This is a genomic window from Paraburkholderia dipogonis (assembly GCF_042680985.1).
GTDB lineage: Bacteria > Pseudomonadota > Gammaproteobacteria > Burkholderiales > Burkholderiaceae > Paraburkholderia > Paraburkholderia phytofirmans.
This window is the reverse complement of record NZ_JBHUFR010000006.1, coordinates 1-57,671: the sequence shown is the minus strand read 5'-3', so window position 1 is coordinate 57,671 and position 57,671 is coordinate 1. Positions and strand designations below refer to the sequence as shown.

50 protein-coding genes and 2 pseudogenes (1 of these 52 running past the window's edge) are annotated in these 57,671 nt (G+C 62.2%); 23 read left to right on the top strand and 29 right to left on the bottom strand.

The annotated features are described in order from the left end of the window. The 8 genes and pseudogenes from ACFSNN_RS04980 to ACFSNN_RS04945 all read right to left on the bottom strand — a co-directional run. A protein-coding gene (locus tag ACFSNN_RS04980; RefSeq protein WP_134460527.1) for a histidine kinase crosses the window boundary here: on the bottom strand, positions 1 to 416 show its 5' portion. The gene continues 4 nt to the left of window position 1, outside the view; only the first 416 of its 420 coding nucleotides appear in the window; it begins with the start codon at positions 414 to 416; its stop codon lies beyond the left edge, outside the window. 73 nt (positions 417 to 489) lie between these two features. After that, the gene (locus tag ACFSNN_RS04975) at positions 490 to 1,278 is read right to left on the bottom strand and encodes a COG4705 family protein (RefSeq protein ID WP_134460530.1); all 789 of its coding nucleotides are present in this window, start codon (positions 1,276 to 1,278) and stop codon (positions 490 to 492) included. Positions 1,279 to 1,446: 168 nt separating this feature from the next. Beyond that, positions 1,447 to 2,154: pseudogene (locus ACFSNN_RS04970) on the bottom strand (porin); the annotation flags it as partial. A gap of 323 nt (positions 2,155 to 2,477) precedes the next feature. Beyond that, on the bottom strand, positions 2,478 to 3,176 hold the full coding sequence (locus ACFSNN_RS04965) for a response regulator transcription factor (protein ID WP_134460533.1): 699 nt from the start codon (positions 3,174 to 3,176) through the stop codon (positions 2,478 to 2,480). A gap of 25 nt (positions 3,177 to 3,201) precedes the next feature. Beyond that, entirely contained in the window at positions 3,202 to 4,581 is a 1,380-nt protein-coding gene (locus ACFSNN_RS04960; RefSeq protein WP_134460536.1) for a sensor histidine kinase, read from the bottom strand. A gap of 66 nt (positions 4,582 to 4,647) precedes the next feature. After that, a complete protein-coding gene (locus ACFSNN_RS04955) occupies positions 4,648 to 5,688 on the bottom strand; it encodes an ABC transporter substrate-binding protein (protein WP_134460539.1) in 1,041 nt (346 codons plus the stop codon). A gap of 155 nt (positions 5,689 to 5,843) precedes the next feature. Beyond that, positions 5,844 to 7,238, bottom strand: coding sequence for a sensor histidine kinase (locus ACFSNN_RS04950; protein ID WP_134460542.1), 1,395 nt, complete (start codon positions 7,236 to 7,238; stop codon positions 5,844 to 5,846). After that, positions 7,228 to 7,905: a response regulator gene (locus tag ACFSNN_RS04945; protein ID WP_106301761.1), complete on the bottom strand. Its 678-nt coding sequence runs from the start codon at positions 7,903 to 7,905 to the stop codon at positions 7,228 to 7,230. The genes ACFSNN_RS04950 and ACFSNN_RS04945 overlap by 11 nt, the downstream gene beginning before the upstream one ends. 248 nt (positions 7,906 to 8,153) lie before the next feature. Between ACFSNN_RS04945 and ACFSNN_RS04940 the strand changes: the two genes are divergently transcribed. The 8 genes from ACFSNN_RS04940 (at position 8,154) to ACFSNN_RS04905 (ending at position 15,180) form a co-directional block, all read left to right on the top strand. Beyond that, positions 8,154 to 9,173, top strand: coding sequence for an ABC transporter substrate-binding protein (locus ACFSNN_RS04940; protein ID WP_134460545.1), 1,020 nt, complete (start codon positions 8,154 to 8,156; stop codon positions 9,171 to 9,173). 40 nt (positions 9,174 to 9,213) lie between these two features. Next, entirely contained in the window at positions 9,214 to 10,008 is a 795-nt protein-coding gene (locus ACFSNN_RS04935; protein ID WP_012425936.1) for an ABC transporter ATP-binding protein, read from the top strand. 16 nt (positions 10,009 to 10,024) lie between these two features. Beyond that, complete coding sequence (locus ACFSNN_RS04930; RefSeq protein WP_106300182.1) at positions 10,025 to 10,888, top strand: ABC transporter permease; 864 nt, start codon at positions 10,025 to 10,027, stop codon at positions 10,886 to 10,888. A 455-nt stretch (positions 10,889 to 11,343) separates the two neighbouring features. Beyond that, positions 11,344 to 11,610 (top strand): hypothetical protein, encoded by a 267-nt coding sequence (locus ACFSNN_RS04925; RefSeq protein WP_134460548.1) that lies wholly within the window; start codon positions 11,344 to 11,346, stop codon positions 11,608 to 11,610. A 334-nt stretch (positions 11,611 to 11,944) separates the two neighbouring features. Next, positions 11,945 to 13,378, top strand: a complete 1,434-nt coding sequence (locus tag ACFSNN_RS04920) for a tetratricopeptide repeat protein (RefSeq protein WP_134460551.1) — start codon at positions 11,945 to 11,947, stop codon at positions 13,376 to 13,378. 82 nt (positions 13,379 to 13,460) lie between these two features. Then, on the top strand, positions 13,461 to 13,943 hold the full coding sequence (locus tag ACFSNN_RS04915) for a glycoside hydrolase family 108 protein (protein WP_012425932.1): 483 nt from the start codon (positions 13,461 to 13,463) through the stop codon (positions 13,941 to 13,943). Then, positions 13,943 to 14,635, top strand: coding sequence for a hypothetical protein (locus ACFSNN_RS04910; RefSeq protein ID WP_134465501.1), 693 nt, complete (start codon positions 13,943 to 13,945; stop codon positions 14,633 to 14,635). Before ACFSNN_RS04915 ends, ACFSNN_RS04910 begins: the two co-directional genes overlap by 1 nt. Positions 14,636 to 14,862: 227 nt before the next feature. Further along, the gene (locus ACFSNN_RS04905) at positions 14,863 to 15,180 is read left to right on the top strand and encodes a DUF4148 domain-containing protein (protein WP_134460553.1); all 318 of its coding nucleotides are present in this window, start codon (positions 14,863 to 14,865) and stop codon (positions 15,178 to 15,180) included. 345 nt (positions 15,181 to 15,525) lie between these two features. On the opposite strand, the gene ACFSNN_RS04900 is transcribed toward ACFSNN_RS04905, so the two are convergent. From ACFSNN_RS04900 to ACFSNN_RS04875, 6 genes are all read right to left on the bottom strand, one after another. Next, positions 15,526 to 15,774, bottom strand: a complete 249-nt coding sequence (locus ACFSNN_RS04900) for a hypothetical protein (RefSeq protein WP_012425929.1) — start codon at positions 15,772 to 15,774, stop codon at positions 15,526 to 15,528. 117 nt (positions 15,775 to 15,891) lie between these two features. Further along, on the bottom strand, positions 15,892 to 16,938 hold the full coding sequence (locus ACFSNN_RS04895; RefSeq protein ID WP_134460556.1) for a phytoene/squalene synthase family protein: 1,047 nt from the start codon (positions 16,936 to 16,938) through the stop codon (positions 15,892 to 15,894). 147 nt (positions 16,939 to 17,085) lie between these two features. Then, positions 17,086 to 17,970: an amidohydrolase family protein gene (locus tag ACFSNN_RS04890; RefSeq protein WP_134460559.1), complete on the bottom strand. Its 885-nt coding sequence runs from the start codon at positions 17,968 to 17,970 to the stop codon at positions 17,086 to 17,088. A gap of 25 nt (positions 17,971 to 17,995) precedes the next feature. Continuing rightward, positions 17,996 to 19,897: a feruloyl-CoA synthase gene (locus tag ACFSNN_RS04885; RefSeq protein ID WP_134460562.1), complete on the bottom strand. Its 1,902-nt coding sequence runs from the start codon at positions 19,895 to 19,897 to the stop codon at positions 17,996 to 17,998. Positions 19,898 to 19,934: 37 nt separating this feature from the next. After that, a complete protein-coding gene (locus ACFSNN_RS04880) occupies positions 19,935 to 21,386 on the bottom strand; it encodes an aldehyde dehydrogenase (protein ID WP_134460565.1) in 1,452 nt (483 codons plus the stop codon). Positions 21,387 to 21,467: 81 nt separating this feature from the next. Further along, complete coding sequence (locus tag ACFSNN_RS04875; RefSeq protein WP_134460568.1) at positions 21,468 to 22,295, bottom strand: p-hydroxycinnamoyl CoA hydratase/lyase; 828 nt, start codon at positions 22,293 to 22,295, stop codon at positions 21,468 to 21,470. A gap of 137 nt (positions 22,296 to 22,432) precedes the next feature. On the opposite strand from ACFSNN_RS04875, the gene ACFSNN_RS04870 reads away from it, so the two are divergent. From ACFSNN_RS04870 to ACFSNN_RS04830, 9 genes are all read left to right on the top strand, one after another. Then, a complete protein-coding gene (locus tag ACFSNN_RS04870; protein WP_134460571.1) occupies positions 22,433 to 22,933 on the top strand; it encodes a MarR family winged helix-turn-helix transcriptional regulator in 501 nt (166 codons plus the stop codon). Positions 22,934 to 23,282: 349 nt separating this feature from the next. After that, a complete protein-coding gene (gene mhpT / locus ACFSNN_RS04865) occupies positions 23,283 to 24,512 on the top strand; it encodes a 3-(3-hydroxy-phenyl)propionate transporter MhpT (protein WP_134465502.1) in 1,230 nt (409 codons plus the stop codon). A gap of 84 nt (positions 24,513 to 24,596) precedes the next feature. Next, a complete protein-coding gene (locus ACFSNN_RS04860) occupies positions 24,597 to 25,736 on the top strand; it encodes a porin (RefSeq protein ID WP_134460574.1) in 1,140 nt (379 codons plus the stop codon). 10 nt (positions 25,737 to 25,746) lie between these two features. Then, positions 25,747 to 27,480 carry a tannase/feruloyl esterase family alpha/beta hydrolase gene (locus ACFSNN_RS04855; RefSeq protein ID WP_134460577.1) on the top strand — a complete coding sequence of 578 codons (1,734 nt, stop codon included), beginning with the start codon at positions 25,747 to 25,749 and terminating at the stop codon, positions 27,478 to 27,480. Between the two features lie 353 nt (positions 27,481 to 27,833). Next, positions 27,834 to 29,309, top strand: coding sequence for an ATPase domain-containing protein (locus ACFSNN_RS04850; RefSeq protein ID WP_134460580.1), 1,476 nt, complete (start codon positions 27,834 to 27,836; stop codon positions 29,307 to 29,309). Positions 29,310 to 29,315: 6 nt separating this feature from the next. Beyond that, positions 29,316 to 29,666, top strand: coding sequence for a response regulator (locus tag ACFSNN_RS04845; protein ID WP_134460582.1), 351 nt, complete (start codon positions 29,316 to 29,318; stop codon positions 29,664 to 29,666). A 206-nt stretch (positions 29,667 to 29,872) separates the two neighbouring features. Further along, positions 29,873 to 31,306: an MFS transporter gene (locus tag ACFSNN_RS04840; protein WP_134460585.1), complete on the top strand. Its 1,434-nt coding sequence runs from the start codon at positions 29,873 to 29,875 to the stop codon at positions 31,304 to 31,306. Between the two features lie 41 nt (positions 31,307 to 31,347). Next, a complete protein-coding gene (locus tag ACFSNN_RS04835) occupies positions 31,348 to 32,547 on the top strand; it encodes a CaiB/BaiF CoA transferase family protein (RefSeq protein ID WP_134460588.1) in 1,200 nt (399 codons plus the stop codon). Positions 32,548 to 32,549: 2 nt separating this feature from the next. Continuing rightward, entirely contained in the window at positions 32,550 to 33,374 is an 825-nt protein-coding gene (locus ACFSNN_RS04830) for a citryl-CoA lyase (protein WP_134460591.1), read from the top strand. A 29-nt stretch (positions 33,375 to 33,403) separates the two neighbouring features. Here the strand turns inward: ACFSNN_RS04830 and ACFSNN_RS04825 are convergent, their stop codons facing one another. Continuing rightward, positions 33,404 to 34,168 (bottom strand): IclR family transcriptional regulator, encoded by a 765-nt coding sequence (locus ACFSNN_RS04825; RefSeq protein WP_134460594.1) that lies wholly within the window; start codon positions 34,166 to 34,168, stop codon positions 33,404 to 33,406. Between the two features lie 280 nt (positions 34,169 to 34,448). Between ACFSNN_RS04825 and tehA the strand changes: the two genes are divergently transcribed. Beyond that, positions 34,449 to 35,465, top strand: coding sequence for a dicarboxylate transporter/tellurite-resistance protein TehA (tehA, locus tag ACFSNN_RS04820; protein WP_134460597.1), 1,017 nt, complete (start codon positions 34,449 to 34,451; stop codon positions 35,463 to 35,465). A 58-nt stretch (positions 35,466 to 35,523) separates the two neighbouring features. Here tehA and ACFSNN_RS04815 read toward each other — a convergent pair whose 3' ends face one another. Together ACFSNN_RS04815 and bla are read right to left on the bottom strand one after the other, a co-directional pair. Next, positions 35,524 to 35,772: a hypothetical protein gene (locus tag ACFSNN_RS04815; RefSeq protein WP_244322888.1), complete on the bottom strand. Its 249-nt coding sequence runs from the start codon at positions 35,770 to 35,772 to the stop codon at positions 35,524 to 35,526. Between the two features lie 29 nt (positions 35,773 to 35,801). After that, a complete protein-coding gene (gene bla, locus ACFSNN_RS04810; RefSeq protein ID WP_134460600.1) occupies positions 35,802 to 36,749 on the bottom strand; it encodes a class A beta-lactamase in 948 nt (315 codons plus the stop codon). Between the two features lie 100 nt (positions 36,750 to 36,849). Here bla and ACFSNN_RS04805 point away from each other — a divergent pair, with 100 nt between their 5' ends. After that, on the top strand, positions 36,850 to 37,728 hold the full coding sequence (locus ACFSNN_RS04805; protein WP_134460603.1) for a LysR family transcriptional regulator: 879 nt from the start codon (positions 36,850 to 36,852) through the stop codon (positions 37,726 to 37,728). On the opposite strand, the gene ACFSNN_RS04800 is transcribed toward ACFSNN_RS04805, so the two are convergent. Beyond that, positions 37,725 to 37,982, bottom strand: a complete 258-nt coding sequence (locus ACFSNN_RS04800; protein WP_012425909.1) for a hypothetical protein — start codon at positions 37,980 to 37,982, stop codon at positions 37,725 to 37,727. The genes ACFSNN_RS04805 and ACFSNN_RS04800 overlap by 4 nt on opposite strands. 68 nt (positions 37,983 to 38,050) lie before the next feature. Continuing rightward, complete coding sequence (locus ACFSNN_RS04795; protein ID WP_134460606.1) at positions 38,051 to 38,548, bottom strand: lecithin retinol acyltransferase family protein; 498 nt, start codon at positions 38,546 to 38,548, stop codon at positions 38,051 to 38,053. 470 nt (positions 38,549 to 39,018) lie between these two features. Between ACFSNN_RS04795 and ACFSNN_RS04790 the strand changes: the two genes are divergently transcribed. Together ACFSNN_RS04790 and ACFSNN_RS04785 are read left to right on the top strand one after the other, a co-directional pair. Further along, positions 39,019 to 39,306, top strand: a complete 288-nt coding sequence (locus ACFSNN_RS04790) for a hypothetical protein (protein ID WP_012425907.1) — start codon at positions 39,019 to 39,021, stop codon at positions 39,304 to 39,306. A 5-nt stretch (positions 39,307 to 39,311) separates the two neighbouring features. Beyond that, positions 39,312 to 40,082 (top strand): PP2C family protein-serine/threonine phosphatase, encoded by a 771-nt coding sequence (locus ACFSNN_RS04785; protein ID WP_134460613.1) that lies wholly within the window; start codon positions 39,312 to 39,314, stop codon positions 40,080 to 40,082. A gap of 24 nt (positions 40,083 to 40,106) precedes the next feature. Here the strand turns inward: ACFSNN_RS04785 and ACFSNN_RS04780 are convergent, their stop codons facing one another. The 9 genes from ACFSNN_RS04780 to ACFSNN_RS04740 form a co-directional block, all read right to left on the bottom strand. Continuing rightward, positions 40,107 to 41,462, bottom strand: a complete 1,356-nt coding sequence (locus tag ACFSNN_RS04780) for a sigma-54 interaction domain-containing protein (protein WP_134465503.1) — start codon at positions 41,460 to 41,462, stop codon at positions 40,107 to 40,109. Then, on the bottom strand, positions 41,462 to 44,518 hold the full coding sequence (locus tag ACFSNN_RS04775) for a peptidase domain-containing ABC transporter (RefSeq protein ID WP_134460616.1): 3,057 nt from the start codon (positions 44,516 to 44,518) through the stop codon (positions 41,462 to 41,464). The genes ACFSNN_RS04780 and ACFSNN_RS04775 overlap by 1 nt, the downstream gene beginning before the upstream one ends. Before the next feature lie 66 nt (positions 44,519 to 44,584). Next, a complete protein-coding gene (locus ACFSNN_RS04770) occupies positions 44,585 to 45,337 on the bottom strand; it encodes a peptidylprolyl isomerase (protein WP_134460619.1) in 753 nt (250 codons plus the stop codon). 37 nt (positions 45,338 to 45,374) lie between these two features. Then, complete coding sequence (locus ACFSNN_RS04765; RefSeq protein ID WP_134460622.1) at positions 45,375 to 46,748, bottom strand: putative HlyD family type I secretion protein; 1,374 nt, start codon at positions 46,746 to 46,748, stop codon at positions 45,375 to 45,377. Next, entirely contained in the window at positions 46,726 to 49,308 is a 2,583-nt protein-coding gene (locus ACFSNN_RS04760) for an FHA domain-containing protein (protein WP_134460625.1), read from the bottom strand. Before ACFSNN_RS04760 ends, ACFSNN_RS04765 begins: the two co-directional genes overlap by 23 nt. Positions 49,309 to 49,537: 229 nt before the next feature. After that, the gene (locus tag ACFSNN_RS04755) at positions 49,538 to 50,992 is read right to left on the bottom strand and encodes an efflux transporter outer membrane subunit (RefSeq protein ID WP_134460628.1); all 1,455 of its coding nucleotides are present in this window, start codon (positions 50,990 to 50,992) and stop codon (positions 49,538 to 49,540) included. 224 nt (positions 50,993 to 51,216) lie between these two features. Then, on the bottom strand, positions 51,217 to 51,498 hold the full coding sequence (locus tag ACFSNN_RS04750; protein ID WP_012425899.1) for a hypothetical protein: 282 nt from the start codon (positions 51,496 to 51,498) through the stop codon (positions 51,217 to 51,219). Between the two features lie 304 nt (positions 51,499 to 51,802). Next, on the bottom strand, positions 51,803 to 52,237 hold the full coding sequence (locus tag ACFSNN_RS04745) for a DUF4399 domain-containing protein (RefSeq protein WP_134460631.1): 435 nt from the start codon (positions 52,235 to 52,237) through the stop codon (positions 51,803 to 51,805). A gap of 47 nt (positions 52,238 to 52,284) precedes the next feature. Continuing rightward, entirely contained in the window at positions 52,285 to 52,788 is a 504-nt protein-coding gene (locus tag ACFSNN_RS04740; RefSeq protein WP_134460634.1) for a DUF4399 domain-containing protein, read from the bottom strand. Between the two features lie 351 nt (positions 52,789 to 53,139). Here ACFSNN_RS04740 and ACFSNN_RS04735 point away from each other — a divergent pair. Then, positions 53,140 to 53,973: pseudogene (locus ACFSNN_RS04735) on the top strand (caspase family protein); the annotation flags it as partial. A gap of 459 nt (positions 53,974 to 54,432) precedes the next feature. Beyond that, a complete protein-coding gene (locus ACFSNN_RS04730; RefSeq protein WP_377747618.1) occupies positions 54,433 to 55,113 on the top strand; it encodes a formylglycine-generating enzyme family protein in 681 nt (226 codons plus the stop codon). Positions 55,114 to 55,185: 72 nt separating this feature from the next. Here ACFSNN_RS04730 and ACFSNN_RS04725 read toward each other — a convergent pair whose 3' ends face one another. Continuing rightward, entirely contained in the window at positions 55,186 to 57,321 is a 2,136-nt protein-coding gene (locus tag ACFSNN_RS04725) for a serine/threonine protein kinase (protein WP_134460640.1), read from the bottom strand. Positions 57,322 to 57,671: the final 350 nt, after the last annotated feature.

Here is a 57,671-nt window from a genome sequence, read left to right as displayed (position 1 = left end):
ACTTTACCGCTCATGCGATCCATGACCGCCATGAGATCGGCGAGCGACTGTTTGCATTCCACTGCACTCGGCGCACTCGCGCGCAACGCGCTCAGCGCGCGATCGATTGCTTTATCGACCGTATGCCAATCCGCTGCGGCGCGCGGCTTCAGCGACGGCTCGGCGTCGTCCCACGCGAGTTCGAGGTCCTTGATGCGCGCCTTGCCGCCCGCCAGATCACCTTTGTCGACCAGGGTCGCGGTGTCCGCCGCGATCTTGCGAAACGGCGCGAGGTCGCCGAGCTTCGATGACTTGCCCGGTTCCGCGGCATTGGCTGACAACAGACTAATTCGGCCAGCATCGATATGTCCGACACCGAGCGCAGAGAGCGCGATGAACGAAGCGATGACGGCTTTGCGAAGAACGTGTTGATTCATGATGGTGGCCTTCCTTTGGATCGGGTATTGGGTTGAAAGGGACAACGCGAGCAGCTTGCTGAACTGCGCAAACTCAGGACTCGTGTGCGGCGCTCGGGCGCGCCGCACGCTGTTCGATTACACTGGCAGCAATCACCAACGCTACGATTGCACCGAGAAATAGCGCGCTTGTGTTGACGGTGCCGAGTCCAAAACCGCCATACTCGCGCGGTTGCGAAAGCATGTCGCCGAGCGAGGCGCCCAATGGCCGCGTCAGAATGTAGGCCAGCCAGAAAGTCAGTACCGGATTGCCACCGGCGTAATAGATCGAACTCACCAGAACAATCAACGTACCGAATGCAATCACGCCGATGACAAAGCCGAGTCCCAGCGCTTCTGTTGCGAGGTCGCCAGCCGCCGTGCCCAATGCGAACGTGACCAAGACCGCAGCCCAATAGAAAAGCTCTCTGCGTGTCGTATAAATGGTGTGAATCGAGAGCGTTCGTTCGCTGATATACCAGAGCGCGAAAACCAGAGCGAGAGCCAGGCCGAATACGGTCGTGCTGGCGTACAGACTGACACCGAGCTTGTCCGTTAGTGCATCGGTGATCTGCGTGCCGACCACGCTGACCAGAACCACCGTCAGCCAGTAGATCCACGGCACGTATTTGTTCATGCGGACTTGCACGACCAGCACGGCTATCAGCAGCACCGCCATGATCGTGTCCGTCAGCGTAGTGCCGAGACCCACGTGGACGGCCAGATAGTCCGCGCCGGTTTCGCCGACCGTGGTCGCAAGAATCTTGATCGCCCAGAAGACGACCGTCGCCTCGGGCACTTTGTTGTTCGCCAGAACAACGCGATAGTTCGACGTTTCCGTCACGCTCGTTCTCCATTTTGATGAACACCCTCTTCGACGCTTCGAGCGGGGGCGCTCCTGCTAAGCCAGTGCGCCGACTATGCAATGGAGAAGCTTAAGGAAGCCTTACGTGAGTTACCTGCGCAAACGCAACCGCCGCACGGCATCGGCGGCGGTTGCCGGAAGCAACACTTAGAAACGCGTGCGAATGCCCGTCGTCAGTTCCAACTGGTTCTTCGCGCCGAAGGTCGATGCGATGACATAGCCTCTGTGCAGCTTCATGTAGTCGCCGGCCACGTACATTTCCGTGCGCTTGGAAAAGTGATAGAACACCGAGCCGTACAACGTTTCCTTGTAACCGCTGCCGGTTCCCGTATCCGGATTGAAGCCGAGGTTGGCATTGGCGATGCTGCCGTTGTCCTCGAATGCGGCATTCGAGGCATGCATCTGCTGATAGCCGATTTCGTAGTCGAGCGGCCCGTTCGGCGCCAGCTTGAACGACACGGTCCACGCATTGTCACGGCGTTCGCCCAGCGCACCCTGATCGCCGGTGTAGCGGAAGTAGCCGGCGTTCACGCGAAAGATGCTGTACGTGTAGTTGCCGCCAATCGAGTACGCCTTGTGGGTGAAGCCGTTGTTGTTCACGTGGTTGTAGAACGCGGACACGTTGAACGGACCGCCGTTATAGCCAAGCGCGCCGGTGTAGGTTACGTTGTTGCCAAAGCTCGTCTTGTCGCCGAATGCGTGTCCGGCTGCTGCAAAAATCCCGTTGTTGAAGAGCTTCTTCCAGACGAGGCCGTTTTCGTGACGCGTGCCGGTCGCACTGCCGGCGCAGAAAATCATTTGTTTGAAGTTGTTGGTATTGGTCCAACCGCCTTCTTCCGTATTCAGCGAAGCGCTTGCCGTCTGCATTAGCATTGGTCTGATAGGACACCGCGCTCAGATCCATCAAGCCATAAAGCTGTACGTTCGATTGCGCATGAGCGCTCTCCATTGCCAATGCCCCAGCGCTTGCCACCAGCAACAACCTGGACATTCTCATCGATGTCTCCTCCGAACCTGCTGCGTTGAATTGATCTGATTTCCTCTTGAGTGGCAGAACCGAGGATAGTCAGACCAACCCTTCACGCCTCTTTCGCGGGCACGGGGCAAACGTCGGTGAAAACACTAAAGGCAACGGGATTGACAACGTACAGTCAGGCGATTCGATTCGCCCTGAGCCGCTACAACGCGGCAGCAAACGCTTCGCGAGGCTCTTCTTCACGCAGGATATAGCCGAGTCCGCGCAACGTCATGATCTTCGCGCTCGACGCCGCGAGATGTTTGCGCAGACGGTGGATATAGATATCGATTGCGTCCGCGCTGGGTTCGTCGTCGAGTGTGAAGACTTTGTCCATCAACGTCGCCTTGGAGACTGTCTTGCCCTGTTTCAGCATCAACGTCTCGAGAATGGCATGTTCGCGGCGGCGCAACGGCAAAGGCTCGTTTTGCAGCATGAATTCACGCGAGTCGAACAGATAACGCAAGTCGCCGCACTCGATCGACTGACCTTTGTCGCCGCCCGCCTGACGGCGGATCAACGCTTTGATGCGCGCTACGAGTTCGCGTGCGTCGAAGGGCTTGACGACGTAGTCGTCGGCGCCGGCGGAGAAGCAGGCCACCTTGTCGTCGGTCGAGCCATTCGCAGTGAGCATAAGCACCGGGACATTGTCGCGTTTGCGGCGCAACCGCGCGAGCACGTCCTTGCCGCCGATGCCGGGCAGGCGCAAATCGAGCAACACTGCGTCGTAGCATTGCAGGCCAAGCAGCGTCTCGGCCTGTTCGCCGTTCTGTGCCCAGTCGATCACAAAGTGCTCGACCTGCATCAGGTTCATCACCCAGCGCGCCAGGTCCGCATCGTCTTCTACGAGCAGCAGTTTCATCGCTCTTCCTTTGTGCAATCGCGCATCATGTTGCGGTCCAGATTCGCATGACCACCGTGGCAACGAGCCCAACACCATCCTCGCCGGATTCGAGCGTGACAGTGCCGCCCTGGCGATGGGCAATCTCGCGCACGATCGGCAGGCCGAGGCCGGTGCCGTCTGCATGACTCGACGCGCGATAGAAGCGTTCGAACACTCTCGCCCGCGCGTCGGGCTTGATACCCGGTCCATTGTCGATCACACGCACGACGGCCATGTCATGACGACGGGCGGTCTGCACGGTGACTCGGCCGCCGGCCTGGGTATAACGCAGCGCGTTGTCGACAAGATTGGTGACGAGCGCCGCAGTCAATGCCTCGTCGCCAGTCACGATCATTCCGTCTTCCAGCTCGGCACCCAGATCGATTTCACGAGACTGCGCGAATGCGATCAACTCCTCCAGCACACCCGCGATCAACGCACTGAGATCGACGCGTTCGCACGCACTGGCGGGCGCGGCGGACTCGGCCTGCGCGAGCAGCAGAAGTTTGTCGGTCAAGGTGGTCAGCTTGCGGCTGCTCTTGTGCATGCCTGCCAGCGCTTCGGCGAGCGGTGCGTCGCGGTTTTCCCGTTGCCTCGCGAACTGGATTTGCGCCACCAGCAGCGTGAGCGGCGTGCGCATCTGATGCGCGGCATCGGAAATGAATTGCCGCTGAGTCGCCGCCTGCTGACCCATGCGCGCGATGCACTGGTTGATTGCATCGACAATCGGTCTCAGTTCGACATGCAAGCGCGCCACACGTATTGGCTGTAGCTGCGACGGATTGCGATCGGCGACGTCGTCTTTCACTTTCATCAGGGGACGCAACTCGAATGTCAATCCGAGGTACACGAACACCATTGCGAGCACGAGCGTGAGAACCTCGCCGAATAACTGTGGACGCAGCAGGCGCCACACCATCGCATCTCGCGAGCCCTCGGTTTTCGCAACCGCGACAATGACTTCTTCCGTGCGTCCCGTGTCGTAAAGCTGCCGGACGTAGGCGACGGCGCGCACGGTGCGGCCGTCTTCAAGACGGGTCACATAGAGCGTCGGGTTGTCGCCGGTGTGCGGCGGCAGCGGCAACTCCAGGCTGCCGGCCACCAGGCGGTGGCCGCTCGCCTCGACGCGATAGAACACGCTGTCCTGTTCCGGCGACTCGAACAGTTCAAGCGCAGCCGGCGGAATCTGGATCGAGACATTGCCGTTATCCCAATCGATATCCTCGCCGATGATGCGCATAGACGAGAGCAGCGCATTGTCCTGCACGAGGTCCGCCGTGGTCTGCGCGTTGCGATACGAAATCACGCCGGAAATGGAAACGAACGCCGCGAGTGGCAGCAGCAGCCACCACAGCAAGCGTCCGCGCAAGCTGGCTGAAAACACGATGCGTCGTCCCTCTCTAAAGGATGCCGGCGCGCCTCGTCGAGAGAGAAGCGACCGGCTTCCGTACTACGGCTTCACTTCATTGACGAACTGATTGGTGAAGGTCCTCGACAGATCGATATGACGATCCTTCACCGAAGGGTTAAAACCCGCCAGCACCTTGAGCACCGTTTCCGGCCCGTCGGCGGGCATTTTGCCGTCGGCGGTGTACATCGCCAGCGAGGCCTTCAGTGCGCTCACATAGAGCGACTTGTCATTGCCGATGTAGTCTTTCGGCATCTGCGCGGCGATCTCTTCGGCGCTGTGTGTACTCAGGTATCGCAACGTCTTCACAAATGCGCGCGCCAGTTTGGCCGCCTCCTGCGGGTGCGTGTCGAGCCACGCGCTTTGCACATACAGGCTTGAGGCCGGATAAGTTCCACCGAGCACGGCGCGCGTACCTTCGACATTACGCATGTCCACCAGCACCCTGGCGTCGCCGGATTTGAGCAGTTGCGAGACCGTCGGCTCGGTGGTCATACCCGCGTCGATACGGCCTTGCCGGATTGCGGCGATAAAGCTGTTGTCCGCGCCCACCGGCAGCACAGTGTACTGTGAACGCGGCACGCCTTTGAGGCTGGCGAGGTACTGCGTGAGAAAGTTGGTCGAAGAACCGAGCCCTGTCACGCCGAGCGTTTTACCCTTCACGTCGGCCATGCTTCTGATCGAATCGGCCGCCTTGGTCGCGACCATCTCCACTTCGCCGGGCACCTGGCCGAACACCACGATCGCCTTGATTTCCTTACCTTTGGCTTGCAGATCGATCGCGTGATCGTAGAAGCCGACCACGGCCTGCACACCGCCCGCGAGCAGTTCGTTTTCCGCATCGACGCCTGCCGGCTGCGATTGCAGTTCAACGTCGAGTCCTTCCGCCTTGAAGTATCCGAGCTGTTCGGTCAGGCGTGCGGGCAGATAGATGAGCTTGGTAATGCCGCCCACCATGATGACGATTTTTTCGGGCGAATCCGCCCGCGCGGGCGCGGCCGGCTGGGCGAGCAGGAAGATCGTGAGCGACGCCGCGACGGCGGCATGGAGGGCGCGCGCAACGCGCGTCACAGCATGAGGCATGGTGAGGATGTCTCCGTTGTTTTTCCGCATCCGCGGTCGGCGCCTGAAGGATCGCCTGCAAAAATTCTAGGCGCGCGAATCCTTCTCAAAGCTTTCGCCAACGCCTTTGCGGCCCTGATTGCGGGTTTGTCCTGAGTCGCGATGAAATAGCGGCTTCAACCGGCCTTAAAACGCTCTGCCGCGGCTCGCGGAAACACCACGCTGATGTGCACGCCCTTGCCGCCCTCGCCCGGCTTGAGCGCGATCTCGCCGTGATGAGCGTCCGCGATTTCACGCACGATGGCAAGGCCCAGGCCGGTGCCCTCCGTATCCGCCGACGCCCGGAAGAACGGCTCGAACACGCGGCCGCGCGATTCGGCCGGAATGCCGGGGCCATCGTCCAGCACGCTTACGGTGACCGTATCGGCGTCGGCGCTCACGCCCACGGTGACATGACCGCCGCTGCCCGTATAGCGGATCGCGTTCTCCGCGAGATTGGCAATCAACGCCTGCAATAGCCCGCGATGCCCCGCCACCGGCGCGGCACCGTTCAGCTCGGCGCCTAGATCGATGTCTCTGGCCTGCGCGAGCAACGCGAGGTCTTCCACGACTTCCAATGCGAGCGGCACCAGGTCCACCGTTTCCACGGCGAGTTGCGTGTTGTCGGCCGCCTCGGCTTGCGCGAGCAGAAGCAGCTTGTTCGTGAGACCCACCATCGAACGGTTACTGCGATGCATGGCGGCCAGTGCTTCGTCGAGCGCCGGGTTCAAGCCGTCCTGTTGCCGCGCGAACTGCAATTGCGTGCCGAGCAAAGTCAGCGGCGTGCGCAACTGATGCGCGGCATCGGCGATAAAGCGGCGTTGCGCGGCCACCTGCACGCCGAGCCGCGCGATGCATTGATTGATGGCTTCCACGATCGGCCGCAACTCGGTATGCAGACGCTCGACGCGAATCGGCTCCAGTTGCATAGGGTCGCGATCCGCTACCTCCTCTTTCACTTTCATCAGCGGCCGTAACTCGAACGTGAGGCCGATGCACACCAACGCGACCGCCAACACGATCATCTCGATCTGCCGCACGAGTTGCGGTTGCCACAATTGCTGGGCCATGGCGTCACGCGAGCGCACGGTTTTGCCGACCGTCACGCGCACGCGGCGCGTCGCACCGTTGTCGTACATGAGACGCACGAGGCCGACCGCCCGCACATCGTGGCCTTGCAGACGGGTGTCGTAGTGATCCGGCGTATCGGGCGTCCGCACCGGACGCGCCGGGAAATCGGGTATTCCGGCGAGCAGGCGTCCGTCGTCGACCTGCACGCTGTAGAACACCTGATCGCGGTAGGGCGACACGAATACTTCGAGCGCGGCGGGCGGCACATCCACGCGCAGGAAGCCATCCACCCATTCCACTTCGCCCGCGATCATGCGCGCCGACGAAATCAGTTGGTTGTCCTGCACCAGATCCGCCGTACGTCTCGCATTGTCGTACTCGGCCTTGCCGGTCACGAATACGTACAACGCGAGTGGCACCAGCAGCCACCACAGCAGGCGCATGCGCAGACTATTGGTCATCTTCTTTCTTGCGCAGCAGATAACCGAGCCCGCGCAGCGTGACGATCGCCGCCGAACTGCCGTCGAGTTTCTTGCGCAGACGCGAGATGTAGATTTCGACAGCGTCTTCACTCGGTTCGTCGGCGAGCGTGAAGATCGCGTCGACCAGCGCCGGCTTCGTCACGGTTTTGCCCAGACGCAGGATCAACGTTTCGAGCACCGAGCGCTCGCGTGGCGTGACGTTCAGCGGCGCGCCCTTCAGCGTGAACTGCCGCGTGTCGATGTCGAACGTGAGATCGCCGCACACCACTTCGCTCGCCTTGGAGGGCGACTGCCTGCGGATCGCCACCTTGATCCGCGCGATCAACTCGCGCACTTCGAACGGCTTGACCAGGTAATCGTCCGCGCCGGCGCCGAGCAACTCCACTTTTTCGTCGATCGAACCGCTCGCCGTCAGAATCAGCACCGGCGTCGCGTCGCCACGCTGACGCAGTCGCCGCAGCACATTCTTGCCTGACAGCTTGGGCAAATTCAGGTCGAGCAGGATCACGTCGTAGTGATTGGTGCGCAGCAGCTGGTCGGCGGCGTCGCCGTCCTGCACCGCGTCGAGCGCGAACGCCTCCTGCTCCAGCATCTTCGCGAGCCAGTGCGCCAGCGTGGGGTTGTCTTCGATGAGCAGCAGCTTCATGGCGGGAACGGCAAAAGTCAGGCCGTCGATTGTGCCGTAAAACAAGGGCTTTGCGCGCGTGCTGTGTGGTGTGCGGGATACGTCGCGACGTTTTCGGCAGGGTCGACAAAGAGCTGCGGGTTAACACCCATGATTTGTCGATGCCCCCGAAAGCTGCCAGAAGGTTTCCGATTTCTATAATCGCCGTCATTCACCCAGAAAGCGCCGCATGAACACCCAGCGGCGACCAAACCTAAGGAGACTGCTTCATGCGTACCTTGCGCCAGATTGCCGCTGTGTCAGGTGTTGCGTTTACCCTTGCCGCCGCTTCGGCCGCCGCTCACGCGGAAAAGCTCACGATCATGGTCGGCGGCGCCACCAAGATCATCTACCTGCCCGCCAAGCTGACGGAGCAACTCGGCTACTTCAAGGACGAAGGCCTCGACGTCGAGATCCTCTCGCAGCCGGCCGGCGTCGACGCGGAAAACGAACTGCTCGCGGGCGCGGTGCAAGGCGTGGTGGGCTTCTACGACCACACCATCGACCTGCAAAGCAAGGGCAAGGAGATCCAGGCGCTGGTGATCTTCGGTCAGGTGCCGGGTGAAGTGGAAATGGTCTCCACCAAGGCCGCCGATAGCTTCAAGAGCATGGCCGACTCGAAGGGCAAAACGCTTGGCGTGACGGGGCTCGGTTCGTCGACCAGCTTCCTCACGCAATACCTCGCGCAACGTGCCGGCGTACCGTCCACGCAATACACGCTGCTGCCGGTTGGCGCGGACAACAGCTTTATCGCGGCCATCAAGCAGAGCCGTATCGACGCGGGCATGACGACCGAGCCGACCGTCTCACAGCTGCTGAAGACCGGCGACGCCAAGGTGCTGGTCGACATGCGCACGCTGGAAGGCACGCGCGCCGCGCTCGGCGGTACCTATCCGGCTTCGAGCTTCTACGTTCAGCGCGCGTGGGCGGAATCGCACAAGGACGACGCCGCGAAGCTCTCGCATGCTTTCGCAAAGACGCTGAATTTCATCGCGACGCATAGCGCCGAAGAGATCGCCGCGAAGATGCCGAAGGACTACTACGGCAACAACAAGGACCTGTATGTCGGCGCGCTGAAGGCATCGCTGCCCATGTTCACGAAGGACGGCAAGATGCCCGCCGACGGCCCGGATACCGTGCTGAAGGTGCTGTCGGCGTTCAATCCTTCGGTGAAGGGCAAGCATATCGACCTCGCGAAGACTTACACCAACGACTACCTGTCGGCACCGGTCAAGACCGCCGCGAAGTAACGCCCTTATCACTATCACGAGAACAGCGAGGCACCAGCCGATGAATCAACCTTTGTCACGCGATACGCCAGCGATCGAAATGCGCAACGTGTCGTGCCGTTTCATTTCTCCTGATGGCAAGGCGACCATCGCGTTGCGCGACTTCAGCATGTCGGTGGCGCGCGGCGAATTCGTCGCGGTGGTCGGGCCCACGGGTTGCGGCAAGTCCACCACGCTCAGCATGATTACCGGCTTGCTGAAACCCACCACGGGCGAAGTACGCGTGATGGGCGCGCCGGTAGACGGCATCGATCCACGTATCGGTTTCGTATTTCAGGCCGACGCGGTGTTCCCGTGGCGCTCGGTGCTCGACAACGTGGCGGCCGGTCCGCTGTATCGCGGCCGTTCCAAATCCGCCGCGTACGACGAAGCCAACGAATGGCTGCGTCGTGTGGGCCTCGACAAATTCGGCAAGCACTATCCGCATCAACTGTCCGGCGGCATGAGAAAGCGCGTGGCGCTCGCGCAGACCTTCATCAACAAGCCGGAAATCCTGCTGATGGACGAGCCGTTCTCGGCGCTCGACATGCAAACCCGCACGCTGATGCAGGACGAACTGCTGCAGCTGTGGGGCGGCGCCGGCTCGGTGGTGTTCGTCACGCACGATCTGGAAGAAGCGATTGCGCTCGCCGACCGTGTATTCGTGCTGACCGCGCGCCCGGCGACGCTGAAGAAAGTGTACGAAATCGATCTGCCGCGTCCGCGGGTCACCTCGGAGATTCGCTACGAGCCGCGTTTCATCGAAATTTCGCGCGACATCTGGCACGACCTGCGCGAAGAAGTGCAGATCGGTTAATCAAGGAACGGCAAATATGTCTACTACCCCTCAACAAATGATGCCCTCGGGCATCGACGCCGCATCGCTCGCCCACGTCGAACGTGTAGCGCAAAAACGCATCCGGCAGCGTCACGCGCTGGTGATCTCGCTGCGCATCGTCGTGCTGGTGGTCGTACTAGGCGGGTGGGAACTGTCCGCGCGCCTGAAGTGGATCGACCCGTTCTTCTTCTCGATGCCGAGCGCGATTTTCGAACAGATCATCGACTGGTTCGTGAACGGCACCTCGCAAGGTCCGCTGCTTACGCAAGTGTGGGTCACGCTCGAAGAAACCGGGCTCGGTTTCATTATCGGTTCGGTCGCCGGTGTGTTCTGCGGCATCGTGCTCGGCCGCAACAAGCTGCTCTCCGACGTCTTCAGTCTCTACATCAAGATCGCCAACTCGATTCCGCGCGTGGTGCTCGGTTCGGTGTTCGTGATTGCGCTGGGTTTGGGCATGGCGTCGAAGGTGGCGCTGGCGGTGGTGATGGTGTTCTTCGTCGTGTTCGCCAACGCGTTCCAGGGTGTGCGTGAAGCGGATCGCTACATGATCGCGAATGCGCAGATTCTCGGCGCGTCGCGCCGTCAGGTAACGACCTCGGTGGTGATCCCGTCGGCATTGAGCTGGATTCTCGCGAGCTTGCACGTGAGCTTCGGGTTTGCGCTGGTCGGTGCGGTGGTGGGCGAGTTCCTCGGCTCGAAGCAAGGTATCGGACTGTTGATCTCGACTGCGCAAGGCGCGTTTAACGCAAGCGGTGTGTTCGCCGCGATGATTGTGTTGGCCGTAGTCGCACTGGCAGCGGACTATCTGTTGACTGCGGTCGAACAGCGGCTGTTGAAGTGGCGGCCGGCTGCGGTTTGAGCGAGCTCCATTAGCCGCGTAGCAGGTCACGTTGAAAAGAATGCCGTTCAGTCACAGACTGAACGGCATTTTCTTTTTCGGCCAAATGAAAGACACCAGTAAGGCCAAATTAACCCCGTTGGATTTTTTAAGCAACGAGCCCTCCGCGCATTCAGGATGGCTGATTAATACTTGAATTTGAATGCAACCCATCCGTCTCCTTGACATGGTGGAGGCAAGTCCGACTCTCTGAATCGTCGCCGAACAATAAAGCCTCAGCGCGCACCTTTCCTTGCAATACGAAGTATTTCGATAACGCACCTCTCTGGTGCGCTGCGCGGAATTCGACAAGGAAGCCGGCGATCGTCTCCGCCCTGTGTCCCGCCTGATTGTCCGCATGTCTTGCGTGCAATCCTGGCGGAACTTCCGCAATGTGGTGCCGCGAGGGCGGCGCCAGGAGTTTGAAGGAGAGGGACATGAAGAAGGCTCTGATCATCGCAGGCGGACTGCTTTGCGCGTTCACGTGGCAAGCGCACGCTCAGGACGCCGCCACGGAGAGTACGGCGCAAGCTCAGCCGACAGCGGCCGACGCGGTGGGCGGCCAACCCTCCACAACTTCGATGTCCGGCGGTCCGGTCAAAGCACAAGGACTCACGCGTGCGGACGTCTACCAGCAGCTCATTCAATCGCAGAAAAGCGGTGAATCAGCGCGCTTGCAAGAACTGTTCAAGGGAGGCAACTGAACTGCGCCGCGGCACGGAAGCCAGTGCGTAATTGAATAGTTCGCTGCCGGCTTCGTTGCACGCATGACATCGTATCCGTCCTGTCGCCCGACAGGACGGATACGGCGTCCCATCGAAACACCTCATTTCCCGCCCTCTCCACGCCGCCTGTCTCCCGCCGGCAAACTCACGCGCAACATTCGTTGGCCTCCACGCAACACAATTGCGCGCGCTCCTGCACCGCAGTCCCCTACACGCCCGTCGTATAAGGCACTGTGCGCAATGGCACGGTCGATGCGTAATTGACGTCACCCAGTCGTGCACTTACCAACATCCGTTGAAATCGAGGTGCGTCATGTCGAGTGTGCAGAGCCAACGTCGGCCAGTGAATTGGCGAAGCCGGCCTTTTTGCGCGGATGCCCGTTCAAAGCGTCATGTGGCAAAGCGCGACTTCTCGGCGGGATTCGTGCCGTTCGGGTTGCGGACCGCCGGCTTCATCGGACGAGGCCCGAAACAATTGTGGCCGTATGTACTGCCGTGGGTGTTCGCGGTTCTCACCATCGGTTTTTTCTGCCTCGTCGTGCGCGGCGTACTCACGCGGCAATTACTGGTGCCGCCCGTCGAAACGCCGCAATCGCTGGTGGAACGCGGTTATACGTCGAACTTTCTCGCGGAACGCATCATGTCTTCGATGCGAGCGATCGGTCAGGACGCCGAGTCGATTCCGCACGACACCCTGACGGACAACGACGCACAACCGGACATTCAGATCCCCGGTCAGGAGATGTCGTATGCAACCACCGTGCGCTTCATTAAAGGCGTCATCAAACGCACGGACGTGGTCGTTCATGTCGGCATCACGAAGGTCAACGACAGCGCGGACTCCTACGTGGCGCATGTGCAGATTGAAGGCGGTCCGTTTAATTCGCGCGAAAGCACGGTGTCGTTCGAAGGACGCGATCTGGAAAAGTTCGTGCACGACATTGCAGTCAAAGCCATGCGTCTTGCGGAGCCGAATATTCTCGCCAGTCATCTCTACTCGCAAGTGCAGAAAACCAAGTGTTCGCTCGCGCACTGCGACTACGGCGAGATCGTCGCGATCTACGACGAAGTGCTCGCACTGCCCGCCTCCGAGCAAGGCGAATGGGCGCTCGCCGGCAAAGCGTGGCTGCTTGCCAATCAGGGGCTGTCGAAAGAAGCCGAGCAGCAGACTCGCGAAGCGCTGACCGTGTACCAGCATTCAGCGGTGCTGCACGCAAGCCTTGGCATTGCACTCGAACAGCAGCATCGCATCGACGACGCACTCGACGCCTTGCGAGCCGGCGCAAGCGAGAAATCGAAGACGGCGGAAAATCTGCGACTTCTCGGCGACGTGCTGTTACATGCGAACCGCTATGCCGAAGCGCTCGATGCATTCAAGCAGGCCGACAAGATGAAGCCCGACTCGGTCGACAACCTGCACGATTGGGGCGAAGCGCTCGTCACTGTCGGCCGCTATGACGAAGCAATCGAAAAGCTCTCGCGCGCCGTCGCACTGCGCCCGGATCTCGCGCCCTCTTACGCGGAATGGGGCCGGGCACTGGATCGCAAAGGCGATCGGTCCGGCGCCTCGCGCAAATTCGCTCAAGCGTTGCAACTCGATGCGGGGACTTTGTCGGTGCGCGAAAGTCATCTGGCGCGGCTTGCCAGAGCGGCGCAGGGAGGCAATCGCCCAGACGCGTCGAAGCCTAATGACGGAGTCAGGCCTGTTTCGAATCCGCCCGCCTCGCTTGCGTTGCAAACCGCGTAACGAATACGCGGCCATGCAGATAGCTTAGTCCCGCAGTACTTACCCGTTGCCGTAATACATCTGGTTGAAGAGGAGATGTTCGATGGACAATTTCGAAGATGCGTTCAGGGCTCTGATTGGCAGTGAAGGCGGTTACTCCTTCAATCCGCACGACCCTGGCGGTGAAACCATGTGGGGCGTCACGGCGCGCGTGGCACGCAGCGCGGGCTATGCCGGCGCCATGAAAGACCTGCCGCTGGATACTGCCAGACAGATCGCCAAACAGAAGTACTGGGACCCGCTGCATCTCGACGAGCTCGACCCGCGCGTTGCCTTCCAGATCTTCGACGCCAATTACAACGGCGGCCTGGTGGTGTTGTGGATGCAAAAAGCTTCCGGTGCGAAAGAAGACGGCAAATTCGGCCCGGACACACTCGATGCGGTGAAGAACGCGGACGCGCTGAAGTTTGTCATGCGCTTCGCCGCTTATCGCTTGCGTTACCTGCGCAACCTGCACGCATGGCCCAATTTCAGCCGTGGATGGACCGAAAGAATGGCCGCTAATCTTCTCCTGGGAGCAGCATGATGGACTGGTCTAAAGTAGCCTCGAACATCGGCGGGAGCGCACCGCTTCTCGCCGGCCTCGTGGGTGGTCCGATCGGCGTGGGCGTGACCGCCGCCGCCGCGATCATTTCGCATGCGCTCGGCACGCCGAGCGATCCGAGCGTCGTGGAACTTGCGTTGAACGATCCCAGCGCACTCGAGAAGGTGCGGCAAGCCGAGAGTGCGAACTCGTTGCAGTTGCAACAGTTGATGGTCACGGCCGCCCAGGCGAGCCTCGCGCATGAAAGCGATATGGCGCGCATCCAGGCCGCCGATCAGGCCGACGCGCGCGCAATGGGAATCAGCAATAAGGACTGGGTGCCCAAAGTCCTCGCGATGGCGGTCACCGCCGGCTTCTTCGGCATTCTACTGCTCATGGCCTTCCAGCCGCTGCCGGGCACGAACAAGGATCTCGTCAACGTGATCGTCGGCGCATTGGGTACGGCGTGGATCAGCATCATCGGCTATTACTTCGGCACATCGGTGGGATCGATGCGAAAGACCGAACTGCTCGCCAAGCCCAGCGTGCCCATCACGCCTGACAGCGCGCTCACGCTGCGCGAGCCCGCCACGGCTTCAGCGGCGCGGCCACAAGCGTCGCCGGCTCCGTCGCACAGCGAGGCATTCCAGCAATTCACGCCGGGTGGACAGGGTCCAATTTTCTCGGGCAGTTGATGACGATTCGTTCACTGACGAGGCGCAGCACGCGACGAGACAACCGCTCGACGCGTGCTGCGTCGCGCGTATCTCGCCTCCGGAATCCGTCGTTTGTCTCAAATTCGACAACAAACATTACCTCAAACGGTGATTACTCTCTCCAGGCCGCAAAACTACAATGCAATCACTGAATACGAACAACAACGTTCGTAGCAAGATAAAAACCGAATTGGAGGTAGTTCATCATGAAATCGCTCATTCAAGCTGTTGTTATCGCTGCTGTGCTGGCCGCTCCCGTTGCTTCGTTTGCGCAGTCCAACCAGCCCGTCACCCGCGCCCAAGTGCGCGCCGAACTGATTCAACTCGAAAAAGCAGGCTATCAACCCGGCCTCGCCGATCCGTACTACCCAGCCGACATTCAGGCCGCACAAGCTCGTGTCGCTCGTGAAAACGGTACCGCACAGGCCGCGGAAAGTGGTTACGGTGGCGCGGTGAGCAGCACCTCTCAAGCGGGCCGCCCGGTTCTCGCGAATGGTCCGCAATCGGTTTATTTCGGTCACTAAGCAGTAGCCGCGCGGCAATCAGCGCGTAACCCGACCGCAACCAGTTGTCCGGCGAGTTGAGCGGCACACGCACGAAGCGTTCTTGTGCGACGATCAACCGCCTGGCGCACCAGTAACCGGTGCGCAATGATTCAAACGAACTGGCCCGCGACCGGTATCTCCGATCGCGGGCCAGTGGTCCATTGGTTACCTCCGTCATCGGGCTCCCGATGGCTTCGCCTGGACCCTTCATGGTCCGGGCGCTTTTTATTGGCGTCGCCGTTCTGCAGCGCCTTTGTCAGTTTCGGAAGGGAGCCCGCATTGGCGGACCGAGGCCGGTTTCATATAATAGGCCCGCGGGCCACGTCAGTCCCGTGCGATGAGATCGCCCACTTGACCGCGCCCAGTGACGAGACAGCTCGATAGAAAATTCTCGCCCTGGCTGCTGGCTCCGATGTCTCCGAAGCCTTTCTTCAGCGCGTTCGATTTGACCATCTCCGCGCCCTGGTGACACGTTATTGTCCCCATCTCGCCCGCTTGCGCGCGCATCAGCGCTCTATCTGCCATCAGATAGCCGAGCAACAGCACTACGGCAATATTGAACGCTTGTCTCATGGTTCGCCTCCTCTTTGGAAGAGACTAACGCGAACCATGGATACAGGGTGCTAGGGGTTTCCCGATCGATGGCTATTCCATGATGCAGATTAAATCAGGTCTGCTTGTTCGCGACGCTCAAAGGCGGGCTTCGATTTGCCTGATTCGCTGTTCGATGGCATTGCGCACCAGTCCATTCGAAGGCACCAGCAGCAGCGACGACGCGATGATCTGATACACCCTATTACGCCGCACTTTCGACACTTTCTGCGGATCGAGCCAGGCATCGTTGTCCACGAGCAGGAGCAGCGTTTCCAGACCGATCAGAATCGGCCACAAACAGGCGAGCCGCAAACGCACGGAAAATGCGGAAATCGCCAACGTGTAATCGAGGGCCTCACGGAAATGATCGAGGGTTTTGCGCAAAAGCTCGACCATCAAAGGCCGGGCACGCAGCGAATTGGCCGGCACCAGCAAATCCTGCGCGCTTAGACCATATCGGTCGAGCAAGGTCTGCGGCAGATAACAGCGGCCGATCCGCAAATCCTTGCCGCAATCGCGCAGCACGTTGGTCATCTGCAGCGCCTTGCCGAAGCGCACGCCTCGCCGTGCCATCGTCTCGGGCCGCTCTTTAAGCGTGCCGGGCATGTGCGCGTAAGTCATCGTGGTCCAGAATTCGCCGACGCAACCTGCCACGAGGTACGTGTAGCGGTCGAGTTCGTCGTATTCGCGCAGCGCCGCGATCCGACCGGAACGTTCGTCGGGGAAGGTGCGAAGATCGAACTCCATGCCTTCGGTCAGCGTCGAAACGATCTCGCGCACGGCCTTGCGATCCGATTCGCTCAGTTGCGACAACACATCGAGCGCGGGGCCGAGCGATTCGAGCAGCACTTTCTCGTCCGACTGGTCCTGCTGCCCCGCTACTTCCGCGGCCATGCGCTGGAATAGCGCGGCGTCGTCCGTTGCGCCGTTCACCTGAGCGCGCAGTGACAACAGCAAGGCAAGACGTTGTTCCGGCGAGATCAGCGAGGTGTCGGCAATCGTGTCGGCCGCGCGCGCGAGCAGGTAAGCGAGTCCGATCGGATCGCGCATCCCGACGGGCAGCACGCGCAGGGTGAGATAGAAGGAGCGTGAAACGCCTTTCAGGAGCGGGCCGAGAAGGAAGGCCCGGGTCGGATTCGGCATGGATGGAATCAGGTCGGAGTTGTGCAGGAAGCGAGCAAAAAAACGGGCAAAAAGTCAGGCGCTGCCGAATTGTATACGGCGAAGCGCCTCTGCCGTGCGCGGTGGACCTGTCCCGCCCCATCAGCCCTACCACCGCTCCCACGCAACTCAAGCGGCTTGTTGAAGTCCCAGCAGGCCGATGGCGTTCTGCTTGAGAATCAATGGCTGCACCTCTTCCCTGAAACCAACTTGCGCGAAATCCTCCAGCCAGCGGTCCGGTTGAATCAACGGAAAATCCGAACCGAACAGCATTTTGCGCTTCAGCACCGTGTTGGCGTGGCGAATCAATTCGGGCGAGAAATACTTCGGCGACCAGCCGGACAAGTCGATAAAGACATTGGGCTTATGCAGTGCGATCGATAACGCCTGCTCCTGCCACGGCCACGACGGATGCGCGATCACGATGTTCATGTCGGGGAAATCCGCCGCGACGTCGTCGAGATGAATCGGCTCCGAGTACTTCAGGCGCAGCCCGCCGCCGCCTCGCATGCCCGATCCCATGCCGGAATGGCCGCTGTGAAAAACCGCCGTGAGCCGATGTTCGGCGATCAGCTCGTACAGCGGATACGCCAGCCGGTCGTTGGCAAAAAAAGCCTGCATCGTGGGATGAAACTTGAAACCACGCACACCGTATTCTTCAATCAGCTTGCGCGCTTCGCGCACCCCCATCTTGCCTTTGTGCGGATCGATGCTGGCAAAAGCGATCATGATGTCGCTGTTTTTCTGCGCGAATTCGGCGATCTCCTCGTTCGGAATGCGGCGCCGCCCGAGGTTCGCTTCGCAATCCACGGTGAACATCACAAAGCCGATCTTGCGCGCGCGGTAGTGTTCGATGGTTTCGGGAATCGTCGGCCGCCCGCCGAGTTTCAGCACGGTGCCGAAGTACTTGTCGGCGGCATCGTCGAATTCCTTGCCGAACAGATCCGGCGGCTGGCAGCACGACACCTCCGCGTGCACGTGAGTGTCGATTGCTACGAGTTGATCGAGATTCATCTGCCGTTCCCTGTGTGATTCCGAGTCACGTCGCGCCGCATGCGCTCGCGACAATCACCGCGGGATCGCGCCGCGCCACGTCATACATCGCTTCGACGAGCGCGGCACGATGCGTCAGCACCGCGCGCTGATTGATCGAGCCTTTGTCGGTGATCTCGCCGAGATCGAGCGACGGCGCAACGTCCATGAGCCGCAGACGCGCGATGGTCGTCGCGCCGCCCGTGGCGCTGCGATTGAGCGTGTCGAGCAACGCGGTGAAGTGCGCGCGCACGGCCGGTGCTTCGACTACGTCTCGCGCGCTCGCCGAGGCGGGCAAGCGAGCTAGCCGCCTGCAATCGTCGATGCGCGGAAAGACCAGCAGGCCCACATCGTCGCGATTCATGCCGGCGACTACCACATCCTGCACATACGGTGCGCCTTCGGAGATCACACGTGCCCGCATCGGACCGACGCTCACGAACGTGCCCGAACTCAGCTTGAAGTCCTCCGCGATACGCCCGTCGAACAGCAATCCGAGTTCCGGCCGCGTCGCGTCGACAAAGCGCAAGGCGTCGCCGCTGCGGAAGTAGCCTTCTTCGTCGAACGCGTTATGCAACTCTGCTGTGTCGGCACGCCAGTATCCCGCCATGACGTGCGGCCCGCGATAACGCGCCTCGAGCTTGTCGCCGACCGGCGCGAGTTTGACTTCGCAGCCGGGCGCAGGCAAGCCCACATAGCCCGCGCGCATGATCGGACCCGTGGTGAACAGACATGAAGGCGACGTCTCCGTCATGCCGAGTCCGGCCATGATGCGTATGCGCTCGCCGCAATATGTTTCAGTGACGCGTTCGAGCCGGTCCCACGCTGCTTGCGACAGGCCTGCACCCGAAAAGAAATACACTTTCACGCGCGAGAAGAATGTCTCGCGCAATTGCTCGTCACGTTCCAGCGCGATCGCCAGTTCCTCCCAACCCTTCGGCACGTTGAAGTAGATGGTGGGCGCGATTTCACGCAGATTGCGCAGCGTTTCCTCGAATTTGCCGTTGACCGGTTTGCCGTCGTCGATATAGAGCGTGCCGCCGTTGTAGAGCGCGATACCCGCGTTATGGCTGCCGCCGAACGTGTGATTCCAGGGCAGCCAGTCGACCAGCACCGGCGGTTCCGTCGCGAACTCGGGAAACGTTTCGAGCAGCATCTGCTGATTGCTGCACAGCATGCGGTGCGTGGTGGGCACTGCCTTCGGCAACTTGGTCGAACCCGAGGTGAAAAGAAATTTGGCGATCGCGTCCGGGCTCACCGTGGCGTGAACTGTGTCGACCGTGGTGGGCGTTGTGTTCAGCAGCTCGTCGAACGCAGTCATGTTGCGTGCCGCCGGCTTTTCTCGCGGCATTTTCGCGGCCACCACTTCGACATCGGAGGATACGGTTGCGTCGATTGCCTTGGCGAACGAATCGTAGGCGCTTGCAAACACGAGACTAGGTGTCAGCAAATCGATCGTATGGCGCAGCTTGCCGAAGTCGCCGGAAGCAAGCGAATAGGCGGGCGAAATCGCGGCATAAGGAACGCCCGCCCACATCGCACCGAGCGCGAGTTGCAGATGTTCGAGATCGTTGCCCGACAGAATCGCCAGGGGCCGCTCAGCGGACAGGTCGCGTGCGAGCAGCGCCTGGCCGATTGCGCGCGCGCTTTGCAACGCCTTCGCGTAGCTCAGGCCGATCCATTGACCATCGCTGCCGCGACGCGCCGCCAGCCATCGCTCGGGGTGCGCCTGCGCGCCGCTCACGAGCCGTTCGGTCATACGCTGCGGATGCGCGCCGAGCGGTTCGGCCGCGCGCAAATACCACGTGTCGCCTTGCCGTTGCGTGTGCAACGATGAAGCGCCGATCGTCGTCGCCCGGTAGCGTTTTGGCGCATCGGGGGTGTTCGGTTGTATCGGCTCGGAATGCAAAGCCTGTCTCCTGTATGAAAAAGCGCGATCGCAACGCTCAGATCGGATAATGCCGAGGTCCGGTTTGAATCGTGATCCAACGCAGATCCGTGAACTCTGCAATCGAAGCCTTACTGCCGAATCGCCCGTAACCGCTTTTCTTCACACCGCCGAACGGCATCTGCGCTTCGTCGTGCACGGTAGGACCGTTGATATGGCAGATGCCCGATTCGATACGCCTCGCCACGTTCAACGCTCGCGACACGTCACGGCTGAATACCGCTGCCGAGAGTCCGTACTCGCTGTCGTTGGCGATTCGAATCGCTTCTTCGTCGCCATCCACACGCTGCACCGTGACCACCGGCCCAAATGATTCTTCCGCATACAGCTTCATGGCGGGCGTGATGCCGTCGACGATCACCGGCTGCACCGCAGCGCCTTCGACCGTGCAGCCGACCGGCAATTTGGCGCCCTTCTCGCGGGCATCTTCGATCAACGCCTTGATGCGTTGCGCGGCGGCGGCGCTTTCGAGCATGCCGAGCACGGAATCCGCCGCGGCAGGGTCGCCCGCTTTTAAAGTCCGCGCCCTTGCCGCGAGCTTCTCCACCAATGCATCCGCAATCTTCCGGTCGACGATCACGCGCTCCGTCGACATGCAAATCTGCCCCTGGTTAAAAAACGCGCCGAACGCGATGCCTGCGACCGCCGCATCCAGATCGGCGTCGTCGAGCACGACCACCGGCGCCTTGCCGCCGAGTTCGAGGAGCGCCGGCTTCAAATGCGACGCCGCATGTTGCGCGACAATGCGCCCCACTCGCGTCGAACCCGTGAAATTCACCCGACGTACCGCCGGATGCGCGATCAGCCGCTCGACGATCGCCGGCGCATCTTCAGCGGAATGCGTGATCACGTTGACGACGCCGTCGCCGAGACCGGCTTCCTGCAGCACGCTGCCGATCAATCGATGCACGCCCGGACAACCTTCGGATGCCTTGAGCACGACCGTGTTGCCGCACGCGAGCGGCATGGCAATGGCCCGCGTGCCGAGGATCACCGGCGCGTTCCACGGCGCCATGCCGAGCACCACGCCGCATGGCTGGCGCACCGCCATCGCGAGACTGCCCGGCACGTCGGACGGAATCACGTCGCCGTCGATCTGCGTGGTCATGGCCGCGGCTTCGCGCAACATGTTGGCGGCCAGCATCACGTTGAAACCGTACCAGTTCGGCATCGCGCCGGTTTCGGCGACGCCGGTTTCGATGAACTGCGCGGTGCGAGCATCCATCAGATCGGCTGCCGCCAGTAGGCGTTTGCGGCGCTCGGTCGGCGCCAGCGCCGACCAGGCCGGAAAGGCCCGCGACGCCGCTTCGACCGCGGCGTCGGCATCGGCCAGCGTGGCCGCTGCCGCACGCGATGCCGCCTGACCGCTCGCGGGATTGATCCGCTCGAAGGTCTTGCCATCCGCTGCGCCACGGCTTTCACCGCCAATCAACAAAGTCATTTCATGCATGTCTGTCGTCTCCTCGGTGTCTGTCTCGCTGCATCGCTCGCCGTAGTCTGCGCGAACTGAAATCCACGCCGATGCGGCGGGTCAGCGCTTGTACGTTTGCAGACCCGGCTTGATCGCCTTGTCGTCGAGGAACTGCTTGAGGCCCTGTTCGCGGCCGCCTTCCGGATCGCGCAGTTGCGCCTGATCGAGCTTGGCGTACAGATAGTCTTCGTTCTGATCCCACGTCAATTCGCGGCAACGCTTGAATCCATGCTTGGCGGCGCGCAACACCACCGGATTCTTCTCGAGCAGTTTGCCGGCGAGCGCACGCGTCGCCTCGCGCAGTTCGGCACGCGGCACGCTCTTGTTGACGAGGCCCATCTGCGCCGCTTCCTGACCGGTGAAGGTCTCGCCCGTCATGATGTAATACAGCGCCTGGCGATGCCCGACGGTATCGGCCATTGCCTTGCTCACCAGATTGCCCGGCGGAATGCCCCAGTTGATTTCGGAGAGGCCGAAGGTGGCTTCGTCGGCGGCGATCGCCAGGTCGCACGCCACCAGCGGCGAGAAGCCGCCGCCGAAGCACCAGCCGTTGACCATCGCGATGGTCGGCTTCGAGTACATGCGCAGCAGTTGCCATTGCCAGCGGCACGCGTCACGGCGAATCTTTTCCTGCAAGATTTCGGGGCCGGCGTCGACTTCGCGGAAATATTCCTTCAGGTCCATGCCGGCAGTCCATGCGTCGCCTTCGCCCGAGAGCACCAGAACCTGCGCTTCGGCGTCGAGTTCAACGGCTTCGAGCACCTCGATCATTTCTTTGTTCAGCGTCGGGCTCATGGCATTGCGCTTCTCGGGCCGATTGAACGAAACCCATGCGATTCCTTCCGCGACATCGACCTTGACGGTTTTCCAACGGCCTTCATAACTCATCTGTTTTCTCCGTGAACGTTGGCCGCGACCGCAGCCTGATGAACACATTTAATATCAGGCTGCCTGATATGTAAAGCGGAAATTCACGCGCTCGGTGCAAACCCCTAGCGGCGGAAATCGCTTCGAGGCGCGCTAAGATGCGGGATAGAACGAACCTCCTGTCCAAGATGAGCAAAAATCAAAATACGTCTGCCGAGCCCGCCGCCACGCGCACTCGCCGCTCCAGCCTGCGCCTGACCTATGTGATCGGCAGTCTCGACCGCATCCTGCGGCGCCGCATGACCGAAGCGCTCGCGCCGCTCGGCCTGACGCTCGCGCAATTCACCGCGCTTTCGGTGCTCGAAGCCAAAGGGCAGGCGTCCAATGCGCAGGTCGCCGAGCGTTCGTTCATCACGCCGCAGTCGGCCAATGAAGTGATGAACGCGATGGCCGCCCGCAACTGGGTGAGCCGCGAACCGGATCCGACGCACGGCCGCATCGTGCTGCTGCAACTCACGGACGAAGGGCGCGCCGTGTTACGAGAATGCGAGCAGGCCGTCAAGACCATCGAAAAGCAAATGATGGAAGGCATCGAGCTCGACGCCGCCGGCGCGGTCCAAAGCCACCTCGAAACTTTCGTTCGTAATCTGCGCGGCTAGATCCGCTCGCGCCGCGCCGCAGGGTTGCTAGGTGTTTTCACCGAACAATTTGCGCTTGTGTTATCAGCCTACCTGATATTAAATCCAGTCCACGATGCAGCGTGTGGAGACGCGCCGCATCGCCTCGAAGCAAATGCTCCGTCGTCTGGCCATCGAAACGATGCGCCGCGCGCGGCGGTGTTCGCTGCGCTGCTGCCGGGCATTCCATCGCGGCCTCGACGATGATCTGACGCCCGCTTGCCGAATCCGTCCGTCGTGCAGGACGGCGGCCTGGCATCTGCTGCCTTTCAGCGAAACCGGAAAACCACGCCATTTAATAAGGATCACTAACGTGAAAAGAGCCGGAACATTGAACTCGACCGAAGCCACCCCGGTCCCGGCAGCGCCGAGCCGGACAGGCGCCTTCGTCACCCTCGGATTGTGCTTTGCCATCGCCCTGCTCGAAGGTCTCGACCTGCAGTCGGTCGGCGTCGCCGCGCCGCGCATGGCGCGCGAGTTTGGTCTTTCGGTCGCGCAAATGGGACTGGCGTTCAGCGCCGGCACCTTCGGCTTGCTGCCCGGCGCGATGTTCGGCGGACGGCTCGCCGACCGCATCGGCCGCAAGCGCGTGCTAGTGATATCCGCGTGCCTGTTCGGCCTGCTGTCGATCATGACCGCACTGGTGAGCGACTTTCACACGCTCGTGATCGTGCGAGTGCTGACAGGTATCGGACTCGGCGGTGCGTTGCCGAATCTGATCGCGTTGTCGTCAGAAGCGGTCGAACCGCGCTCGCGTAGCACCGCCGTGAGCGTGATGTATTGCGGCATTCCGTTCGGCGGCGTGATCGCGTCGGTGATCGGCGTGTTGAGTGCGGGCGACACCGAGTGGCGCCACATTTTCTATGTCGGCGGTGCGGGACCGCTCGTGCTGGTGCCGCTGCTGCTCGTATTTCTCGCGGATTCGAAGGCGTTCACCAAAGCTTCGCGCGATGGGCAAGCCAAGCCCGCGCCGGTCGGCGAAATTCTGTTCGGCGGCGCGCGTGGCCTCTCCACGGTGCAGATCTGGATCAGCTACTTCTGCACGCTGATCGTCCTTTACTTCCTGCTCAACTGGCTGCCTTCGTTGATGGCCGCGAGCGGTCTGACGCGCGCGCAAGTCGGCTACGTGCAGATCTTTTTCAACATCGGCGGCGGGATCGGCGCGTTGTGCATCGGCATGTTGATGGATCGCATGCGCTCAGGCGTCGTGGTGGCCGGTATGTATGTCGGGATCATCGCTTCGCTCGCGACGCTTTCGACGGCGCACGGCTTCGGCGCACTTGCGGCTTCTGCTTTCTTCGCGGGGATGTTCGTGATCGGCGGCCAATCGGTGCTGTATGCGCTTTCTGCAGCGTTCTATCCGACGGCCATGCGCGGCACCGGCGTCGGCGCGGCGGTGGCGGTGGGCCGTATCGGCTCGGTAGTCGGGCCGCTCGCCGCGGGTCAATTGCTGGCGATGGGCCGCAGTTCATCGACCGTGATCGGCGCGAGCATTCCCGTCACGCTGATCGCGGCAGCCGCCGCGCTGCTCCTGCTGCGCCGCCCGCGCGCCGACGACTGAGCGTCCGCACAAGACCCGATAACAAGACCCGACAACACCCAACAACAACACACAGATTCATTCAACGGTTCGGAGACACCCTTCATGCAAGCATCCGCACGTCTATTACTCTGCGGCGCATTGTGCGCCGTCAGCGGCGCCGCAGCGGCCCAATCGAGCGTGACGCTCTACGGCATTGTCGATACCGGCATCGAATACGTTTCGCACGCGAACGCCGCGGGCAAGAGCGTGTTCCGCATGCCGTCGGTCACGGGCGAATTGCCTTCGCGCTGGGGTCTGCGCGGCAATGAAGACCTGGGTGGCGGCTATAGCGCGGTCTTCACGCTGGAAAGCGGCTTTAACGTGCGCGCCGGCGATCTCGGCCAGGGCGGACGGCTGTTCGGGCGTCAGGCGTTCGTCGGCATCAAGAGTCCGTACGGCACGGTCTCGTTCGGCCGTCAATACACGATGACGTACCTCGCGCTGATGGGCGCGGATCTGATCGGCCCGGACATCTACGGTCTGGGCTCGCTCGACGCCTACGTGCCGAATGCCCGCGCCGACAACTCGGTGGTCTACCTCAGCAGCTATGCGGGCGTCACGCTCGGCGCGAACTACTCGTTCGGCCGCGACTCGGCCGGTACCGGCAACTCGCCGGGCCAGGGCACGTGTACGGGATCGGTCGCCGGACAGGCCACTCAATGCCGCGAATGGTCCGTGATGCTGAAGTACGACGCGCCGCTCTTCGGCGTCGCGGCATCGTATGAAGAGCAGCGTGGCGGCAGCACCGCGGCGGCGAATTTCTTCGACGGCATCGCGCCGACTCCGCTCACCCGCGCCGCCGACAAGGACATCCGCACGCATGTGAGCGCCTACGCGAACCTCGGTAAGGCCAAGCTCGGCCTGGGATGGCTTAACCGTCGCGTCGAACCGGGCGCGGACACGATTGCCAGCGTGCGCTCCAATCTGTTCTTCGTGGCCGCGTCGTACAACGTGACGCCCGCTTTCATCGTCGACGGCGAGGTGTATCACATCACCAATAGCGAGCACGACACGCGCGCCACGATGGGCACGCTGCGCACTACCTATCTGCTTTCGAAGCGCACCGCCGTCTACGCCCAGGGCTCGTATCTCGCCAATAGCGCGAAGGCGCACTACTCGGTCAGCGCCGGGGGCGGCGGCACGACGCCCACGGCAGGCACCGGCCAGACCGGCGCGATGGTCGGCATTCGTCATTCGTTCTAGGAGACACGGCATGAAGTTCACCTCTATCGCGCTCGCCGCGGCCGCAGCGCTCACGCTCGCCGCGTGTGGCGGCAACGATCTCGGCAGCACCGCCAACACCGGCGCCAATTCGTCCACCTTGCCGCAACTGAGCGCGGCCACACCCGGCACGCTGGCGGGCAATTGCGCGGCACTCGCTGCGAAGCTCTCGTTCGCCAACACCGTCTTCACCACGGTCACAGACGTCGCGGCGGGCACGCTGAAAGTAGCCGGAAAATCCATCGCCGAACATTGCCTGATTCAAGGCAGCATGAATCAGCGGGTCAGCAGCGTGGACGGCAAGACCTACGCGATCGGCTTCGAAATGCGCCTGCCGATTGCATGGAATGGGCGTTTCTTCTATCAGGCCAACGGCGGACTCGACGGCAATGTGGTCACGGCCACCGGCGAGATCGGCGGCGGCGGTCCCACCAGCGACGCGCTCAACATGGGCTTCGCGGTGATCAGCTCGGACGCGGGGCACAGTTCGGCGCAAAATCCCCTGTTCGGTCTCGACCCGCAGGCGCGGATCGACTACGGCTACAACGCAGTCGCCACGCTCACGCCGATGGCCAAGCAAGTCATCAAGCTCGCGTACGGCAAGGCGCCGGACCGCAGCTACTTCGACGGCTGCTCCAACGGCGGACGTCATGCGCTGGTCGCTGCGGCACGCTCATCGGCGGAGTATGACGGCATCATTGCGGGCGATCCGGGCTTCCATCTGCCGAAGGCGGCCGTCGGCGAAATGTGGAGCGCGCAGCAGCTCGCGAAAGTGGCGACCGCGACGACCTCGAACGGCCTGCCCGATATCACGACCGGCTTCACCGCGGCGGAACGTCAAATGGTGGCGTCGAAAATACTGTCAAAGTGCGATGCACTCGACGGTGCGACAGACGGCCTCATTCAGGATATCAAGGCATGCCAGGCAAATTTCAGCCTTGCCACCGACGTCCCGACCTGCACGAACAACGTCCGCGACGGCACGTGTCTGACGAGCGCGCAGAAAGACGCCGTCGGCAATGTGTTCTCCGGTGCGCGCAGCAGTGCGGGCACGGCCCTCTATGCAAGCTTCCCATACGACGCCGGACTTGGCCCCGGCTGGTCCGCATGGAAGCAGGCCAACTCGATCACGCTCGACCCGGCCGCGGCCGCCTTCACGTTCACCACGCCGCCGCAAACCGCTGCCGTGTTGAGCCGGTTGTCCGCGTACGCGCTGAGCTTCAGCATGGACACCGACGCGCCGAAGATCTTCGCCACCAGCGGCGCGTATAGCGAGTCTGCCTGGTCGTTCATGACGCCGCCCGACGAAACCAATCTGAGCGCATTGAAGCAGCGCGGGGCAAAGCTGATGGTCTATCACGGCACGAGCGACCCGGTGTTTTCATCGAACGACACGACCGACTGGTATCAGCGGCTCACGGCAGCCAATAGCGGCGACGCGTCGAACTTCGCGCGCCTTTACACGATTGCCGGCATGAACCACTGCAGCGGCGGTCCGAGCACCGACCAGTTCGACATGCTCACACCGCTCGTCGCATGGGTCGAACAGGGCAAGGCGCCGGACAGCGTGGTCGCGACCGCGCGCGACGCGAGCAATGTCGCGCCGAACCCGGACGTGCCCGCCGGCTGGGGCGCGGGACGCACGCGGCCGCTTTGCCCGTACCCGAAGGTGGCGCGCTATCAGGGCGGCGACGTCAACGCCGCGAGTAGTTTCGCTTGTAGCTGAGTCAAGGGCGGGCCGCCGGCCCGCTTCGCCGTACCCGCCTCGTGCATGCAATGTACCTTTGTACTATCGCGTGCACGAGGCGCGGCCCCATTCTTTCGTCTTCCTTCCTGCCACCGCGTTGAAAATTCACCGCCATCCGGCGGTCGGCAACGCTCTGCCTGCGCGTCTCGCACGGTATGTTCAATTTGCGGTTCGCCAAGCGCCTCGCCCCCCGGTAGAATCCCCTGCATCTCATGCCGGCGCGCAGCGTCGCCGCCCGGAGCGGGAACACGAATTGCTGCAATGATAGTTTGAGCAATAGACGGTTCCTGTGCGAGCCATCGCTTCTCCGCACTTTGAACGACTCTTCGACAATGACTAACCACGAATCTCAGACGTCTTCCCGATCCAACGTGGAAACGGGTGTCCCCGGTCTCGACGAGATCCTGGGCGGTGGTTTGGTCCGCGGCGGCGTCTATCTGCTGGAGGGCATGGCCGGCGCCGGCAAGACGATCCTGTCGAGCCAGATTGGTTTTCATCGTGTAAGCCAGGGCGAGAAGGTGTTGTACATGACCTTGATCGCCGAATCGCACGACAAGCTGCTGGGTCATCTCAAGGGTCTGAGTTTCTTCGACGAGAAGGCGGTCGCCCAGCAGATGCTGTTCGTGTCCGGCTATCACGAACTGATGAAGGACGGCCTGGATGGCTTCCTCAAGCTGATTGCCTCGAGCATTTACGATTACCGTCCGAGCCTGATGATCATCGACGGCTTTCGGAGCGCGCGTGAATTCAGCGAGACCGAGCTGTCGCTGTCCAAATTCATCCACGAGTTGAATGCGCTGGTCGCGGCCATGGATTGCACGACCTTGCTGCTCGCGCCGCTGTCCGGCAACGAACCGCATCCGGAACATACGCTCGTCGACGGCCTGGTCGAACTGAATCGCTACAGCGACGGCATGCGCCGCGCGCGCGAAATCGAAGTCCATAAGATGCGCGCGCGCAATCATCTGATGGGCAAGCATTTCTTCCGCATCGCTGAAAGCGGGCTCTTGATGTTCCCGCGCCTGGAAGCGCAACCTGCCGCGCAACCGGGTCCAGTGGATCTGAAAGCACGGCTCGGCTTCGGCCTGCCGCATCTGGACGGCCTGCTCGGCGGCGGCTTTGCGCAAGGCTCCACCACTACGCTGATCGGGCCGTCGGGCGTCGGCAAGACCCTCCTCTGTCTGCAATTTCTCGCGGCCGGCGTCGCGCGCGGCGAACGCTGCCTGTACCTCGGCTTTTACGAAGGGCCGCAGCGGCTGATCGGCAAAGCCGAGGCCGTGTCGATCGGACTCGCGGACGCGTATCAGGACGGCCGGCTCGTGATTCAATGGCAACCGGCCATTGAACTGGCCGTCGACGAACTGGCGGCCACCGCGCTCGCCACAGTCAAGAAGATCGGCGCGTCGCGCATCGTCATCGACGGTGTGGAAGGGTTTCGCGATTCCGCGTTGCGTACCGAACGCTTCGGCCTGTTCCTGAATGCGCTGCTACACCAGCTTCGCGAAGCCTGCGTCACCACGTTGCTGACCGAAGAGCTGCCGCTTTACGCCGACCCCGGCCATGCGAAGAGCGTGCGCGTCTCGGCGTTGACCGAAAACCTCGTGCTGCTGCGTTACGCTGAAACGGACACGGGTCTGCGACGCATGATTTCCGTGGTCAAGCAGCGTGAAAGCGCCCACGACACTTCCTTGCGCGAGCTTGTGATTTCGTCTGAGGGCCTCGACGTCATCGAAAACTCGGGGAGCCCCGCCAGCCTGCATTCGCCGGCCGGCCTGTCGGCCACGTTGCCGCAGCGACGAAATACCTAGCCGACCATGAAAACCATTCTGGTCGTGGACGACGAGTTCGACATCCTGACAGTCTGGCGGCTGCTGCTGGAGCGGCACGGCTATACCGTGCTGACCGCGTCGAACGGGGCCGCCGCGCTCGAACAGATACGCAATACCCGGCCCGACATCATCGTGTCGGACTGCATGATGCCGGTCATGTCGGGGCTGCAGTTGTGCGCGGCGCTCAATGCCGATTCCGATCTGCGCGCCATTCCGATCATCCTGTGCAGCGCAGCCGCGGATATCCCCGTGCAGCCGAATCCCCGCATTGAATATGCGCGCAAGCCGCTTTCATTCGATGCCTTGCTGATCATGCTTCAGCGTATGGGCGCGTAAAAAAATAAAAGCGCGGTAGGAGCGCCGGAACGCCCGTGCGGCGGACCGGCGCAAGCATCCATCCGCAAACGCCAATTCCTCTTTCTAGGTAAAACCCCGAATTCCCGGCACTTGCCACACCGGCTACTCTCCGCACATCCATTAAACAGAACGTCGTTCTATCTAACAGAACGACACTGACGAGAGACACCTGAAGGAGGAATTCCATGGCAAGCCTGCCGTTCGACGCGTCCGGCGCGTCGCCCCACTCAAGCGCCGGCGCGTCGGGGCTCACGCCCGGCGTCAACGCGCGCATCGACCGCCTGCCCGCGACGCGCGCGGTGTGGATGCTGGTGTTCCTGCTGTCGATCGGCGGCTGGTTCGAGTTCTACGACCTGTTCTTCACCGCGTACGTCGGTCCTGGCCTCGTCAAAAGCGGGGTTTACTCGACGACCACCGCGTCGTTCTTCGGCGTGTCTGGACTTGGCGCGTTCGTGGCGGCGTCGTTTGCCGGGCTCTTCATCGGCACGTTCTTTCTGGCGGGCATGGCCGACCGCTACGGCCGCAAAACCGTGTTCACCGTGTCGCTGCTGTGGTACTCCGCCGCGACGCTCATCATGGCGCTGCAAAGCACGGCGCCCGCCATCAATCTGTGGCGCCTGATCGCCGGCATCGGCGTGGGCGTCGAACTCGTGACGATCGATACGTACGTCAGCGAACTCGTGCCTAAACATCTGCGCGGCCGTGCCTTTGCTTTCGTGCATCTGGTGCAGTACACGGCTGTGCCGTCGGTTGCGTTTCTCGCGTGGTGGCTGGTGCCGCGCACGCCGTTCGGACTCGACGGCTGGCGCTGGGTCGTGATCATCGGCGCGTTGGGCGCGGTGGTGGTGTGGGCGATTCGCCGGCGCGTGCCGGAAAGCCCGCGCTGGCTCGCGCAGCAAGGCCGCGCCGCCGAAGCCGAGCAGGTGCTGCAGGCGCTGGAAGCGAAAGTCGCCGCGCAATACGGCAAGCCGCTGCCGCCCGCCGTGCCGACCGTCGAACCGGCGACCACCAAGGCTGCCTTCCGTGAAATCTGGCAGCCGCCGTATCGCAAGCGCGCGATCACGATGCTGGTGTTCAATCTGTTCCAGGCAATCGGCTTTTACGGCTTCGCCTCATGGGTGCCGACACTGCTCGTCTCCAAAGGCGTGACGATCACGCACAGTCTGCTGTACTCGTTCGTGATCGCTGTGTCGAATCCGTTCGGACCGCTGATCGGCATGGCGATCGCGGACCGGATCGAACGGAAGACCTTGATCGTGCTGTCCGCGCTCGGCATCGCCGTGTTCGGCAGCCTGTTCGCGATACAAACCTCGCCCGTCATGCTGATGACGCTCGGCGTGCTGATCACGCTGAGCGGCACGCTGCTCTCGGTCGGCTATCACGCGTATCAAACCGAACTCTTCCCGACGCGTTTGCGGGCGCGCGCCGTCGGCTTCGTCTACTCGATGTCGCGTCTCTCCGCGATGTTCTCCGGCTTCATGATCGCCTTCGCGCTGCGTCACTTCGGCGTGAGCGGCGTGTTCGCGTTGATCAGCGCGTCGATGGTGATGGTGATGGGCGCGATCGGCATCTTCGGGCCACGGACCAACCATCGCAATCTCGATGAGATTTCGCACTGAAGAACCGCACTGAATCGCACTTTGAACAAGAGGTTTTGAACATGACGCTGCCGTTGGCTGGAGTCCGCGTACTGGACTTATCGAATGTATTGGCCGGGCCGTTTTGCGCGTATCAGCTCGCATTGCTCGGCGCCGAAGTGATCAAGGTCGAGCATCCGGAAGGCGGCGATCTGGCGCGGCGCCTGGGCGCCGACAAGGACGCGTCGGCGCGCAACATGGGCGCCTCGTTCGTCGCCGTGAACGCGGGCAAGCAGTCCGTCACGCTCAATCTGAAAGACCCGCGCGGCAAGACGATTCTGCGCGAGCTTGTCAAAACCGCGGACGTGCTGGTCGAAAATTTCCGGCCCGGTGTAATGACACGGCTCGGCCTCGATTTCGAGGCGCTGCGCGAGGTCAATCCGAAGCTCGTGTATTGCGCGATCTCCGGCTTCGGCATGGACGGCGAGTTTTCAAAACGGCCTGCCTACGATCAGATCATTCAGGGCATTTCGGGCGTGATGAGCGTGACCGGCGATGCCGACAGCGCACCGTTGCGCGTCGGCTATCCGGTGTCGGACACGGTGGGCGGTCTCACGGCGGCGTTCGGCATTTGCGCCGCGTTACTCGACGCGCGCGCCACGGGACATGGCCGCATGCTCGACGTGTCGATGCTCGAAGCCACGCTCGCGACCATGGGCTGGGTCGTCTCGAACTTCCTGAACGCCGCCGTCACACCGACGCCGATGGGCAACGAAAACTTCACAGCGGCGCCGTCGGGCACTTTCAAAACCGGCGACGGCCCGCTCAATATCGCCGCCAACGAAAGCAAACAGTTCGCGAGCTTGTGTCAGTTGATCGGCCGAGCGGATCTGCTCGACGATCCGCGTTTTTCCGAGCGCAACGCGCGCAAAGTGAATCGCGCCGCGTTGAAAGCGGAAATCGAAGCGGCACTCGCGCGCGACAGCGCCGCGAACTGGGAAGCGCGTTTCTTTGAAGCCGGCGTACCGGCCGGCCGCGTGATGTCGGTGCCGGAGATTCTCGCGCATCCACATCTGGAGTCGCGCGGCTTCATTCGCGAATTCGCCGCGGATGCGACCACGGACCGCCAGCGCGTGACCCGCGCCGGCTTTCGTCTGCACGATGCCGACACGGCACCGAACACGCCCGCGCCGGTTCTCTCGGCTCACACGCGTGAACAACTTGCCGCGCTCGGTTATGACGACGCACACATCGATCAACTACGCGCCGAAGGAGTGGTCTGAACATGACGCAAGCATTCGATGCAGCGAAGCTCGCTGCCGACTACTGGAGTACCTCGATCATCGACATTCATCCGGGCTCGATCAACGTGCGTGGATTCCCGATTCAGGAGTTGATCGGCAACATCAGCTTTCCTCAGATGATCTGGCTGATGCTGCGCGGCGAATTGCCCGACACCGAGCAGGCGCGTTTGTTCGAAGCGGCGTTGGTGTCGTCGGTGGATCATGGGCCGCATGCGCCGTCGATTGCCATCTCGCGGATGGCGACCAGTTGCGGCTTGCCGCTGAACGGCGCGATGGCCTCGGCAATCAACGCGTTGGACGACGTGCACGGCGGCGCCGGCCAGCAGGCAGTCGAACTGTACGACGCTATCGACGCGCGCATGCAAGCGGGCGCCACGTTGGAATACGCCGTCGAACAAGGTGTGGATGCGTTCATCGCGGCGCACGGCAAATATCTGCCGGGCTTCGGGCATCGCTTTCATCCGGTCGATCCGCGTGCGCCGCGGCTTTTGGCGCTGGTGGACGAGAACGTGCGTGCGGAGCGTATCAGCGGACGCTATGCCGCGATCGCGCGCGGCATAGAAGCGCTGCTGATGAGCCGCAAGAGCAAGCCCGTACCGATGAATATCGACGGCGCCACCGCCGTGATCTACGCCGAACTTGGCTTTGCGCCCGAGTTGGCGCGCGGCGTGTTCTGCCTGTCGCGCGCGGTCGGCATTCTGTCGCATGCATGGGAACAGCGCGGACGCAAGGAGCGCAACAAAGGTCCGATGCCGCGCCAGATGGCCTACACGTACACCGGCAAGCCCGAGCGGCATTTGGCTTGAGCCGCTTGCGCCGAACTGCCGGTCCTGAACTACTTGTCCTGAACTTCGGCCGCGCGCCGCTGCGCGCTGCGCATGGCGCGCGAATCACCGCCCAAGGCGTCGGTGGCGCGCGCGGCGCAATCGAATAGCGCGCCGAGATTGCGTTCGAGAAACGCCTGATCGATCCGCGAACTCGGACCGGCCAGCGTCAGCACGCCACGCAGGCTCTGGCGCACGCCGAATACCGGCATGGAAATACCCGCCGTCTCCCGGTCGCGTTCGCCGATCGACACACAGTAGAAGTCCTCGCGAATCTTCTCGTACGGCGCGCCCGGCATGCCGCTGAAGGCGAGCAATGCGAGGCCGCCCGAGCCGCTTTCCAGCGGCAGCACGTCGCCTTCGCGCACGTGAAAACGCACCGCATGCCTGGAATCCACCCGATGCAGACACACTCGCACCGCTTCGTCACGCACGTAGAACGACACGCTTTCGCCACTGGTTTCCGCGAGCTCGCGCATGAGCGGCACGACAATATCGCCGAGATTCAGGCTGCGTTGATACAACGCGCCCAGCATGAAGGTGGCGGAGCCGAGCTGATAGCGGCCGTCGTCAAGACGCAGCAGCAGGCGATGCTGGATCAACGAGCCCGCGAGCCGCAACAACGTGCTCTTGTAGAGCCCCGTGCGCGCCGCCAGTTCGGCGAGCGTGAGCGCGTAATCGTCCGGCCGGAAGGCGAACAGGATGGCGCAAGCACGATCGATGACGGCAACACCTTCGCTTTCCTTCGTGTTCGATTTGTCCGCGGGCGTTGGCATGGATGGCGTTACTTCATAGGGAAGCGGAAATTTTACGCCATGACGCCCGGCTGTCATACCCGCCACGGGCGCTTTGGCGCGGATTCCGCGCGGGATCCCGAACTCGCGCGGCAACCCCGGCGCAAACTCCCGCCGGATGCGGCACACCGCATCTTGAGACGATCGCGCGATTTGTTGAGCGCGCCCAGCATTCAGCGTTTGGCCGCGGGCTTTTAAAGTACGTCATCGATCGCGCGGAGCCGGAACAACGGAGCGCGACGCAACTTTCGGAGGATCGGTGATGAACAGCAATCGTGGCACGATTCCAGTTGCTTTCTTCGGGATCGCGGTGGGCGCGCTGGCGTTCGCCAATTTATGGCGCGTGGCGATCAGGCTCTGGCATTTGCCCGCTCTGGCAGGCGACGCGATCACGGTAGCCGCGCTCGTCGTGTGGCTCGTGATTCTGGTGGCATACGGGCAAAAATGGCTGACGCATGCCGACGAAGCCCGCGCGGAAATGCAGCATCCGGTGCAATCGTCGTTTGCGGCGCTCGGCCCTATTTCGAGCCTGCTCGCTGCCCAGCTTCTGCAACCTTACGCGCACAGTTTGGCGCTCGCGCTGTACGGTGTCGCCGTGGTCGCGCAACTCGCTCTTGGCGCGTATTTGCATGGACGGCTCTGGCAAGGCGGCCGCAAGCCCGAACTGGTGACGCCCGCCATCTATCTGCCAACGGTGGGCGCGAGCTTCGTGGCGGGCACGGCTTCGGCCGCCTTCGGCTTTCACCAACTGGGCGAACTCTTTTTTGGCGCAGGTTTGCTGTCGTGGCTCGCGATTGAATCGTTGATCCTGCATCGCGCCGCCGTGCATGAACCGCTGCCCGACGCATTGCGCCCGGTGCTGGGCATCCACCTTGCACCGCCGGTGGTGGGCGGCGTGACCTATCTGAGTTTGAGCAACGGCACGCCTGACCTGTTCGCCATGATTCTGCTTGGTTATGGCTTGTACCAGGCTCTGCTGCTCCTGCGTTTGCTGCCGTGGATTCGCCCACAGGCCTTCACGCCGGCTTACTGGGCCTTTAGCTTTGGCGTTGCCGCCCTGCCGACGATGGCGCTCCGGATGGTCGAACGAGGCACGACGGGTCCGGTTGAATACGCCGCGCCGGTTCTGTTCATCGCGGCGAATGTGATCATCGCGATTCTGGCGGTGAAGACGTTGGGCTTGCTGATGAGCGGCAAGCTGGTTCCCGCGACTGCGGTTACGGGTGCCCTGCCCGCACCGCGGACGCCCGCCGGTTCACGCATCGCACGGGCCAGCTAAGCCGGTCGGACTGCTTTGCTTCAGTGAGACGGGACGCAACGAGATGAGCCGCGTCCCGTCACATCTTTCTGAAATACATCAACGCAACGCCATGACGATCAGCACCGCGCCGACTATCGCCACCGCTGAAGCCGCCAAGCACGAGACGCGCGCCGAATTGCATCGGCACGGTGCGGCTAGGAGTTCTCGGCAGCTGACCGATGATCAGTTCGACGATGGCCAGCACCGTAAAGATAATCGGCGCGGCGGTGAAGCCGAGAAATGGCAGCGGCGTGCCGTCGCATACTCCGATCGGCGCATCGGTCATCGCATCGCATGCCCCCCGTCCGCACGGAATCAGATAGACGCCACCACCAACGCGCCCACGTCGGCGATGGCCGCGTTGCTGCGCGCCGCGTCGCCATCCGTTTCGGTCAGGTACACGGTCACCAGCACTGGACCGCGTCCGGGCGGCCACAGAATCGCCACGTCGTTGGCCGTGCCGTGATCGCCGGTGCCGGTCTTGTCGCCCACACCCCAGTCCTTCGGCAGCTTCGCGCGAATCCGTGCGCCGCCGGTCTCGTTGGCGGCGAGCCACGCCAGCAGTTGCGCCCGCGACGATGACGACAACCGCTCGCCGAGCAGCAACTCGCGCAGATTGCCGAGCATGGCGTTCGGCGTGGTGGTATCGCGCAGGTCGCCGGGCGTGCCCTCGTTCAGCGTCGGCTCGATGCGATCCAGGCGCGTGACGCCGTCGCCGAGACCGCGAGCGAACGCGGTCAATCCCGCCGGCCCGCCGAAGGTCGCTAACAACAGATTCGCCGCCGTGTTGTCGCTGAGCGTGATCGCCGCCTTGCACAACTCGGCGACACTCATGCCCGCGTTGCCGGTCAACTCGCGCGTGTGCTTGCTCGTGGCCGGCGAATTCGACACCACGTCGCTCTGTGAGAACACCACGCGCCGTTGCAAATTTTCCTCGCCGCGATCCGTGCGCGCAAGTACGGCGCCCGCCACCAGCATCTTGAAGGTGCTGCACATGGGAAAGCGCTCGTCGGTCCGCAAACCGGCGTGCAAGCCGGACGTCGTATCGACGATCGACACACCCAGCCGGCCGCCGCTCGCCGCTTCTATTTCAGCGAGCCGCCGACGGATCGCATCCGCCTTCGCCAACTCGCGCCCTTGCACCGCCACGCCCGTTTTCACCGTCTTGCCGGATGCCTTGCCGAACGCGCCGGCACTGCCAACCGCAACCCCAGCTATCGAAACACCCAGCATCGCACCCGCGAACTTCCGTCTTGTGATCATCGCCGCTCCTTTGTGTGAAGCCGCAACTATCGGTTTTCCGCCCCGCGCTGACAAACGATGATAAGTTAGCCAACTCACAAGAAAATCTTATGCCTTCGCCATGAGACCGTACCTTCCATTGAACGCGTTGCGCGCCTTCGAATCGTCCGCCCGGCATCTGAGCTTTACGCGCGCGGCACTCGAACTGAACGTCACCCAGGCCGCCGTCAGCCAGCAGGTCAGAACGCTGGAAGAGCGGTTGGGCACCGCGCTTTTCAAGCGTCTGCCGCGCGGCCTCGCCATGACCGACGAGGGCCTCGCGCTGCGTCCGGTGCTGACCGATGCATTCGATCGCATTGAGGCGGTGCTCAAACAATTCGAAGGCGGCCACTTTCACGAGGTGCTGACGGTCGGCGTGGTCGGTACGTTCGCGGTGGGCTGGCTGATGCCGCGCCTCAAGTCGTTTCGCGACGCGCATCCGTTCGTAGAACTGCGGCTGCTGACGAACAACAACCTGGTCGATCTCGCCACCGAAGGCCTCGATTTCGCGATCCGTTTCGGCGACGGCACGTGGCCTGGCTCGCTCGCGACCCGACTGCTCGACGCGCCGCTCGCGCTGCTGTGCACACCGGAGATTGCCGAGCGTCTGTCGAAACCGGAGGATCTCGCCGACGAGACCTTGCTGCGCTCCTATCGCACCGACGACTGGATGAGCTGGTTCAGCGCCGCGGGCATTCCGCCGCGGCCGATTCGCGGGCCGGTGTTCGATTCGTCGCGGCTGATGGTGGAAGCGGCGATGCAAGGTGCGGGTATCGCGCTCGCGCCCGCGCTGATGTTCGATCACGAGATCAACACAGGCCGGCTGGTGCGCCCGTTCGAAGTGGAGGTTCACGCCGGCAGTTACTGGCTGACATGGCTGAAGGGCAAACCCATGACGCCGGCGATGCTGCTGTTCAATCAGTGGATCATCAAGGAAGCGTCGGCACAGACGCAGAACTAGGCAGCCAGCAATGCGCGGCGATGTCCGTTCATGGCGGGCCGTTCGGCTTGCGGCGGAAACACGTTCCACGAGCCGTCGTCGTGACGGAAGAAGAAAATCGACAGCATGCCGCCCGGGCGCAAGGCTTCCACGCACACATAGCGCTGATGTTGCGACGCGCGGTGGCAGAACTGCACGACGCGCGCGGGCATCGACGGGGTCGGGGCAAGCCATTTGTCTACGGCCCAATGCAAGGTCTTTTCCGCGGCAGCCATGATGTTCTCCTTGAATCCTTGAACGGTTGAAACACTGAAACAAGTCGCTGAAATTCGGTGTCGCTGGGTCATGCGAACTGCGCGGAACCGTGCGCGCCCTTCGCGCTGCTTTCCACAAAAGCCTTTACGAGGCACACCAGCGCATGCATGCCGGTACGCGGATGGCGCAGGCAGCAATGCACTTGTTCGCTGCGGCTTTCGCCGAGCAGGCACCATGCGCAGAAGTGCTCGCAGTTATTCGTGAGCAGGCGATAATGGTTTTCGCCGAGACGGGAGCGAGCGCGGCGCACGGCTTCGTCGCCGACGTAGCGCGCGGACGGGGTCGGGCGGATCGACAGCGGATGGCCGGCGGCGAAGCGTTCCAGTTCCACTTCTTCAACGGGGCCGCGATGCGCTGAACCTGCAAAGCCCGAGTAATGAACCACGCGTCCATTGCCCACATAAATGCCGTGGTGTTCGTAACCGCGACGTTGCGTGACGAGATGCGCGCCGATCGGCAGGTCGATGGTGGACGCGGCGTCGCAGCGGTCTGCGCTGTGTTCGCTGCTGGCTTGGTTCGGGTTCATGGCTGTCTCGCTTCGATTTCCAACACTGTTGCGAGATCTTTTGCATCATCCGGGCCATGTGCGCGAAAGCCTTTATTTAAAGGGCTTCACGGGAAAATGCGGGATACTGGAGGCGACGAGTGTGCGTTGCGGCCCGACAGAAATTCCGCCGAAGTGTTGGCGAGCGGCGCTCATTTCCAGCTGCCGTCGAGGGGGAACTTCTCGGATTGAAGAGGTACGGCAAGCACACACGAATGTGTTGGGTCGCGCACCGTTTCGAGTGAGGGCATGTTGGCTGCCAGCCGACCGATGAATTCATGCACGCTCGTGCGCTGCATTAGCAAGCGCGCGGAATCGCCCGGCAAACAAGGCGCTACGACAAACCGCGCGAAACGCTCGCGAATTGGCATAGCCCTTGCACTATAACGGCCAGATACTTTTAACCGCGCGTCACCGCGCGCGTTACACACGCGGCCAACCGGAGAAACGACATGGCTTCTATTACAGTAAGCGACCTCTCGCTTAACCTCGCGCTAGACCGTAAAGCGATGACAGCGATCCGCGGCGGCGGCGGCGCCCCGTGGGTGTACGGCTGGATTCAGCCCTACGTACGCGATACGCCGAGCATTGGGCCCGTCGTGAACCTGTACGACGTGACCAACAACTTCTATGCTAACCAGATGATCAACACGTTCCAGTCGGTCGATGTACGCAACACCGGCGCGAACTCGAACATCAGTGTCTCTCCCGACGCACGCAGCAGAAACGATATGGTGTAACCGTTGTGACCTGTGCGAGCCAATTTCGCTGGACGTCGTCCGCGCTTTCCGACGCCGGACGTGTCCGCGAAATCAACGAAGATTCCTGTCTCGACCAGTCCGCGCTCGGACGCTGGGCCGTCGCCGACGGCATGGGTGGACACGCGGTCGGCGATCTGGCGAGCCGTCTGGTAATCGACGCGCTCAGCCGGCTCACGCCGCCCGTCAGCATGAAGTCTTTCGTTGCCGATGCGCGCGCGCGTCTGCAAGCCGCCAATCGTCAGCTACGGGAAGAAGCCGCGCGCCGCCAGGTGCAGCGTATCGGCAGCACGGTCGTGGTGCTGCTCGCCTGCGATCGCTTCTGCGGCTACATCTGGGCCGGCGACAGCCGCCTCTACCTGCTGCGCGAAGGCAGCCTGCGGCAACTCACGCGCGACCACAGTCAGGTGGAAGCGCTGAAGTCGCTCGGCGTGCTTACTGAAGAAGAGGCGCGGCACCATCCGGCGCAACACATGATCACGCGCGCCGTGGGCGCCACCGACCTGCTCGAACTCGACGACGACGCGATCGAGGTTGCGGACGGCGACGTCTTCCTTCTCTGCAGCGACGGCCTGAGCAACGAAGTCAGTGAAGACGACATGCTCGCTGTGCTGAGCAATGCGGCATGCGCGAACGCGTGTGAGGAACTCGTCGATATGGCGCTCGCGCGCGGCGGCCGCGACAACATTACCGCCGTGGTCGTACGCGCCGAAGACCCTAATGCGGCAGACAAAACGCTGCTGAATCCGGCGCCTTGAACCTACTGCTTTAGTGGCGCGGCCTCACGTGTCGTTGTCTTCATCGTCGCGATCCTCAGCGCCGTTCTTGTTCGCGGCAGGCTGATTGCGATTGCGGAAATCCTTCGAGTGCAAGCCGTGTTTCTTCAGAAGCATCTGCAGATGCGAACGGTTCATGTCGATACGACGGGCCAGTTCCGCGACCGTGCCGCTCACCTCGCGAAGGCCGCGCTCGAGGAAGGCTTTTTCGGCGTCGTCGCTGGCGGCGCGCTTTGCGTCGCTCAAAGACATGAGGTTGGCTACGCTGATCGGCTCCTGCCCGGTTGCGGTCGCGGCGTTGGAAGCCGCCGCGGTTCCGGGCGCCGCCGGCCGCATGTCCACCGGCAGATGATCGACATCGGCCATATCGCCGGCCAGACACGACACGCGATACATCACATTGCGTAACTCGCGGATGTTGCCTGGATACGCATAGTTCAGCAGGAAGTCCCGCAAACGCGGCGTCAATCGCACCGGCCTGCGCTTTAAGGTGCCGGCGGCTTCGTCGCCGAACCACGAAATCAGCAGCGGAATTTCGTCGCGGCGCTCGCGCAGCGGTGGCAACGTCACATGAATGACGCTGAGCCGGTAGAACAGATCCTCGCGAAATTTGCCCTCTTCGCTGAGCTGCCGCAGATTGCGATTGGTCGCCGCGACGATGCGCGTGTCCACCGCAATCGTTTCATCAGACCCGACGCGTTGAATCTCATGCGCTTCCAGCACACGCAGCAGTTTCACCTGGCCGGCGAGCGGCAACTCGCCGATTTCGTCGAGAAAGATCGTACCTGTATGCGCGCTTTCGAATTTGCCCTTGCGGTCGTTCGAAGCCCCCGTGAACGCGCCCTTGCGATGCCCAAACAATTCCGACTCCAGCAGATTGTCTGGAATCGCGCCGCAGTTCACGGATATGAACGGCTTGTCGGCGCGCGAGCCATTGGCGTGCACCACCTTCGCCATCAACTCCTTGCCGGTGCCGCTTTCGCCGTCGATCAACACGGGCAAATCGGTCGGTGCGGCTTTCTCGGCGATTTCGAGCGATTCGAGCAGGCGCGGATTGTCGCCGAAGGTGCCTTCGAAAATGAAACTGCGTTCGAGCAGCGCCTTGCGACGCGCGCCACGCGATAGATCGGCGCGCTCCTGCGGCTCGGCTGCCACCGCCGCTTGCACGAAACGCTCCTTGTGCGAGAGCTGCATCACCTCGTCGCGTAACGAGGTGGCTTGCCGGAGCAGTTTGTCGATGTCCGCCCGCTCCAGCCGCGACGACCAGCGCAATGTCGAGCGCAGAATCTCGATCCGCTCGATCAGACCCGCGTATGAAATCGCGGGGCTGGCCTCTTCAATCTGGTCGAGTATCTTCATCATCATGCACTCAACTGTTTCTGGACCAGCTGGTAATACATGCCGCCGCGCTGGATCAGCTCATCGTGACGGCCCTGTTCGACAATCGCCCCTTCATACAGCACGAGAATCTTGTCCGCACGCATGATCGTGCTGAGCCGGTGCGCGATGATCACCGCCGTGCGGCCCTTCAGAATGTCGTGCATATTGCCGAGGATATTGCTCTCCGATTGCGAGTCCAGTGCCGAGGTCGCTTCGTCGAATACGAGCAGCCGCGGATCGTGATAAAGCGCCCGTGCGATGCACAGCCGCTGGATCTGCCCGCCCGACAAGCCAATTCCGCGCTCGCCCACAATCTGCTCGTAGCCGAGCGGCATCTTGCTGATGAATCCGTGCGCGTCGGCCATCTTCGCGACTTCCTCGATGCGGCGCCGATCGGGCGCATCGTCGCCGCTCGCGATGTTCTCCGAAATCGTGCCGGAGAACAGCAGGTTACTCTGCATCACATAGCCGATCTGCGCACGGTAATAGGCTTTGTCGACCACGCCGAGATCGTAGCCGTCAATCGTCATCTTGCCCTCGGTCGGCGTGTAGAAGCCGACCAGCAATTTGGCGAGCGTCGTCTTGCCCGATCCGCTGCGTCCGACAATCGCCACCAGTTCGCCCGGTTTGATATCGAAGCTGATGTTTTCCAGCACATATGCCGAGTCGTTTTCGCCATAGCGGAAATACACGCCGCTGAGGCTGATCTCGCCTTGCAGTTCGGGCAACATCACGCGCGAAGGCAAATCCTGGGGCTTCTGCTCGGGGTCGATATCGAGCACATCGCCGAGGCGTTCCATCGCCACGCCCGCGTCGTTCAACATGCTCCACAAACCGACCAGGCCCATGAGAGGACCCAGTACGCTCCCCATGAACGCATTGAACGCGATCAACTGACCAATCGTCATCTCGCGCGCCAGCACGAGATTCGCGCCGACCCACAGAATCGCAATCGTCGTCGCCGAGTTCAGCAACTGGCTGCCGAGTCCCACGAGAATATTGAACGCGTGCGCGCGATACTGCACTTCGAGCGCCTTGGCGTACTTCTTCTCCCAGCGCAGGCGCACCGGCCGCTCGATGCCCATGCCCTTGATGGTCTCCACACCGGCGAGCGCTTCCATCAGAAACGATTTCGACTCGGTCGACGCGGTGAATACTTCGCGCGCATAACCTTTGATCTTCGGCGTGGCGATCGCGGTCAGCGCCATGATCGGAATGACGAACGCGATCAGCACCAGCGTCATCTTCACGTTGTAGACGAACATGATCGTGAAATAGATGAAGACCATCAGCAAGTTCAACGCCGTGGTGACGGTGGATTCGGTGAGGAACGCGCGGATCGTCTGGTTCTCCTGGAAGCGCGCGAAAATGTCGCCGGTCTTGCGCTTGGCGAAAAAGGAAAACGGCAGCGACATGGTGTGCTTGAAGAACTGCGACATCATCGCGAAGTCCATGTTGCGCACCATGAAATTCGCCAGATACGCGCGAATCGAAGACATCAATTGCGAAAAGACATTGGCAATGATCAGACCGCCAATCAGCAGATGCAGCAGGCTGACATTCTGATGCACGATCACGCCGTCCAGAATGTTCTGGATAATCAGCGGCGGAATTACGCCCAGTACCTGAATCACGAAGGTGGCGAGAAACAGGTGGCCGAGAATCTTCTTGTACGGCTTGAGGTAGCCGACAAAGCGTATCCACGGCGAACGCGCGGCGGACATTTGCAGCAGATGCGGTCCGCCGGTAAACAGCAGACAGGTGCCGCTCCAGCCGCGCTCGAAATCTTCGACTGTCATTTTCTTGAAGCCGACCGCCGGGTCCGCCACCCACACGTATTCCTTGGACAGCCCGTACACCACGACGTAATGGTAGCCCTCCCAGTGCACGATGAACGGCAGATCGAAACCGCGCAACGAATCGAATGTGCATTGCACGCCGCGCGCTGTAAAGCCGAGCGATTCGCCAGCGCGCGCGAGACTGTCGAGCGTCGCGCCTTGGGTCGTGACGTTGGCCAGTTCGCGCAACTTGCCGAGTGTCATTGGAATGCTGTAGTGGCGGCATACCATGGCAAGACACGCCGCACCGCAATCCATTTCTTCGGCCTGCTCGACCAGCGCGAAACGTTTGATGACTTTCTCGCCGAACTCAGGCTTGCTTTGCAAATCGAGCATCAGCGGCAGCTTGCGGCGCTGTTCGACCCGTTTTTGCCGCTGCAATTCGCGGTCGCCGTAGCGAATGCGCTCGTCGAGCACTTCGCGCAACTTGGGATTGCGTTCGAGAATGAAGTGGACCGTGCGCTCCGGAATCACCAGCAGCCGCGTATCGGTCGTCGCGACCACCGACGCCATCTGCTCCTGGCGCATCAAACACGCTTTTTCGCCGAATATCTCGCCTTCTCCGAGCGTGGCGAGCGTGTAGTCGTGCCCCTCCTCGTGCCGCACGATACGCACTTCGCCATGGCGCACCACGTAAAGGCGCCGGTCCTCGCGTCCGTCCTGCTTGAGGATTTCCTTGCCAGCGGCCACCCGTTTCACGCCGACGCTGCGCACATACTCTTCGAGTTCGGCCTTGTTCAGTTTGCCGCGCAGATCGAATAACTGCGCGACGAAACCGCCCGCCGAATTGATCGCCACGTAGCTGGCAACGAATGCCAACGCGGCCTGATTGCCCGCGATCACAGGCTCGATCGCGGCGCGCGGAATGAACAGCAACTCGGTTTTCGCCGACGACCGCACCGAGGCTTCGTGGACATAGGTCCGCAACATCGCAATATCGGCGAAGATCTCGCCCGACTTGCGCACGCCGAGGCTGGTTTCCTTGCCGTGCTCCTCCGAGAAGATCCGCACGGAACCCGAGCGAATCACGTACAGTCCGTCAGCCGTCTCGCCCGCTGAGCAAACCGTTTCTCCGAACGAATAGAAGCGCGCCTGCGCATATTCGGCAAGACGCTCGATCTCTTCGCGCGAAAACGGCGAAAGAATTTCCACCGAGGTGAGAAACTCGGCTGCGGAGGGCGCGGTCTGGGGTGCATCCATGTGCTTACGGACCTCGAATCGGCGTGTCGTTGCGTTGTTTCAATACGGCGTGCGGCCTCGAATGGGCTAGCGCGCTTCGATCACGTGCTCCTGGGCGCGTGAGATCAACCAGCCTTCGCGAAGCAGGCGCCGGACTTCGGAGGCCACGTCGGCGTCGAGCGTCGCCGGATATTTGGCCGTCACGGCGAAAATCTCGAAGCACGAGCGGTCGGCCGACGGAAACGGTCCCAGCAGATCGCCCACCGCCGCGTTAAAAATCTTCGCTTCGATATCCGGCTTCAACGAGCCGCGCAGCACCTTGCCGATCACGCCGCCTGCCTCGCGCGTGTCCGCGATGGAATGCTCGCGCGCCATATCGGCGAAACTGTCGGGATCGTCGTGCAGGTACGAGATCATTTCCTTTGCCTTGCCCTCGCTGTCCAGCACGATATGGCTGACTTCGATCGCGTCGAACTTCGGTGAATTCAGCGCGAAGTAATCCTTGATCGCGGCCTCGTTGCCGATCTCGTCGAGCATCTTCTCCTGATACAGCCCGTCGGTAATGAAAGCTTCGAACTCGTCGAGACTGACATTCAGCGCGTCGAGATACTGATTCATATCCGTCGCGCGATGCAGGCCGCGCACGCGGCGGAACTGATCGGCGCGTTGCTGGATTTCATCGGCGCTCACGGCAATGCCCTGCTTCTTCGCCGCGTGAACCGTGAGCTTGTCGCGCACGATCTGTTCGATCAGGCTCTCGAACTGGCCGGTCAGTTTCAGAAGACGAATGAACTCGGCCACGTCCACGACTTCGTCATCAATTCGCACTATCGCGGTCATTTCTTCCGCTCCTTTAATTGACGTGTGATCCGTGCGGTCAACCCGCCACCTGCCTGAACGGATCGAGACCCAGATCGATCAGGCGCCGCTCGCGCACCACGATCTCAGCGCTTGCCGTCATGCCGTAGCGCAACGGATAACGCGTGTCGGCAATCTGGTAGTAATTTTTGTCGAGCGTGACGCGGCCTTCGTAGACCGGCTGCTTGTCCGTCAGCGACGGTTTAGTGGCCGGTGAAATATAGGCCAGCGTGCCGCTGATCAGCCCATAGCGTTGATACGGAAAAGCGTTGAATTTCAGTTTGACCGGCAGACCCTCGTGCAGAAACGCACGATCGTGCTCGGCGATTTCGATCTTCAGCACGGGCCGCGCGTCTTTGGGCGCAATGCCGCCGAGCGGTGCGTTTGCCTGAATCTTGTCGCCGCGCTGGGTCGACGTCACGTCGGTGATGACGCCCGAAACCGGCGCGAGAATCAGCAGGAAATTATCTTTGTCGATGTTCTCGAAGCGAATCCGCGCAGCCGCTTCGGACACCAACCGCGCGCTTTGCAGTTGCAGGCGCAACTTGTCTTCCGCGTCGGTAATGTCGCGCACCGCCGAATCGTACTGAAGCTGCAGGTCCGTGGTCTGCTGGCCGCTGGTTTCCAGTTGCGCGTTCGCCTGCGTGTATTCGTGGCTCAAGCGGAAATCCAGTTCCGCGAGCTTCGATTGGGCGACACGGTACGCGTTATCCGCCTCCATTGCCGCCGTGCGTTTCTGCTCCACCTGCAATTCGGCGATGCCGCCGCCACCCGGCTGCGCGAAGAGCCGCGAGTAGCGGTCCAGTTCCTGACGCGCCGCTTCACGCGTGCGCCGCGCGTTGTCGAGGATACTGCGCGCTTCGTCGAGTTCGGCCTTCTGCCCCTCCGCGAGTTTGGTCGTGCCTTCCGAGACGCGAGTTTCGTGCTGGCGCGCTTCCACTTCCATCTGCGTTTTGAGCGCGGCGGCCTTGCGCTCCATCAGCGCTTTCTTCTCGGGAAACTGCTTCCAGTCGCGCTCGGCGTCTTCCAGTTTGAGCTGCGCCTGCAACGCGTTGCTGGCGGCCTCGATCGCGCCGCGTGCATTCAGGCGCGCCAACACGTCGCCTTTCTGCACGGGTTGGCCCTCGGCGATATACAGATCGGCGAGTTCGCCGTCGATCGGTGCATAGATCCGGCGCACCTCGGACTCCGGCGACAAGGTGCCCTGCGCGCTGACGATCACGTCGGCACGCCCCACGAACGACCACAACAGCCCGACCACGACCAGCGCGACCATCGCCCAGATCAGCGCGCGCGCGAGCCGAACCGGCTCCGCCATCAGGATCGCGATGCCCTCGACGCTGTGATCTTCCAGTGCCTCCGACAACGGCCTAGGGTGACTGTCGCGTTTCACTCTGCTCGCCTCCGATCAATGCCAGCTTCGCTTTTAGAAGTCCAGGATCCAGCACCATGCGCAACTCCGTTAGCGAACGGCGCTGCAAATTGGCTTCGGCTTCGATGTCCGCACGCAGGCGGTCGAAGTCGGCCGGATGATCGGCCTTCAGTTGCGTGTAGATGCGCATGCCCTGTTGCGCGGACGTTTGCGCATCCGAAAGCAGACGCGCCTCACTGCGAAATCCCGGTGAAATGCCGGCTTCGAGACGCTGCGAGCCGCCGATCGATCCGCCCGCGCGATACTGTTTCCACAGACTCTGAGCGCGCAGCAGCAGGTCTTGCGCACGCGCCAGCGCTTTGTCGTGCAACGCCGCGACGTCTTTCTGGATCGACTGCAGGAACCACACGTCGGTTGCCGGATCGAGGCTTGCGTAAAACGACAGCAGACGCTGGTCGTAGTCCTTGTCGCCGCGCGTTTTCTGCAGTTGCGCGTATTGATCGAGCAGCGCTTTCTTGTGGGCCAGTTCCGCGGCGAGCACGTCGGACCACGGCCCCGCGGGCATGGCCTGTAGACCGGCGAGCGCCTGTTGCGCGTCGCCGTGCTGCCATGCCGCCGTCACCGCATCGTGGCGAGCAATCACGTCAGGCGAAGGCAAACGGCTCGCGGCCAGTTGTTGAAACTGCGCCTGAAAAGGTGGCGTGCTGAAGCGCGCCGTTTTCAGCATCGCGAGCAACGGCACGAGTTGCCGGCTCAACGCGGCGTTCAGCAAATCGGTGTATTGGCGCAGATCCTGACGCACCCGGTCAATGCCCGCGAGACGCGGATAACGCTGCGCGTAATCGTCGAGCACGGGAGGCAGCGCGTCGGGTTTATCACGCGCCAGTTCGGTGCGGATCGTCCCGTTCAAACGGTCGATGGCGGCGAGGTACACCGAATCGTCGCTTTCCAGTTTGCGCAGATGGCTCAGTGCCTGCGCATAGGGATCGGCGAACACGGGCACGTAGGAGGCAATGCGGTCGAGCGCGCGCTGATGGCTCTTCGCGTCGTCTTCCCAGCGTTGCAGCAGATTGTTGATCGTGCCTTCGTCCGCATACATGCGAATGGGCGCGTCCATGCCGCCGCGCGCCGCGACGAAACGCTCCAGATCGCCTACCCATTGCAATTCGTTGACCAGCGACGCGGCGTCCGCGTTGTTCGCGCTCAACGAACGCATCTCCTTGAGCAACGCGTCGGCCTGATCGAACTGCGCCTTTTGCAGCGCATTCAGCCAACTGGGGAGCTTCGCCTTCAACAACGCTTCGCTAGCGAGTGCCTTGACTTTGGTGTCCGTGGGATGGCTCGCCAGATAGCCCGATGCCGCCGTGACCGCGCTCGTGTAATCGCCGCTCGCCAGCAGATTCTTCAACTCGCGCTCCGAAGAACCGCGCATATATAGCGTCGTTGCTATCGCCGCCAGCACCACGACGCCCACGCCGCCCCAAGTCGCCATGCGCCGCACGCTCGCGCGGTCGTCGATTGCAAACGCCTTGCCGAGTTCGCCAGCGACCAACCGCCAACGGCGCGGCCGGCTTTTTGCGGCAGCCGCGTTGGCCGCGCCGTTCGCACCGTTGGCTCCGTTCGTGCCACTCGCCGCTTTGGCCGTGCCCGTCGGCGCATCCCGCTTCGCATGCGCTGACGCGGCCTGTGCCGCCTCGTTGACTTCGTCTTCACGTTGAAGGCCGGGGTCGACGCAAAAGATATCGAGGAATGAATGCGCGGCGCCGACGAAGGTGGTCTTGTCGGGATCCACCGCTTCGTTGGCGGCCGGATTGACGAATAGTTGTGTCACGGTGGGCTCGACTTCAGGGGGTTTCTGCAGCGACACCCTGTAGACGAAGTGGTCTCCGCCAAATGCAACGAGGTCTCCCTCTACCAGCGGCAGCGCTGATTCATCCAACCGCTTTCCACCGACGAATGTGCCGTTGGTGCTGCCGAGATCCTCGACGTAGAGTTCGCCGCCCTTCAGAAAGATGTGCGCGTGACGGCGCGAGATGTAGTTGACCTGATGCGGATAGCGGTCTTTGTAGCGCGAGAAGACTTCATCCGCTTTGCTGACCAGAAACGGAAATGCCTGCACTTCAATAGGCTGCAGGCCGAGGTCGTCGCGCTGCGGCACCAGCAGCAATCCTGGCGCGGCGGACGAACTGGCGACCGCCACGATACGCGCGCGCGGCTCGATGCTGACGCGATAGCAGAGCTCGCCGCCAAAGCACAGTTCGTCGCCGGCGCGCACACGGGCCGGAGTCTGCCGCACCGCCACGCCGTTCACCGTCGTGCCGTTCTTGCTGCCCAGGTCGGCGACGTAGACCGCGCCATGTTCCATGAAAACCCGCGCATGACGGCGCGACAGGCGCGCAATCCGCTCGGCGGGATAGTCGGTAAAAGGTGCTTCGCTGCGCCCGATTGCAAACAGGTTGTCGACGATACGGATCGCGTCGAGCGCGGGACGTTGCGCGGACGCAGCCGGCGACAACACCACGTCGAACGCGGCGTCTTCTGTCGCGCGCATTTCAGCAATCGGAGCTTCGCCGGCGGCCATTTTATCTGGATCACTAAGCGTTTACCCGTTGCGGCGAGGTCGCAACGGAAACGGGACGAAGGACTACGGCGAAAAGATATTGTTCGTGTGAGTCGTGCAAAAGCCGACTCCTTAATGATTGTAAGTCACGCATGGCGAGTGTCAATTTTCCGATCGTCGGTTATGAGGGCAACGAGTGCGTCGAATACAGCCGAAATACCCCACGCTGCGCGCCACGTTGCGGATTAGCTCAGTGTTCCTTTACTTGCGCCTGCACGTCGACGCTCGGCCAGCCGCCGCCCAGCGCTTTATAAAGCAGCACCGTATCGGACAGAATCTGTTGATGGTTGGCGAGCAGCTCCTGCTGCGCCTCCAGCAAGGTCCGTTCGGTTTCGAATACCTCCAGTTGCGACACCACGCCGAGGCGCAATTGCGACTGGATCTGGTCCGCGACGATTTGCAGCCGCGACACCTCCTGCTGCAACTCCACGCGCTGTTCCTTGTGCGAATTCACATTGACCAGCGCGTTTTCCACTTCCTCGAACGCGCCCATCACCGCCACGCGATACTGCTGTTCCGCCACCGTCGATTGCGCTTGCGTGACTTTCACATGCGCCCGCACGCTCGGATCGAGCAGCGGAATGTTGATGCTGGGCATGAAGCCGTACGTGAACGATTTCAGCAGATCGGTCAGCGCGAAACTCGCGGTGCCGCCGTGCCCGGTCAGGCTGATGGTCGGCAGTTGCGCGAGCTTGGCCTGGCCGACGAGGTCGTACGCTTCCAGCACTCTGAACTCGGCGGCCACCACGTCGGGACGGCGCGCGAGCAGTTGCGCCGGCAAGCCGTCCGGCACCGGCGGCAGTTGCACGCGCTGCTGCAAGTGCCCCTTGGGCATCTGGAATTCACCGGCCGGCACGCCGATCAGCGTGCAGAGCGCGTTGTTGGCCAGCGCGCGCGACCGGCGCAGATCGAGCAGTTGGTTGGTCAGGCGGTTGATCTCCGCCTGCTGGCGCAACACTTGAGTCTGCGGAATGAGTCCGTTGCGGCGCTGACCGTCGTATATCGCGAGAATCTGCCGGTTCGTTTCGAGCGTTTTCTGCTGCTGTTCGATCTGGTCGTCGAACTGCAGAATCTGGAAGTAGGTGCTGGATACGTTCGACACCAGTTCGAGATACCCGGCGCGCCAGTCGGCCTCGCTGGCGTGAAATTCCGCCTTCTGCGCCTGCACGCCTTTTTCGACTTTGCCCCAAATATCGATGTCCCAGTTCACCTGCGTCGCCAGGTTGTACTGCCTGGAGAAAGTTTGGTGCGTGGTCTTTTCGAAATCGGCACCGGCGCCGAGGTCCATGGTCGGCAAAGCGCCGGCCTTGGCTTCGCCGATCTGGGTGCCGGCCACGTCGATTCGCGCGGCCAGCACCTTGATATCGAAGTTCCCGGCAATCGCCTTTGCGATCAGCGTGTCGAGATAGGGATCCTGGAAGCCTTTCCACCAGTCGGGTTCGATCGTCGCGGCGGCCGAGACGGGCGAGCCTTTCTGATCCGACCACGAGGCTTTGGCGGGCGTGTCGGGACGCTTGTAGTCCGGCATGCTGACATCGATACAGGCCGACAGCGAGAGCGCGCATACCGTCGCCGCGCAAACGCTGCGCAGTGCGGATGTCCTGTGGAAAAAGCGCTGACGAGCTGATGAAAGCAACGCTGACACGATGGTCTCCGATGACGCCCACTCGTTGCACGAGAAGCACGCGCCCTTTAAGTAAAGCATCTCCAGCGCAGCTTCACCATCGAAGCGATGCAGGAAGATCGGCGCGGGAATCGGGCGGTGAAACGGGAGTGGCGTGAAAAGAACGATTGGCTGCGAAATCTTTTTGAGGAGCGGCCGGTAAGAGTCCGCGGAGGCTGTGGCGCCTCCGCGGCGGCCTGCGCCGTTTAGTGCACGTTGATGTTGTTGCTCGCGGTCACATGCGGATCGATCGTGCTCGAGATGCCGGCGACGAACGCCGCGTTGTTGCCGTTGGCGTTCTGGATGTTCATCGTCGTGTTGATCAGTTGGGTGGCGTCGACGGTCTTGCTGTTGTTCGGCGCATACACCGGCATGAAGTTGAAGTACGACGAGGACGGATAGTAGCCGGTGCCGCCGCGCACGGCGCTCATGGCACGGCTGTCGAGTTGTTCGGTGATGGACAGGTCTTTGATCATCAGCGTGTTCATGGTAAATCTCCTGGAAGGGAATACAGCACAGTTTGCGGTTGGGTTCGAGCAACTTGTCTGCTCGAGTGTCACTAATGCATGGGCTGTGCCAGGACTGCTTTCCTATCCTAAGAAATGTGCAGGAATGCCGTGGATAAAGGGTTGCGGGGCTGGCTGAACAGAGAACCCGGAATGGAGCGATGAAGCGACGCACGGAGGATGGTGGATCATGGCCAACAACCCGCGCGAAATTGTTGGTTGCGGCGTGACACTGAGGCACAAGCCCGCGCGCGCCGTGTCACGCCGCGCAATGCAAAAACGCGCGTCACCGCGCGATGACGGTGATCTTCTTCGAATACACCGGCGGATTGTGCGGCACATGCATGTCGTCGCCCATCAGCAACTGCAACGTGTGCTTGCCTGGCGGCAGTTGAATCATGGTCTCCGTTTCACCCGCACCGAAGTGCAGATGATTGCGATCCGACGGAATCTCCTGATCCATTGGCGGCAAGTCCGTGTCGATCAGCAGATGATGGTGGCCGGTATTCGGATACTTGACGCCTTTCGGCGCCACGCCCATGTAGCGCAGGCCGAACCACACCTTGAACGGTTTGTTGGCAGGCACCACCTGGCCGTCGTTGGGATAGCCGATATACGCATGGGCGCCGGCCGGCGACGGTGTCGTACCTGCAACGGCGGCATTCGGCGAAGCCAATGCCGCCGACATGACGAGCGCCGCGACCGCAATGATCTTGTACATGAAGGTCTCTCCGTCCTGACGGATTCGCTTTGAACGAACGGATCGCGCTAGTCTTTTAGCACGGTGATGGTGATCTTTTTCGAATACACCGGCGGCACATGCGGCACGTGGTTGTGGTCGCCGAGAATGAGCTGCAACGTGTGCTTGCCCGGTGGCAACTCGATACGCGCGTCCGTCTCGCCTGCGCCGAAGTGCAGGTGATTGCGATCCGACGGGATCTCCTGGTCGAGCGGCGGCAGGTCGGTGTCGATCAGCAAATGGTGATGGCCGGTGTTCGGGAACACGACGCCCTTCGGGCACACACCCATGTTCCGCAGTCCCATGCGCACCCACAATTTGCCGCCGTGAATCACCGTGCCGTCGGACGGCCAGATGATGTATTCCTCGGCACCCGGTGGCGACGGCGTTTGCTCGGCCGCCGCGAAGACGCTCGGCACCATGTTGCCGAACATAAGGAGGAGCGTCGCGCGTAACGTTCGGCGCAATACCTCGCGACGCGCATGCGATCCATGACGCACGTCGAGAACAACGGGGGTAACGGTTCTTCGCATAGCGCACTCTCCCGAAGAGGGGTCATGGCCAGGGCCGGGCGTTCCGGCTGGATGTCGCGGGCGTACGCGCGATTGGACGGCCACCTGGTTAAAACGAGCTTGCCGCCCTACTTTGTGAAATTAGCTTAGGACGTAACTTGCCAAAAAGATACGCCACACTCGTTAACCGTATGACGCATTCGGGGCACGCGGACAGTTGTGGCGCGCAAAGCGCGTGCTATCGTTATTAAGAGGTTGCAGATGGATGGTCGATAGCGGCGTCGATGTTTCGCGCGATTCACGCCGGCGGCGGCTGCGAATTGTGCGGTCCTCGATTGCCTATGTTCTGTCCGGAACAAACAGGATGTGAAGATGTGGCGAATATTCATGCTGGTGTGCATGGCCGGGGCAATGCAGGCGCATTGGGGCGATGCTTTTGCGGCGCCGCAACGTGAGGGCGCCGAGCGCGGTGCGAGTGAGGCGAGCTTGCCGCTCACGCGGGTTGCGCCGTTCACGCCACAACGTAGCAACGCGATTGCTCCACGAATTGCGCTTGTGATCGGTAACGGCGCGTATGGTGCGAACGGTGTGGGCGATGCGCGTCACGATGGACCGCAAGTAGATGCGCTGCGAGAGAACGCACCCCGCGACGCCACAGCCATGCGCGACAAGCTCCAGACGCTCGGCTTCGACGTCATCATGCGCACGAATGCGACGCCGCAGCAAATGCGCGAGGCCATCGGCGAATTTCATCGGCGCTTGCGGGCGGGCGGTGTCGGTCTGTTTTATTTCGCAGGACACGGCATGCGGATCGGCCCGCAAACACTGCTCATTCCCGCAGGACTCGATGCCCGCTCGCCGGCTGCGGTCGTGCGCAACGGTGTCGATCTGCGCACCGTTTTGCAGGCGATGCACGGGGCACATGACGCCCAGCTCAATCTCGTGATCCTCGATACGTGTCTGAACGATCCGTTCTCGGCGACTTCGACAGACGATACATCCGCGCTTCCCCGCAATACGGTGGTTGCCTACGCAACCGAGGCCGGCGGTTTCGCGGCGGACGGCACACGCCACGGCGTCTATACGAATGCATGGCTGCACGCGCTCGATAGCGCTCCATCGCTGACGCTGGCGGATCTGTTGCAACGCGTCGCAGCGCAGGTTCGGGACGCCACCGGCGGCGAGCAAACGCCGTGGATTGCCGCTTCGCTTCCTCGGCCCTGGCTGACGGCGGATGCCGCATCCACAGCGCGGGACAATCCCATCGTCACGCTGCACAGCAGAGGCATCCTGCCGAAAGACAGCAGCGAACAATACGAAATCACGTTCTGGAATTCGATCAAGGACAGCAACTACCCGGGCGACTACGAGGCCTATTTGAAGGCCTATCCGAACGGCCGCTTCGCCACGCTCGCTCATGCGCGCATCGACCGCTTGCGTGCTGCGGCGACGTCGAATGCGCCGTCCGCCGCCACGCCCGCTGCGCCTTCAGTAGCGCCCGCGCCGCACGTCGCGAAGCCAACGCCGCCGGCGAGTACCCCGCCGCCCAAGCCCGCTCCGAGTGCCGCCCCGCCCGCTGCACCACCCGCGGCGGCGGTCGCGCAAAAGCCCGTCACGCATGCACCGGTTGCCGGCGAAAGCCGCGATTGCGCGACCTGTCCGATCATGATCAACGTGCCCGCCGGTTCATTCTCGATGGGCAGCAGTACCGACGACCCGTCCGAGAAACCCGTTCATCACGTGACCATCGGCGCGCCGTTCGCGATCGGCAAATACGAGGTAACGGTCGACCAGTGGAACGCGTGCGTCGCCGCCAATGCGTGCCAGAAACTCACGCCGGAGAGCAACACCAACAAAGCCGCGCCGGCGCGCGACCTCAGTTGGGACGACGCGCAGCAGTACGTGAAATGGCTGAGCAAGACCACTGGCAAATCGTACCGTCTGCCAACCGAAGCGGAATGGGAATACGCGGATCGCGGCGGCACCACCACCGCCTACTGGTGGGGCGACCAGATGCGCAAGGGCAACGCCAATTGCAAGGACTGCGGCGACCCGTGGCACAAGGAGGGACCCGAGGCCGCGGGCTCGTTCGCACCGAATCCGCTCGGCCTGTACGACATGAACGGCAGCGTGTGGGAATGGACCGCCGACTGCTGGCACAACACCTACCAGGGCGCGCCCGCCGATGGTCATGCATGGGACACCCCTGGCTGCGACATGCGCGTGATTCGTGGCGGCTCGTGGCGCGAAGGCGGAAGCTACATGCTCAGCGCGACACGCTTCAAGTACAGCGCGGGCGTGCGTCAATCGCAGGATGGCTTCCGGGTCGTCAAAGATCTGAAGTGACTTGCCGGGGCCGCGTTCGAGTCTCGATCTGACTCACAGCCCATTACGAGAGACACCGCGCTCCCGCTCCACTCAGGGCGAACGCGGTTTCGTCGTGATCGGCGCGAAATCGGCGACGATACGATCGCGGCCGTATTTGCCGCCGATCTGCGCGAGCCGTGCATCGAGCGCGCGCAGATAATCGGCGCGCGATTCGCTCTCCGGACGCGGCTTGTCGAATAGCGGCGCCGGCGTGATCAGCAGCACCACCATCTCCGATCCGAACGGCTTCGAAATGATCCAGTCACCGGCGCTGCCGACCGTCGCGGCGTAGTGCGGCGGCGCCTGATTGTCCTTTGCGCGCGGGCTCGGCACCATGTGCACGACGCTGCCGTCGAGCTGATAGTAGTCGAGGTTCACATACGAGTCGTAGCCCGGCGTGGTGACGTCGACTACCAGCGGGTCGCCGTCGCTCAACTGACCGCCAGGCGGCCGCACATGCAAAGCTGCGACGTGGCCCGCCTGCATGTTGTGAATCCAGTAGGGTGTGAATGCCTTGATGGTGTCGCATTTGTCATCGGCGAGCGGCTCGACCTGCAGCGACAGCGTATCGACGCCCGGCAACGCCGCCAGCGTGTCCTTCAGATGCGCCGCGCCATAGCGTTGCGAGACGTAACCCCGCACCGTCAGCGAGTGATCCTGCACTGAGGCGGAGAGCGCCGAACAAGGCACTTGCGTCAGCGCCGGGGTGACGGCGGCGAGAGTCAGTGCCGGCTTCGGTGCGGGCTTCGCTGTGGGCGCCGCCGGCGGCGTGGCGGGCACTGCCGCGACCGGACTCGCCGGCGGCGCAGCAGGTGGCGCGGTCACCGCTCCTTCCGAAATCGACGAAGCCGTCTGCCCGGTCAAAGCCTGCGATGCGCCTGCCTGCGTCTGCGCTCCGTTATGCCGGTTCGCCCCCGAGCGGAACGCGAACACGCCGACCGCCGCGGCGCAAACCACCGCAAAACTCGCGAGCCCCACCTTCGCCAGCGTGCCCGATTTTTCCGCGCGCGCTTCGTTATCGAATTCCGCGATGAAGCGCACCACGCTCGGCATGCGCGTATTGCGATCGAATGACAGCGCGGCCCGCAGCGCGCGCCATTGTTTTGAATCGAGATTGGCCGGCCGCTGCGGTTTGAAATCGGAGTTGCGGGCTTGCGTCGCAGACAAACGGTCGAACGGATGGTGGCCGGTCAGCAACTCGTACGTGATGCAGCCGAGCGCGTAAATGTCATCGCGCGGATCCGGCTCGCGGTGCTCGATCATTTCCGGACTGGCGTACGCGGGCGTCAGCGCACCGAGGCTGCCCGGGTCGAAGACGGTCGCATCGCTCTCTTCTTCCGGACGCTGGAACACGCGGGCAATGCCGAAGTCGATCACTTTCACTTCGGCGTTCGTCGTGAGAAACACGTTGGCGGGTTTGAAGTCGCAATGCACGAAGCCGCGTTCGTGCGCATAGGCGAGCGCGCTGCACATGCCGCGCACGATCGGCAGTGCCGCGCGCACCGGCATGCCCTGATAGCCCGGCGTGCGCAGCAGCTGGCTGAGCGGCTTGCCGGACAGATACTCCATCGTCAGATAGACGATCGGTCCGTCGCGGTCGAAGTCGTACACCGTGATGATGTTGCGATGCGCGAGCACTTGCGCCTTGCGCGCCTCGCGCTGCAGCGCGACGAGTGAATTCGGGTTGCCGCGGAACTGGACGTTGAGCACCTTGATCGCGAGATACGGCTTGCGATCGGAAGCCTCGAGCTTGCGCAGATCGAGCGCTTTATACACCGTGCCCATGCCGCCGACGCCGAGGCACTCCTCCAGCACGAAACGGTTGTTGAGCGTGTCGCCGGTGCCTTTGATCTGGTCGTGGCCCGTGGTGCTGCCGGCGCCGGCTGCGTTGGCTGCGCTGCCGGTGCTTGCCGATCGTATCGATGGAATCTCGACGGTGGTCTGGATGCCGGTTTCGTCGCCGCCCGCCGCCACATTCGAGACGCGCAGCTGCTCGATGCGCCGCCGCACTTCCACGTAGAGATCGTCGGGGAGCGGCGCCTTGCGATGTGCCGCGCCAAGCATGTCCAGCAGCTGCGTGGGGCCCAGCCCTTCGGTCGTCAGCGTGCTGTCGAGTTGAGCCACGAACTCGTCACGGGACAGCTCGCCGTTCTGAAAGTCGTGAATCACACGCGCAAGGCTAGCCATATGTGCGAAGCGCCGCCGCTGCCGTTGGGCCGGGTCGCGTGCGATCCAAGCCTGTCGGGCTGATAGAGAACCTTTCGTAACCAGTTACATGTGCCGCTTCGATACTAGCTCCCGCTCCGTCCTTTCGCAAACCAGGATTGCCCCGCTGCCCGCGCGGGGCGTCCGTGTCGTGCGTTATCCAACAGCATGCGATGGTCTGTCGGGTGTGTGCCGTCAGTCGTGCATCGCTTCCATGCGGCAATGCGCCGGCGCGCGCCCGGCACGGCGACGCGAAACCCTTGCACCACGAGCCTCCTCCAACTTTCTTAGGAACCTTGAATAAAACTGGCACAGCCTGTGCATTAGTGATA

Coding starts and splice junctions, on each gene's coding strand:
- ACFSNN_RS04855 (WP_134460577.1), top strand. CDS start 25,747: ATGAAGTTCACCTCTATCGCGCTCGCCGCGGCCGCAGCGCTCACGCTC.
- ACFSNN_RS04725 (WP_134460640.1), bottom strand. CDS start 57,321: ATGGCTAGCCTTGCGCGTGTGATTCACGACTTTCAGAACGGCGAGCTG.
- bla (WP_134460600.1), bottom strand. CDS start 36,749: ATGATCACAAGACGGAAGTTCGCGGGTGCGATGCTGGGTGTTTCGATA.
- ACFSNN_RS04915 (WP_012425932.1), top strand. CDS start 13,461: ATGGACAATTTCGAAGATGCGTTCAGGGCTCTGATTGGCAGTGAAGGC.
- ACFSNN_RS04860 (WP_134460574.1), top strand. CDS start 24,597: ATGCAAGCATCCGCACGTCTATTACTCTGCGGCGCATTGTGCGCCGTC.
- ACFSNN_RS04750 (WP_012425899.1), bottom strand. CDS start 51,498: ATGAACACGCTGATGATCAAAGACCTGTCCATCACCGAACAACTCGAC.
- tehA (WP_134460597.1), top strand. CDS start 34,449: ATGAACAGCAATCGTGGCACGATTCCAGTTGCTTTCTTCGGGATCGCG.
- ACFSNN_RS04925 (WP_134460548.1), top strand. CDS start 11,344: ATGAAGAAGGCTCTGATCATCGCAGGCGGACTGCTTTGCGCGTTCACG.
- ACFSNN_RS04770 (WP_134460619.1), bottom strand. CDS start 45,337: ATGACCGCGATAGTGCGAATTGATGACGAAGTCGTGGACGTGGCCGAG.
- ACFSNN_RS04900 (WP_012425929.1), bottom strand. CDS start 15,774: ATGAGACAAGCGTTCAATATTGCCGTAGTGCTGTTGCTCGGCTATCTG.
- ACFSNN_RS04730 (WP_377747618.1), top strand. CDS start 54,433: ATGATCAACGTGCCCGCCGGTTCATTCTCGATGGGCAGCAGTACCGAC.
- ACFSNN_RS04815 (WP_244322888.1), bottom strand. CDS start 35,772: ATGACCGATGCGCCGATCGGAGTATGCGACGGCACGCCGCTGCCATTT.
- ACFSNN_RS04830 (WP_134460591.1), top strand. CDS start 32,550: ATGACGCAAGCATTCGATGCAGCGAAGCTCGCTGCCGACTACTGGAGT.
- ACFSNN_RS04800 (WP_012425909.1), bottom strand. CDS start 37,982: ATGGCTGCCGCGGAAAAGACCTTGCATTGGGCCGTAGACAAATGGCTT.
- ACFSNN_RS04795 (WP_134460606.1), bottom strand. CDS start 38,548: ATGAACCCGAACCAAGCCAGCAGCGAACACAGCGCAGACCGCTGCGAC.
- ACFSNN_RS04940 (WP_134460545.1), top strand. CDS start 8,154: ATGCGTACCTTGCGCCAGATTGCCGCTGTGTCAGGTGTTGCGTTTACC.
- ACFSNN_RS04805 (WP_134460603.1), top strand. CDS start 36,850: ATGAGACCGTACCTTCCATTGAACGCGTTGCGCGCCTTCGAATCGTCC.
- ACFSNN_RS04840 (WP_134460585.1), top strand. CDS start 29,873: ATGGCAAGCCTGCCGTTCGACGCGTCCGGCGCGTCGCCCCACTCAAGC.
- ACFSNN_RS04920 (WP_134460551.1), top strand. CDS start 11,945: ATGTCGAGTGTGCAGAGCCAACGTCGGCCAGTGAATTGGCGAAGCCGG.
- ACFSNN_RS04850 (WP_134460580.1), top strand. CDS start 27,834: ATGACTAACCACGAATCTCAGACGTCTTCCCGATCCAACGTGGAAACG.
- ACFSNN_RS04870 (WP_134460571.1), top strand. CDS start 22,433: ATGCGGGATAGAACGAACCTCCTGTCCAAGATGAGCAAAAATCAAAAT.
- ACFSNN_RS04965 (WP_134460533.1), bottom strand. CDS start 3,176: ATGAAACTGCTGCTCGTAGAAGACGATGCGGACCTGGCGCGCTGGGTG.
- ACFSNN_RS04835 (WP_134460588.1), top strand. CDS start 31,348: ATGACGCTGCCGTTGGCTGGAGTCCGCGTACTGGACTTATCGAATGTA.
- ACFSNN_RS04875 (WP_134460568.1), bottom strand. CDS start 22,295: ATGAGTTATGAAGGCCGTTGGAAAACCGTCAAGGTCGATGTCGCGGAA.
- ACFSNN_RS04890 (WP_134460559.1), bottom strand. CDS start 17,970: ATGAATCTCGATCAACTCGTAGCAATCGACACTCACGTGCACGCGGAG.
- ACFSNN_RS04895 (WP_134460556.1), bottom strand. CDS start 16,938: ATGCCGAATCCGACCCGGGCCTTCCTTCTCGGCCCGCTCCTGAAAGGC.
- ACFSNN_RS04845 (WP_134460582.1), top strand. CDS start 29,316: ATGAAAACCATTCTGGTCGTGGACGACGAGTTCGACATCCTGACAGTC.
- ACFSNN_RS04935 (WP_012425936.1), top strand. CDS start 9,214: ATGAATCAACCTTTGTCACGCGATACGCCAGCGATCGAAATGCGCAAC.
- ACFSNN_RS04910 (WP_134465501.1), top strand. CDS start 13,943: ATGGACTGGTCTAAAGTAGCCTCGAACATCGGCGGGAGCGCACCGCTT.
- ACFSNN_RS04825 (WP_134460594.1), bottom strand. CDS start 34,168: ATGCCAACGCCCGCGGACAAATCGAACACGAAGGAAAGCGAAGGTGTT.
- ACFSNN_RS04955 (WP_134460539.1), bottom strand. CDS start 5,688: ATGCCTCATGCTGTGACGCGCGTTGCGCGCGCCCTCCATGCCGCCGTC.
- ACFSNN_RS04740 (WP_134460634.1), bottom strand. CDS start 52,788: ATGCGAAGAACCGTTACCCCCGTTGTTCTCGACGTGCGTCATGGATCG.
- ACFSNN_RS04790 (WP_012425907.1), top strand. CDS start 39,019: ATGGCTTCTATTACAGTAAGCGACCTCTCGCTTAACCTCGCGCTAGAC.
- ACFSNN_RS04780 (WP_134465503.1), bottom strand. CDS start 41,462: ATGATGAAGATACTCGACCAGATTGAAGAGGCCAGCCCCGCGATTTCA.
- ACFSNN_RS04880 (WP_134460565.1), bottom strand. CDS start 21,386: ATGCATGAAATGACTTTGTTGATTGGCGGTGAAAGCCGTGGCGCAGCG.
- ACFSNN_RS04760 (WP_134460625.1), bottom strand. CDS start 49,308: ATGGCCGCCGGCGAAGCTCCGATTGCTGAAATGCGCGCGACAGAAGAC.
- ACFSNN_RS04930 (WP_106300182.1), top strand. CDS start 10,025: ATGTCTACTACCCCTCAACAAATGATGCCCTCGGGCATCGACGCCGCA.
- ACFSNN_RS04775 (WP_134460616.1), bottom strand. CDS start 44,518: ATGGATGCACCCCAGACCGCGCCCTCCGCAGCCGAGTTTCTCACCTCG.
- ACFSNN_RS04745 (WP_134460631.1), bottom strand. CDS start 52,237: ATGTACAAGATCATTGCGGTCGCGGCGCTCGTCATGTCGGCGGCATTG.
- ACFSNN_RS04950 (WP_134460542.1), bottom strand. CDS start 7,238: ATGACCAATAGTCTGCGCATGCGCCTGCTGTGGTGGCTGCTGGTGCCA.
- ACFSNN_RS04905 (WP_134460553.1), top strand. CDS start 14,863: ATGAAATCGCTCATTCAAGCTGTTGTTATCGCTGCTGTGCTGGCCGCT.
- ACFSNN_RS04945 (WP_106301761.1), bottom strand. CDS start 7,905: ATGAAGCTGCTGCTCATCGAAGACAACCCCACGCTGGCGCACTGGCTC.